The 57,671-nt window shown below is 67.5% G+C and carries 55 protein-coding genes (2 of these 55 only partly in view); 40 read left to right on the top strand and 15 right to left on the bottom strand.

Annotated elements, in window-relative coordinates; translation table 11 throughout:
* Both L1892_RS13620 and L1892_RS13615 read left to right on the top strand, forming a co-directional pair.
* Nucleotides 1-798 carry the 3' portion of a glycosyltransferase gene (locus L1892_RS13620; protein WP_235724139.1) on the top strand. The gene continues 714 nt to the left of window position 1, outside the view, so 798 of the gene's 1,512 nt are visible here — the last part of the coding sequence; its start codon lies off the left edge, out of view; its stop codon occupies nt 796-798.
* On the top strand, nt 795-2,477 hold the full coding sequence (locus L1892_RS13615; protein WP_235724138.1) for a glycosyltransferase family protein: 1,683 nt from the start codon (nt 795-797) through the stop codon (nt 2,475-2,477). The genes L1892_RS13620 and L1892_RS13615 overlap by 4 nt, the downstream gene beginning before the upstream one ends.
* On the opposite strand, the gene L1892_RS13610 is transcribed toward L1892_RS13615, so the two are convergent.
* A complete protein-coding gene (locus tag L1892_RS13610) occupies nt 2,470-3,591 on the bottom strand; it encodes a glycoside hydrolase 5 family protein (RefSeq protein ID WP_235724137.1) in 1,122 nt (373 codons plus the stop codon). The two genes, L1892_RS13615 and L1892_RS13610, sit on opposite strands and share 8 nt — an antisense overlap.
* Before the next feature lie 68 nt (nt 3,592-3,659).
* On the opposite strand from L1892_RS13610, the gene L1892_RS13605 reads away from it, so the two are divergent.
* A complete protein-coding gene (locus tag L1892_RS13605) occupies nt 3,660-4,145 on the top strand; it encodes a DUF2599 domain-containing protein (protein WP_235724136.1) in 486 nt (161 codons plus the stop codon).
* Nucleotides 4,146-4,300: 155 nt separating this feature from the next.
* Here L1892_RS13605 and L1892_RS13600 read toward each other — a convergent pair whose 3' ends face one another.
* The 5 genes from L1892_RS13600 to L1892_RS13580 all read right to left on the bottom strand — a co-directional run bounded on the left by L1892_RS13600 (nt 4,301) and on the right by L1892_RS13580 (nt 8,958).
* Entirely contained in the window at nt 4,301-5,176 is an 876-nt protein-coding gene (locus L1892_RS13600; RefSeq protein ID WP_235724135.1) for a metal ABC transporter permease, read from the bottom strand.
* Nucleotides 5,173-6,060: a metal ABC transporter ATP-binding protein gene (locus L1892_RS13595; RefSeq protein ID WP_235724134.1), complete on the bottom strand. Its 888-nt coding sequence runs from the start codon at nt 6,058-6,060 to the stop codon at nt 5,173-5,175. Before L1892_RS13595 ends, L1892_RS13600 begins: the two co-directional genes overlap by 4 nt.
* 4 nt (nt 6,061-6,064) lie before the next feature.
* On the bottom strand, nt 6,065-7,018 hold the full coding sequence (locus L1892_RS13590) for a metal ABC transporter solute-binding protein, Zn/Mn family (RefSeq protein WP_235724133.1): 954 nt from the start codon (nt 7,016-7,018) through the stop codon (nt 6,065-6,067).
* 96 nt (nt 7,019-7,114) lie between these two features.
* Nucleotides 7,115-7,705 carry a TetR/AcrR family transcriptional regulator gene (locus L1892_RS13585; protein ID WP_235724132.1) on the bottom strand — a complete coding sequence of 197 codons (591 nt, stop codon included), beginning with the start codon at nt 7,703-7,705 and terminating at the stop codon, nt 7,115-7,117.
* On the bottom strand, nt 7,702-8,958 hold the full coding sequence (locus L1892_RS13580; RefSeq protein ID WP_235724131.1) for a cytochrome P450: 1,257 nt from the start codon (nt 8,956-8,958) through the stop codon (nt 7,702-7,704). Before L1892_RS13580 ends, L1892_RS13585 begins: the two co-directional genes overlap by 4 nt.
* Before the next feature lie 194 nt (nt 8,959-9,152).
* Here L1892_RS13580 and L1892_RS13575 point away from each other — a divergent pair, with 194 nt between their 5' ends.
* Entirely contained in the window at nt 9,153-10,577 is a 1,425-nt protein-coding gene (locus L1892_RS13575) for a fatty acid desaturase (RefSeq protein ID WP_235724130.1), read from the top strand.
* On the opposite strand, the gene L1892_RS13570 is transcribed toward L1892_RS13575, so the two are convergent.
* Nucleotides 10,560-11,768 (bottom strand): PucR family transcriptional regulator, encoded by a 1,209-nt coding sequence (locus tag L1892_RS13570; RefSeq protein ID WP_235724129.1) that lies wholly within the window; start codon nt 11,766-11,768, stop codon nt 10,560-10,562. The two genes, L1892_RS13575 and L1892_RS13570, sit on opposite strands and share 18 nt — an antisense overlap.
* A gap of 166 nt (nt 11,769-11,934) precedes the next feature.
* Here L1892_RS13570 and L1892_RS13565 point away from each other — a divergent pair, with 166 nt between their 5' ends.
* The 5 genes from L1892_RS13565 (at nt 11,935) to L1892_RS13545 (ending at nt 17,206) form a co-directional block, all read left to right on the top strand.
* The gene (locus tag L1892_RS13565; protein WP_235724128.1) at nt 11,935-12,129 is read left to right on the top strand and encodes a ferredoxin; all 195 of its coding nucleotides are present in this window, start codon (nt 11,935-11,937) and stop codon (nt 12,127-12,129) included.
* 10 nt (nt 12,130-12,139) lie between these two features.
* A complete protein-coding gene (locus L1892_RS13560; RefSeq protein ID WP_235724127.1) occupies nt 12,140-13,327 on the top strand; it encodes an NAD(P)/FAD-dependent oxidoreductase in 1,188 nt (395 codons plus the stop codon).
* A 92-nt stretch (nt 13,328-13,419) separates the two neighbouring features.
* Nucleotides 13,420-14,766 (top strand): D-inositol-3-phosphate glycosyltransferase, encoded by a 1,347-nt coding sequence (mshA, locus tag L1892_RS13555; RefSeq protein ID WP_235724126.1) that lies wholly within the window; start codon nt 13,420-13,422, stop codon nt 14,764-14,766.
* A gap of 47 nt (nt 14,767-14,813) precedes the next feature.
* Nucleotides 14,814-15,431 (top strand): type III secretion system chaperone family protein, encoded by a 618-nt coding sequence (locus L1892_RS13550; protein WP_235724125.1) that lies wholly within the window; start codon nt 14,814-14,816, stop codon nt 15,429-15,431.
* Between the two features lie 170 nt (nt 15,432-15,601).
* A complete protein-coding gene (locus tag L1892_RS13545; RefSeq protein ID WP_235724124.1) occupies nt 15,602-17,206 on the top strand; it encodes a 4-coumarate--CoA ligase family protein in 1,605 nt (534 codons plus the stop codon).
* 169 nt (nt 17,207-17,375) lie between these two features.
* On the opposite strand, the gene L1892_RS13540 is transcribed toward L1892_RS13545, so the two are convergent.
* The gene (locus L1892_RS13540) at nt 17,376-18,809 is read right to left on the bottom strand and encodes an APC family permease (protein ID WP_235724123.1); all 1,434 of its coding nucleotides are present in this window, start codon (nt 18,807-18,809) and stop codon (nt 17,376-17,378) included.
* Nucleotides 18,810-18,903: 94 nt separating this feature from the next.
* Here L1892_RS13540 and L1892_RS13535 point away from each other — a divergent pair, with 94 nt between their 5' ends.
* The 5 genes from L1892_RS13535 (at nt 18,904) to L1892_RS13515 (ending at nt 23,053) form a co-directional block, all read left to right on the top strand.
* Nucleotides 18,904-19,560, top strand: a complete 657-nt coding sequence (locus L1892_RS13535; RefSeq protein WP_235724122.1) for a DUF1361 domain-containing protein — start codon at nt 18,904-18,906, stop codon at nt 19,558-19,560.
* A gap of 30 nt (nt 19,561-19,590) precedes the next feature.
* The gene (locus tag L1892_RS13530) at nt 19,591-20,337 is read left to right on the top strand and encodes a phosphoglyceromutase (protein ID WP_235724121.1); all 747 of its coding nucleotides are present in this window, start codon (nt 19,591-19,593) and stop codon (nt 20,335-20,337) included.
* A 157-nt stretch (nt 20,338-20,494) separates the two neighbouring features.
* Nucleotides 20,495-20,848: a GNAT family N-acetyltransferase gene (locus tag L1892_RS13525; RefSeq protein WP_235724120.1), complete on the top strand. Its 354-nt coding sequence runs from the start codon at nt 20,495-20,497 to the stop codon at nt 20,846-20,848.
* A gap of 130 nt (nt 20,849-20,978) precedes the next feature.
* Nucleotides 20,979-22,370 (top strand): sensor histidine kinase, encoded by a 1,392-nt coding sequence (locus L1892_RS13520; RefSeq protein WP_235724119.1) that lies wholly within the window; start codon nt 20,979-20,981, stop codon nt 22,368-22,370.
* Nucleotides 22,367-23,053 (top strand): winged helix-turn-helix domain-containing protein, encoded by a 687-nt coding sequence (locus tag L1892_RS13515; protein WP_235724118.1) that lies wholly within the window; start codon nt 22,367-22,369, stop codon nt 23,051-23,053. Before L1892_RS13520 ends, L1892_RS13515 begins: the two co-directional genes overlap by 4 nt.
* Before the next feature lie 89 nt (nt 23,054-23,142).
* Here L1892_RS13515 and L1892_RS13510 read toward each other — a convergent pair whose 3' ends face one another.
* Nucleotides 23,143-23,970, bottom strand: coding sequence for a DUF3109 family protein (locus tag L1892_RS13510; RefSeq protein WP_235724164.1), 828 nt, complete (start codon nt 23,968-23,970; stop codon nt 23,143-23,145).
* Nucleotides 23,971-24,118: 148 nt separating this feature from the next.
* Between L1892_RS13510 and L1892_RS13505 the strand changes: the two genes are divergently transcribed.
* The 10 genes from L1892_RS13505 (at nt 24,119) to L1892_RS13460 (ending at nt 34,092) form a co-directional block, all read left to right on the top strand.
* Nucleotides 24,119-25,111, top strand: a complete 993-nt coding sequence (locus L1892_RS13505) for a Ppx/GppA family phosphatase (protein ID WP_235724117.1) — start codon at nt 24,119-24,121, stop codon at nt 25,109-25,111.
* A 99-nt stretch (nt 25,112-25,210) separates the two neighbouring features.
* Entirely contained in the window at nt 25,211-26,848 is a 1,638-nt protein-coding gene (locus tag L1892_RS13500) for an Rv0497 family membrane protein (RefSeq protein WP_235724116.1), read from the top strand.
* A 4-nt stretch (nt 26,849-26,852) separates the two neighbouring features.
* Nucleotides 26,853-27,758 carry a sugar phosphate isomerase/epimerase family protein gene (locus L1892_RS13495; protein WP_235724115.1) on the top strand — a complete coding sequence of 302 codons (906 nt, stop codon included), beginning with the start codon at nt 26,853-26,855 and terminating at the stop codon, nt 27,756-27,758.
* 31 nt (nt 27,759-27,789) lie between these two features.
* Complete coding sequence (locus L1892_RS13490; protein ID WP_235724114.1) at nt 27,790-28,644, top strand: thioesterase family protein; 855 nt, start codon at nt 27,790-27,792, stop codon at nt 28,642-28,644.
* Nucleotides 28,645-28,704: 60 nt separating this feature from the next.
* Complete coding sequence (gene proC / locus L1892_RS13485) at nt 28,705-29,574, top strand: pyrroline-5-carboxylate reductase (RefSeq protein WP_235724113.1); 870 nt, start codon at nt 28,705-28,707, stop codon at nt 29,572-29,574.
* Nucleotides 29,575-29,763: 189 nt separating this feature from the next.
* Nucleotides 29,764-29,997 carry a helix-turn-helix domain-containing protein gene (locus tag L1892_RS13480; RefSeq protein WP_160900212.1) on the top strand — a complete coding sequence of 78 codons (234 nt, stop codon included), beginning with the start codon at nt 29,764-29,766 and terminating at the stop codon, nt 29,995-29,997.
* A 250-nt stretch (nt 29,998-30,247) separates the two neighbouring features.
* Nucleotides 30,248-30,349, top strand: a complete 102-nt coding sequence (locus L1892_RS13475; protein ID WP_003402602.1) for a 30S ribosomal protein bS22 — start codon at nt 30,248-30,250, stop codon at nt 30,347-30,349.
* 90 nt (nt 30,350-30,439) lie between these two features.
* Nucleotides 30,440-31,492, top strand: coding sequence for an NAD-dependent epimerase/dehydratase family protein (locus L1892_RS13470; RefSeq protein WP_235724112.1), 1,053 nt, complete (start codon nt 30,440-30,442; stop codon nt 31,490-31,492).
* A gap of 172 nt (nt 31,493-31,664) precedes the next feature.
* The gene (locus L1892_RS13465) at nt 31,665-32,864 is read left to right on the top strand and encodes a lysophospholipid acyltransferase family protein (RefSeq protein WP_235724111.1); all 1,200 of its coding nucleotides are present in this window, start codon (nt 31,665-31,667) and stop codon (nt 32,862-32,864) included.
* Between the two features lie 64 nt (nt 32,865-32,928).
* Nucleotides 32,929-34,092, top strand: a complete 1,164-nt coding sequence (locus L1892_RS13460; protein ID WP_235724110.1) for a zinc-binding dehydrogenase — start codon at nt 32,929-32,931, stop codon at nt 34,090-34,092.
* Nucleotide 34,093: 1 nt separating this feature from the next.
* On the opposite strand, the gene L1892_RS13455 is transcribed toward L1892_RS13460, so the two are convergent.
* Nucleotides 34,094-35,476, bottom strand: a complete 1,383-nt coding sequence (locus L1892_RS13455; protein WP_235724109.1) for a DUF2252 domain-containing protein — start codon at nt 35,474-35,476, stop codon at nt 34,094-34,096.
* 10 nt (nt 35,477-35,486) lie between these two features.
* A complete protein-coding gene (locus L1892_RS13450) occupies nt 35,487-36,689 on the bottom strand; it encodes an HAD family hydrolase (protein ID WP_372475056.1) in 1,203 nt (400 codons plus the stop codon).
* 152 nt (nt 36,690-36,841) lie between these two features.
* Here L1892_RS13450 and L1892_RS13445 point away from each other — a divergent pair, with 152 nt between their 5' ends.
* From L1892_RS13445 to L1892_RS13400, 10 genes are all read left to right on the top strand, one after another.
* Nucleotides 36,842-37,108, top strand: a complete 267-nt coding sequence (locus tag L1892_RS13445) for a glutaredoxin family protein (RefSeq protein WP_235724108.1) — start codon at nt 36,842-36,844, stop codon at nt 37,106-37,108.
* A gap of 108 nt (nt 37,109-37,216) precedes the next feature.
* Nucleotides 37,217-37,903: a redox-sensing transcriptional repressor Rex gene (locus L1892_RS13440; RefSeq protein ID WP_235724107.1), complete on the top strand. Its 687-nt coding sequence runs from the start codon at nt 37,217-37,219 to the stop codon at nt 37,901-37,903.
* Entirely contained in the window at nt 37,900-39,273 is a 1,374-nt protein-coding gene (locus tag L1892_RS13435; RefSeq protein WP_235724106.1) for a glutamyl-tRNA reductase, read from the top strand. Before L1892_RS13440 ends, L1892_RS13435 begins: the two co-directional genes overlap by 4 nt.
* Complete coding sequence (gene hemC, locus L1892_RS13430) at nt 39,270-40,220, top strand: hydroxymethylbilane synthase (RefSeq protein WP_235724105.1); 951 nt, start codon at nt 39,270-39,272, stop codon at nt 40,218-40,220. The genes L1892_RS13435 and hemC overlap by 4 nt, the downstream gene beginning before the upstream one ends.
* A gap of 46 nt (nt 40,221-40,266) precedes the next feature.
* A complete protein-coding gene (locus L1892_RS13425; protein ID WP_235724104.1) occupies nt 40,267-41,949 on the top strand; it encodes a bifunctional uroporphyrinogen-III C-methyltransferase/uroporphyrinogen-III synthase in 1,683 nt (560 codons plus the stop codon).
* 30 nt (nt 41,950-41,979) lie between these two features.
* On the top strand, nt 41,980-42,957 hold the full coding sequence (gene hemB, locus L1892_RS13420) for a porphobilinogen synthase (RefSeq protein ID WP_235724103.1): 978 nt from the start codon (nt 41,980-41,982) through the stop codon (nt 42,955-42,957).
* A gap of 60 nt (nt 42,958-43,017) precedes the next feature.
* On the top strand, nt 43,018-43,689 hold the full coding sequence (locus tag L1892_RS13415) for a DUF4231 domain-containing protein (RefSeq protein WP_235724102.1): 672 nt from the start codon (nt 43,018-43,020) through the stop codon (nt 43,687-43,689).
* Nucleotides 43,676-44,101: a hypothetical protein gene (locus tag L1892_RS13410; RefSeq protein ID WP_235724101.1), complete on the top strand. Its 426-nt coding sequence runs from the start codon at nt 43,676-43,678 to the stop codon at nt 44,099-44,101. Before L1892_RS13415 ends, L1892_RS13410 begins: the two co-directional genes overlap by 14 nt.
* Nucleotides 44,098-44,730, top strand: a complete 633-nt coding sequence (gene mce1N, locus L1892_RS13405) for a transport-regulating membrane protein Mce1N (protein WP_372475054.1) — start codon at nt 44,098-44,100, stop codon at nt 44,728-44,730. The genes L1892_RS13410 and mce1N overlap by 4 nt, the downstream gene beginning before the upstream one ends.
* Before the next feature lie 148 nt (nt 44,731-44,878).
* Nucleotides 44,879-45,805, top strand: a complete 927-nt coding sequence (locus tag L1892_RS13400) for a type IV toxin-antitoxin system AbiEi family antitoxin domain-containing protein (protein WP_235724100.1) — start codon at nt 44,879-44,881, stop codon at nt 45,803-45,805.
* A 113-nt stretch (nt 45,806-45,918) separates the two neighbouring features.
* Here L1892_RS13400 and L1892_RS13395 read toward each other — a convergent pair whose 3' ends face one another.
* A complete protein-coding gene (locus L1892_RS13395; RefSeq protein WP_235724099.1) occupies nt 45,919-47,949 on the bottom strand; it encodes an acyl-CoA dehydrogenase family protein in 2,031 nt (676 codons plus the stop codon).
* A 509-nt stretch (nt 47,950-48,458) separates the two neighbouring features.
* Here L1892_RS13395 and L1892_RS13390 point away from each other — a divergent pair.
* The 4 genes from L1892_RS13390 (at nt 48,459) to L1892_RS13375 (ending at nt 52,334) form a co-directional block, all read left to right on the top strand.
* Nucleotides 48,459-49,157 carry a GAF and ANTAR domain-containing protein gene (locus L1892_RS13390; RefSeq protein WP_235724098.1) on the top strand — a complete coding sequence of 233 codons (699 nt, stop codon included), beginning with the start codon at nt 48,459-48,461 and terminating at the stop codon, nt 49,155-49,157.
* Nucleotides 49,158-49,205: 48 nt separating this feature from the next.
* Nucleotides 49,206-49,910: a TetR family transcriptional regulator gene (locus tag L1892_RS13385; RefSeq protein WP_235724097.1), complete on the top strand. Its 705-nt coding sequence runs from the start codon at nt 49,206-49,208 to the stop codon at nt 49,908-49,910.
* A gap of 125 nt (nt 49,911-50,035) precedes the next feature.
* Nucleotides 50,036-51,199 (top strand): acyl-CoA dehydrogenase, encoded by a 1,164-nt coding sequence (locus L1892_RS13380; RefSeq protein ID WP_235724096.1) that lies wholly within the window; start codon nt 50,036-50,038, stop codon nt 51,197-51,199.
* A gap of 244 nt (nt 51,200-51,443) precedes the next feature.
* Nucleotides 51,444-52,334: a type IV toxin-antitoxin system AbiEi family antitoxin gene (locus L1892_RS13375; RefSeq protein WP_235724095.1), complete on the top strand. Its 891-nt coding sequence runs from the start codon at nt 51,444-51,446 to the stop codon at nt 52,332-52,334.
* Between the two features lie 123 nt (nt 52,335-52,457).
* Here L1892_RS13375 and L1892_RS13370 read toward each other — a convergent pair whose 3' ends face one another.
* The 3 genes from L1892_RS13370 to gabT are packed head-to-tail and all read right to left on the bottom strand — an operon-like array spanning nt 52,458 to nt 55,899.
* Complete coding sequence (locus L1892_RS13370) at nt 52,458-53,015, bottom strand: YdcF family protein (protein WP_235724094.1); 558 nt, start codon at nt 53,013-53,015, stop codon at nt 52,458-52,460.
* A 20-nt stretch (nt 53,016-53,035) separates the two neighbouring features.
* On the bottom strand, nt 53,036-54,505 hold the full coding sequence (locus L1892_RS13365; protein WP_235724093.1) for an NAD-dependent succinate-semialdehyde dehydrogenase: 1,470 nt from the start codon (nt 54,503-54,505) through the stop codon (nt 53,036-53,038).
* A gap of 41 nt (nt 54,506-54,546) precedes the next feature.
* Nucleotides 54,547-55,899: a 4-aminobutyrate--2-oxoglutarate transaminase gene (gene gabT, locus L1892_RS13360; RefSeq protein WP_235724092.1), complete on the bottom strand. Its 1,353-nt coding sequence runs from the start codon at nt 55,897-55,899 to the stop codon at nt 54,547-54,549.
* Nucleotides 55,900-56,035: 136 nt separating this feature from the next.
* Here gabT and L1892_RS13355 point away from each other — a divergent pair, with 136 nt between their 5' ends.
* Both L1892_RS13355 and L1892_RS13350 read left to right on the top strand, forming a co-directional pair.
* On the top strand, nt 56,036-57,535 hold the full coding sequence (locus L1892_RS13355; RefSeq protein ID WP_235724091.1) for a PucR family transcriptional regulator: 1,500 nt from the start codon (nt 56,036-56,038) through the stop codon (nt 57,533-57,535).
* Nucleotides 57,532-57,671 carry the 5' portion of an SGNH/GDSL hydrolase family protein gene (locus L1892_RS13350; protein WP_235724090.1) on the top strand. Its footprint extends 763 nt past the window's final position, so the window shows 140 of its 903 coding nt (coding positions 1-140); it begins with the start codon at nt 57,532-57,534; its stop codon lies off the right edge, out of view. Before L1892_RS13355 ends, L1892_RS13350 begins: the two co-directional genes overlap by 4 nt.

Below are 57,671 nucleotides of genomic sequence, written 5' to 3'. Positions count from 1 at the left end.
CTGAACTTCCACAATCCGCGCGACAATGTCCTCACCGAGTGGTTCACCGCCGACTACGGCATCTGGTTCGGCTACCTCCTGCCCGGCCTGATGGTCAGTCGCGCACCGATACCGTTGGGCGGCACGTCGAATCACTTCCGGCGTGACGTGCTCGACGACATCGGCGCCTGGGACCCGTTCAACGTGACCGAGGATGCCGACCTCGGCGTCCGGATCTCTGGAAACGGTTACCGCACCGCGGTTCTCGACTCGATCACGCTGGAAGAAGCCAACGTCGACGCGATCAACTGGGTGCGGCAACGGTCGCGTTGGTACAAGGGCTACATGCAGACGTGGCTGGTGCATATGCGCCGCCCGATCGCGTTGTGGCACATCCTGGGTCCGGTGGCGTGGTACCGATTCACACTGCTGATCGCCGGCACCCCGGTCATCGCGTGTATGAACATGATCTTCTGGCTGATCATGGTGGTGTGGATCGCGGGACAGCCGCCGGTGTTCGCCGACCTGTTCCCGGGGCCGATCTACTACCTGTCGCTCATCTCGTTGATCTTCGGTAACGGTGCGGCAATCTACATGAATCTCGTTGCGCTGCGGGAGGATGGGCGCAGCGCACTGGTGTGGTCGGGTCTGATGGTGCCCGCGTATTGGGTCCTGATGAGTATCGCGGCAATCAAGGGCATGTGGCAGATGTTGTTCAACCCGTCGTACTGGGAGAAGACCTTCCACGGATTGTCGACGGGTGCCGACGACAAGAAGGCCGACGAGCCCGCCGCCCCGAGCACCGAGCAGGCGACGTGACGGCCCGTCGGCAGGCCATCGGCCTGTTCCTGGTGATCTGGCTGCTCTACCTGGTGATCGGGGTGTGGTTGGCCGCCGATGTGCGGTGGTATTTCGGTGACTCGCTGTCGCGGGTGCAGTCGGCGCAGAGTGTGCTGTTCAGCCGCGACCCCCACCTGTCGGCGATCGGCTTCATCTTCACCCCGCTCACCGTGATCGTGCAGTTGCCGTTGACGGCGCTGACCCCGATCTTCCCGGCGATCACCACCTCGGCGCTGTCGGCGGCGGTGATGTCGTCGGTGTTCATGGCCGGCTCGGTGGTGCAGATCGCCGGTATCGCACGCGACCGCGGGGTGGCGCCGTGGATCACGATCGCGGTCACCGCGAGCTACGCACTCAATCCGATGATCGTGCTGTACGCCGCGAACGGGATGAGTGAGGCCCCGTATCTGTTCTTCCTGACGTGGTGCGGCCGACGTCTCATTCGCTGGATCGACACCGACGACGTGCACGATCTGGTCGCCGCGGGGATCGCCTTGGGATTCGCCTACCTCACCCGCTACGACGGCGCCGCCGCCGCGCTGGGCGCGGGCGCGGTGGTCGCGCTGGTGACCTTCCGTCGCAGCGACAAGACCGATCGGGTGATGCGGGTGATCCTCGATGTCGCGATCGTCGCGTTGCCGGCATTCGTCGCCTTCGTCGGCTGGGCGTTCACGAGTTGGTTGATCACTGGCGATCTGTTCGCGCAGTTGTCCTCGGCCTATGGCAACGCGGCCATCATCGAACAATCCGGGGGCAGCGGGTCGTCCACCCCGTGGCAGGCGCTGCGGTTCTCGACGACCGAACTGCTGATCCTGGCACCACTGTTCCCGTTGTTGTTGGCGGTGGTCGCGATCGTGCGATATCGGCGTCAGCGGTTCTACCCGTTGCTGGTGCCGTTGGTCATCATCGGACTGGTCCTGGGTTTCCAGGTGTACAGCTACTCGCAAGGCTCGACGTTTGCGTTCCTGCGTTTCTACCTGACGGTCGTCCCGTTGGCGGCGGTGGTGGCGCTGCTCTCAGTTCCCGCCCGCCGCGCGAACCCCACCCGGCGTCCGGGCGCCCATGCGAGCGCGCCGCGGATCGTGGTGCGGCGCGGCGCCGGCTACCTGGCGTTGGGGATGTGCGCGGTCATCACAATGGCGATCGCGGTACCGAGCACCGCGGTGGGTATGGGGTCGCCGACATATGCGCCGCAGGAGTTCGCGGTCTATTCGCTGGGCGCCCACGAGGATTCGGTGAACCAGGAAGTCCTTGACGGACAGCGGGTGATCCGGTCGTTTCAGACCGAACGGTCCATCGCGCAGTACCTCGATGACTTGGACCTGCCCGACGGCAGCGTGCTGTGTGACACCGTGTACGGCTTCGCGGTCGTCGCCCAGTCGCAGAAGCCGAAGCAGTTCGTCATCCCGTCGGATCAGGATTTCACCGAGATCGTCAACGATCCGGCCGCGCACGGGGTGCGATACATGCTGTCGGTACCGCGAAGTGGACGAGGGGAATCCGACGCCCTCAACGTCCGCTTCCCGACGCTCTACGAGAACGGTGCGCAGGTGGGGGTGCTGGTCCTGGAGGCCCGCAACGTCGGCGCGGATCTGCCCGACTGGCGGATCTATCGGGTGACCGGTTCCGGCACGTTGACTAGCAACGGAGTCAGCTGACGGTGTCGGCGATGACCTGCCACGCCGGGTCGCTCGGCCCGATGTCGTAGGTGCACTCGCGCGTTCGGGGATCCGGGACGAACGCCCACAGCAACGCGCCCGCAGTGCCGGCGTCGCGCTGTTGGCCGATCTTGGTGCGCAACCCGCGTGCACGTTCGGCAGGGTCGAGGCAGGACCCGGCGTTCACGCCGATCTCGTTGACCATGATCGGTTTACCGGCCTCGCTGGCCTGTCGGATGCGGGTGGGCAGGTCACTGCCGGACGGCCCGTAGTCGGTGAGATTGCCGCCGTAGTCGTGGAAGTCGAGCACATCGAGCCGCTCGGACCCAGCCACCTGCAGATAGTCCGAGCCCTCGAGCCCGCACTGATCGCCGCCGACGAACCCGGCGAAGATCGGCCGGTTCGGATCGAGTGAGCGCAGCAGTCCGCCCGCGTCGTCGAAGAACGAGCGCAAGATCTCATCGCCGCCGGGCGGACATTCGCGGACCTGCCAGTCGCAGCCCTGGGCGCCGCACACACTTGCTTCGGGTTCGCCCACGAGTTCCCAGCCGGCGATGGTGGGCCGATCCTTCCAGCGAGTCACGGCGGCGCGAACCCAATCGGCAAAGGTCATGCCGCCCAAAGATTTCTGGGTCCGCCAGCCGGCGTCGTACCACGATCGCTGCTTGAACTGGTCGTCCTCGCACTGGCCGGTGCCGCCGGCGAGGACGGGCAACACCATCTGCCGGTGGCGGGTGGCCGCATCGAAGACGGCGTCGAGCGGACCGAAGTCGATCAGCCCACTGTTCTTGTCGACGACGAACATCGAGAACAGATTGAACCGGGTGAGCGCATGTGCGGGCAGCTTCGCGAAATAGGCGTCGAGATCGACCTCGGCGCCACAACCCTCGTTGATAGACCAGTCGGTGCCGAGTTGGTAGGCGTTGAACCCGGTGGGCCACCAGGGCTGGTTGTCGAGCCGCAGTCCGGTGTCGGTGACGGTGACCCGGGTGCTGAAGTCCTCGGTGACGATCGGGCTCGTCAGCGGGCGACGATCACCGATGGAGCAGGCGGTGAGGCCGAGAGCCACCACAACGAGCAGGCACACCAGTGCGGCCGATCGTGGACGTCTCACCTTCGCAGGCTACCCGTCGCCGGGCGCGACAGGTGGCTGCCAGCACCGGCTCGACTAGCCTGCGGGGTATGCAGGCTGACAACATCGTCGGCGCGGGTGCCGCGCTCCTGGCGGCCGTACTACTCGGTGTCACGGTGAGTGGCTGCGCAGGAGCCGACAACGCCACCCCGGCGCCGGTGACCACCACGACCACATCGAGTGTGGCCGCAGCGAGTACACCGACGACCACCAGCACCCCGACCCTGCCGCCGCCTTACGTCGACCGCGTGACGTGGGTCGACACCGCGGTCGGCCCGAGCCTGCAGATCGTGCCGACCCCGGCCGGCCGCCGCACCGAGAACCCGACCGGTGACGACATCGCCTGGGCGGAGGTACTGCGAATGGCGCCCGACGCCGACACCCCGGGTATGCGGGCGCAGTTCGACTGCCACTGGGATTTCGCGCGTCTCGTCGAGCCGGACAAACCGAGTTGGAACATCGAACCGCAGCGACCGGTGGTCACCGACGACGTGATGATCCAGACGCGATGCAATCCGGGCTTCGCCGAGGAGTAGCCCTCGCGGTCGTGATGGTCCCATCCCCGTTGACTGGGTCCCGTCCCCGTTGACTGGGTCCCGTCCCCGTTGACTGGGCGCCGTTTCTCATCGACTGGGCGCCGTTTCCCGTTGACTGGGCGCCGTTTCCCGTTGACTGGGCAGGCGAGTGAGCTCTACCTCGTGACGAACTGCCGCCGGTGGCCGAGCCAGCGGCACACCACGTAGATGACGAACGAGATCGTCGTGACGAACACCGACACCGGTAGCCCGGGGGCCAGCGACAGGATGAGTCCGCCGACCGCGGCCAGTTCGGCGAAGATCACCGACACGATCAGTACGGTCGTCGGATTGGCGGTCAAGCGTGCGGCCGCGGCGGCCGGGGTGATCATCAGCGACATCACCAGCAACGCGCCGATGATCTGCACCCCCTGCGCACATGCCAGACCCATCAATACCGCGAACACCACCGACAACGTGCGGATCGGCACGCCGGAGGCGGCCGCCAGCCTCGGGTCGAGCGAAGCGAACAGCAACGGCCGGTAGATGATCGCCATCCCGACGAGCACCACGACGGTGGTGATGGCGATGGCGGTCAACCCGCCGGTGCCCACGCTGACCACCTGTCCGGTGAGCATGGCGAAACCGGTTCGCGCGCTGCCGTAGAGCGCCAGGAACAGCACGGCGAGCCCGAGACCGAACGCCATCACCACGCCGATCACCGAATCCCGTTCGCGCGCACGGTTGCCGAGGAACCCGAAGACACCGGCCGCGATGACCGCGCCGATCACTCCGCCGATGTTGACGCTGATACCCAACAACAACGCGGCCGCGGCGCCGGTCACCGACAGCTCGCTGACCCCGTGCACGGCAAACGACATCTGTCGGGCCACGATCAGTGGGCCGAGGATGCCGCCGAGCAGGCCCAACAGCGCGATGGCCAGCAGTGACTGTTGGACGAAGTCACGACTGAGTAGGTCGGCGGTGGCGCTGAAATCCCAGAACTTGCTGAAGTCGATCTCCGCGGCCGCCAACGGTTGTGCGACGGTCATGTGCGCGGGTCTCGCTCTCCGTCGACCAAGGCCGACGCGTCGGCGGCTGCGGCGAAGGTGGCCGGATCGGCGGTCTCCTCGCAGTGATGGCCGTCCTCACCACCGATCACCACCAACCGGCCGTTGACCCGCAACACCTCGACGTCGCTGCCGTACAGGTTCGACAGCGTCGCGGTGGTCATCACCTCGTCGGGGGTGCCGATGCGGAACCGGCCGCCCACCAGGTACAGGACCCGGTCGACATAAGGCAGAATCGGGTTGATCTCGTGCGTGACGAACACGATCGCGGTGTTCGCCGAGCGCCGCCGTTCGTCGATGAGCTCCACCACCCGCTGTTGATTGGTGGGGTCCAGGCTCGACAACGGCTCGTCGCACAGCAGCAGCGTCGGGTTCGACGTCAGGCTCTGGGCGACCCGCAGGCGTTGCTGCTCTCCGCCGGAGAGCAGGCCCATCGGGGCGTCGGCGTACGCGGTGGCGCCGACCTCGGCCAGTGCGGCGTCGACGAGTCGACGTCGCCGCGCCCGCCCACGCAGCCCGACACCCCAACGCGCGCCGTCGACCCCGAATCCCACCAGGTCGCGGCCGCGCATCGCCATCGGGTCCGAGTCGTCGGCGTGCTGCTGCGGGATGTAGCCGATCGCATCGGTCACCTCGAGTCGCCCGGCGTCGAGCTGGTACTGGCCCAGCAGACACCGCAGGAACGACGTCTTGCCCGATCCGTTCGGGCCCAGCACCGCGACGAACTCGCCGGGCGAGATCGTCAGGTCCAGGTCGTCCCATAGCACCCGGGAGCCGAACGCCAGCCGCGCCGCGTCGAAGGTGGCGACCGGCGCGTGCGGGTCCGATTCCGCGGTCTGCGCTTGCCGATGATGCGGTGGGGCCATGCGGTCAGTGTGCGTCATGCGATCCGAGCGCGTTGCTCAAGTCCTCGATCTGAGCGGACTGCCACGCGATGTAGTCGGTGGTGCCGTCGGGCAGCGTCTCGGTGAACTCCACGACCGGCACATCGGAACGCTGCGCCACCGCCAGCACGGCCTCGGTCACCGAATCCACCGCCTGTGTGTTGTAGATCAGCGCATGCGCGGAGCCCGAGGTCAGCAGATCTTCCATCGCGGCGCGGTCGGCGGCCGACGGTGACTGGCCCTCCTCGACGGCCTGGGTGAAACCTGCGGGCGCCGAGTCGGTGAGGCCGGCCTCGGCGAGGAGATAGCCGGCCAGCGGTTCGGTCTGGGCGACCTCGGTGCCGTCGTGATCTGCCTTGATGGTCGCGAGTTGATCACGCAAGCCGTCGATCTCGGTGGTGAACTGCTCGGCGTTCGAGCGGAACTCGTCGGCGTTGGCCGGGTCGAGCTCGGCGAGCTGATCGCCCACCTGGGTTGCCACCTCGCCGACGACGGCGAGATCGTAGAAGACGTGCTCGTTGAGCGACGACTCGTCGTGGGAATGGTCCTCGTGGGACTCACCGGATTCTTCGGCCGCGTGTTCCTCGCCGGTGAGCAGTTCGAAGGCGTTCACGGTGGGCACGTCGCCACCGGCGACGGCATCTTCCATGTACTGGTCGTAGTGTCCGCCGTTGAGCACCACGAGGTCGGCGTCGGCGACGGTGGCGGTGTCGGCGGCCGACGGTTCGAACTCGTGCGGGTCACCCTCGTTGTTGGTGTACAGGGTGGTCACCGTCGCCTTGTCGCCGGCGACCGCCGAGGCGACCGACCCCCAGACGTTCGTCGAGGTCACGACGATTGGCCTGCCGTCTGACGATGCGTCGTCGCCGCTCGAGCATCCGGCCAGCACCAGGGTGCCGGCGCCGAGCAATGCGGCCGCAGTGGCCAGGGTTCGCCTCATCGTTCTCCGCCTCACGCAAATGACAATCGTTACCGAAAGAAGTGTAGGCGACGATTCGGCACCGCTGAAATCGGGTGGCGTGCTCGGCGGGAGTGGTCACCCGGGCGTCAACACCACCGGCACCACGAACCTGTGTAGCAGCGCCGCTTCGGCCTCGGCCGATTCGGCGGGACTGGTCAGCAACGAGACGATCACCCGTACCAGCCAGCGGGCACGCTCGTGCAAGTCGGATTCGGCGGTGTGCGGCGCGATCTCGGCGAGGAATTCGGTGGTGATGTGTTCGATCGCGGGGGAGACCAGCGCCAGCGACGTCGACCGGCCTGCGCTGTCGGGGACGAACCACGCCGACAGCGCCGGGTTGTCCCGCACCCCGCGCACCGCCGTCAGCACGGCGTTCACCAGCCGCGTCGCCGGGTCCGGCGCATCGTGGACGGCCTCGGCGACGGCGGTGCCGAGGCCGGTGGCTGCGCGGTCGACATAGGCGGCGAGCACCTCGGATTTACCCGGGTAGTAGCGGTACAGGGTCGCCCGCGAGCAGCCGACCGCGGAAGCCAATCCGCGCATCGTCACCGCCGACACGCCCTGCTCGACGAACAACTGCTCGGCGACGTCGAGGATGCGACCCGCGGCCAGCTCGGCGCGTTCGGGCGCCAACCAGGCCGCCCGCGTAGCCGTGTTCTCGCTCATCGGTCGATCCCGCAGGTGAACGGCACGTAGGTGGGTCGGCGCACGTAGTTGCCCTCGGCCCAGTCGATACCGTCGAGGTCGACGGTGAAGTTCGGGAATCGGGCCAGCAGTTCGGTCAGCGCCACCCGGGCCTGCATGCGAGCGGCTGCGGCGCCGAGGCAGTGATGGTTGCCGTGGCTGAACGTCAGGATCCGCCGAGGTTGGCGCGTGACGTCCAATATGTCGGCGTCGCCGCCGAACGCCAGCCGATCGCGGTTGGCCGACCCGTAACAGAGCAGCACCTTGCGGCCCGCCGGGATGGTGATCGGGCCGTCCGGGGTGTCGGGGTAGGTGACCGCGCGGGTGGTGGTGCGGGCCAGCCCTTGAACCGGCGAGGTGAGGCGCAACAGTTCGTCGACGGCGCCGCCAATCAGGTCCGGGTCGTCGACGAGACGTCGGCGCTGGTCGCGATGGCGTTCGAGTAGGGCGACACTGCCGCCGAGCATGCCGGTCGTCGTGTCGTTGCCGCCGGCGACCATGGTGAAGGTGAACGCCAGGATCGACACCAGCCCGTGTGCGGGATCGTCGGCGAGACCGGCGCGCACCAACTGCGACACCGTGTCGTCGGCCGGGTGCTGCTTGCGGAACTCCACGAGCTCGGTGAAGTACGCCGCCATCTCCATCGTCGCCGCCCCGGCCGACTCCGCCGCCGCGGCCATCCCGCCGACCTCCGAGGTCGCGCCGACGATGGCCTGCGTCCAGCCGTCGAAGCGGTCCCGGTCCTGTTCGGGCACCCCGAGATAATGCGCGACGACCATGCTCGGCAGCGGTTTGAACAGCTCGCCGACGATGTCGGCGGGGCCGTCGTCGGTGCGCAGCGCCTCGAGTCGTTCGACGACGAACTCGCGCACCGCCGGTTCCACCTCGGTCACCTGCCGCGGGGTGAATCCGCGCGCCACCAGTTTGCGGAATGCGGTGTGCGCGGGCGGGTCCTGCATCACCATCGGCGGATGGTCGGCCATCCCGATGGCATCGAGTTCGCCGTAGGTGACGGTCAACCCCTGCGCCGACGAGAAGGTCGTGGTGTCGTCGGCGGCGGCGAGCACGTCGGCGTGGCGGGTCAGCACCCAATAGTCGGCGGCCGGGTCGTCGGGGTGTTCGACGCGATGGACGGGCGCATGCTCGCGCAGCGCGGCATACATCGGATACGGGTCGGCCCATGTCGGTCCAGAACGCAGCGAGAACACGATGCGATCCGACACTTCCTTCTTCATGCGTCGATGGTGAGACACTCCGTCTAAAGTGTCAACCGGCGTGAGCTGGCTCCTCGGGAGGTCGCTGATTCGCCGGTCATTGTCTGATCGCACAACGCGAGGTGGCCGATTCGGCAATTTGCACGGTGATTGTGACCGGCCGCCCAGCCATTCTGACAACTGAGACCACGTACTCAGTCGTAGGAGGTAACACCATGTCATTGGAGGCCGGCGGCACAGTCGCCGCGGGGACGACCGAACAGTGGCGCGACCGCAAGCGCTATCTCTGGCTCTTGGGGCTCGTCGTCCCGTCCTTCACGTTCGTCGCGGTCGGCGGTTACGAACTGACCGGGTGGAGCATCTTCCTGTGGACCGGCCCGATCGTGGTGCTCGGTCTGGTGCCGTTGATCGACCTGCTCGTCGGCTTCGACACCTCCAATCCGCCCGATGAGGTGATCGAGCAACTCGAGAGCGACAAGTATTACCGGTGGGTCACGTACGCCTATCTGCCCATCCAATACCTCGGCTTCATCGTCTCGATGTACCTGATCGCGACACAGGGCTGGTCGGTGATCGACAACATCGGACTCGCGATGACGGTGGGGTTCGTCGGTGGCGTGGGTATCAACACCGCACACGAACTCGGCCACAAGAAGGAGAGCCACGAGCGGTGGTTCTCCAAGATCGCCTTGGCGCAGAGCTGCTACGGGCACTTCTACATCGAGCACAACCGGGGTCATCACGTGAACGTGTCGACACCCGACGATCCGGCGTCGTCCCGGATGGGCGAGAGCTTCTACCGGTTCTGGTTCCGCACGGTCACCGGGTCGGTGCGCAGCGCATGGCGGATCGAGGCGAAGCGCTACCGCCGCAAGAACACCCACCCGTTCCATCTCGGCAACGACGTCCTCAACGCCTGGTTGATGACCGTGGCCCTGTGGGGGCCGCTGGTGATCTGGCTCGGGCCGGGATTGCTGCCCTATCTGATCCTGCAGGCGGTGATCGGCTTCTCGCTGCTCGAGGCGGTGAACTACCTGGAGCACTACGGGATGCTGCGTCGGCAGACCGACAGCGGCCGGTACGAACGCGTGCTGCCGATGCACTCATGGAATTCCAACAACATCGCCACCAATGTCCTGCTCTATCACCTGCAGCGACACAGCGACCACCACGCGCATCCGACCCGTCGCTATCAGGTACTGCGCGATTATCGGGAGTCGCCGGCGCTGCCCACCGGGTATGCCGGGATGATCGTGCTGGCGCTGGTGCCGCCGCTGTGGCGGTGGGTCATGGACCGTCGGGTCGTCGAACACTGCGACGGCGATCTCCGGCGCGCAAACGTCGCACCGGGCCGCTACACCGCACTCGCCGAGCGGTTCCTCCTGCCGCGCAACGAAGCCGATGGCATCGACGCTCTTGCCGACGTCACCCGGCAGTCCGTCGGCGACCGGGTGGCCGCGGCTCGGTGTCCGGGCTGCGGTTACACCTACGACGTCGCCCGAGGCGATGAGGCCGAGGGTTTCACCGCCGGGACACCGTGGTCGGAGGTACCCGATGACTGGTGCTGCCCGGATTGCGGTGTGCGCGAGAAGGTCGACTTCGTCCAGGTGTCGGCCACGGGTTCACCCCCCGTCGGCTGACCCGTCGTCGAGGAAGGCCTCGTAATAGTCCAGCGCGAGGAGCAGATCGCCTGCTCGGGTGGCCAGTGGCCGGCCGAGCAGGCGCTCGGCCTGCTGAATCCGGTAGCGGACGGTGTTCTTGTGGACGCTCAGATTCCTCGCCACCGCATCGGCGTTCGCCGACGAGGTCAGCACCGTGCGCACCGTGTGGCGCAGGTGCGAGTGCCCCGGCTCTCCCAGGCCGCCCAGCATGTCCCGGCAGAACCGTTCTGCGGCAGGGTGATCCAGTGCCAACAAGGTGAGTGCGGTGACGTCGCCGTACCAGGTCACGGCCACGGTACGAGCGGGCGAGAGGGCCACCCGCTGTGCGGTGCGGGCATCCCTATGTGCGGAGATGAACCCCTCGACGCCGGCCGCCGGTCCGCCCACCGTGATCCGAACGGCGGTCGCATCGAGCGGCCCGGCCGGGAGTGTCACCTGGCCGGTACGTGTCGATATCCACGCCCACAGCTCGCGACCGCCGGGGCGGACGAAGGCCAACCGCGCCCCCGGCACGCTGCTCGCCAGGTCGGTGATCGCCGGCTCCAGGGTGTCGAGCGAGTCGGCGTTCATGGCGTGGGCGATCAGCGCGAGGTGGGTGACCCCGGTGATCGGGTGACCGCCCATCTGCGCAGAGAGTTCGGACTGGCCGACGGTGTCGCCCGCCAGCAACGCGGCCACCACCTCGTATCGCTGCGTATCCCCGCGACGCCGGATCCGATCGGTCTCGGCGGTGAACACCGCCACCGAGCGCTCCACCGAGGTGCTGAACCACCGGTTGGCCTTGGTCCAGAACCACACCAGCAGGGCCGCGTGGTCCAGGTCCGCCGAGGCGTCGCCCACCACCCCGACCGCGTAGTCCCAGGAAGCCTCCTGGGCGGCTTGATAGATCTTCAGCAAGACGGGGAGACCGAGGTGATGGCGCGCGATGTCGACGGCCAGATCATGCGCCGCCGGGACCAGGGCGTCGTCGGCCTCCACGTCGCTGGTGACTCCGTCGAGAAATGCGAGCCAATGCTGTTCGACGGCGTCGCGAACGAGAGCGTGTAGGTCTGCCGGGAGGTCGACGGCCGTGTGAACCGCCTGGGCCGTCGACGCCACCCACTCGGCGATCTCCCCCGGACCGCGTTGGGTGGACGCGAATTCCTCAAGCCAGCCGGTCAGGTCTGTCATCAGCCGAGTCTGCACGATCCTTGTGCTATTTCACATCGAACCGGCGAAATATCGGCCAGTTTCCCAATGAATGATGCCGTCGTTCAGGTCAGGATGACAGCAACGGGTTGGTGTCCCGGCCGCGCATGAAACGTCAGACAACCCATGAGACATCAGGAGGTACACGATGAGCGTCATTCACGTAGATCGCCCGGCCTGCGAGGGGATCGGGATGTGCGAGGCACAGGCCGACGACTACTTCCGGGTCGGCGACGACGGGTTCGTCGAGGTCGTGCAGTCCGATGTCGCGCCCACCGATCACGCCCACGTCGCCGCGGCGGTGGACTCGTGTCCCATGTCCGCGCTGCGTCTGGCGAAGTGAATCGTCGCCGATGACCGAGATCGAGTCCCGCGCATCGCGCCGACAGCGGCTGCTCATCGTCGGTGCCTCACTGGCCGGTGTGCGTGCGGCAGAAGGTGCGCGCTCCCACGGCTGGTCGGGGGAGATCACGATGGTGGGTGACGAGCCACACCTGCCCTACGATCGTCCGCCGTTGTCCAAACAGTTCCTCCAGGCGTGCTCCGGCGACGAGCCGCACCGACTCCGCAGCGATGAGGTGTGGGACTCGCTGAACGTCGACCTGCACACGGGCACCACGGCCGTGGGACTCGACGCCGTCAACCAGCGGGTGCACACCAGTGATGGGAGCATCGATTTCGATGCCGTGGTGATCGCGACCGGGGCGACCGCGCGGACGCTCGACCTCTTCGGCGGTGTCGACGGAGTCCATCAGCTCCGCACCCACGACGACGCGCTGCGTATCCGCGCCGCCCTGGGCACCGCCCGCCACCTGGTCGTGGTCGGCGGTGGCTTCATCGGTAGCGAGGTCGCCGCTGCAGCGTCGACGCGCGGCATCGACGTCACGCTGGTCAGTGCGTCCGACCGCCTGCTGGGTCGATCGGTGGGCCCGATGGCGGCTCAGATGCTGCTCGCTCTGCATCACGACGCCGGGGTGCACACCGTGTTGGGAGCCCGGCCGGTCGACATCGACGTCCGGGACGGGCGCCTTCGCGGCGTCACGCTCGATTCGGGGCGGCACCTGGCCGCCGATGCCGTCGTCGTGGGCGTCGGTGCCCGCCCGTCCTCCGACTGGATGGTCGGCAGCGGGATCGACATCGATCCGCACTCGCGGGCCATCCGGTGCGACCGATCGCTGGCCACCAACGTTGCGCAGGTCTGGGCGGCCGGGGACGTCGCGTCGGTGCCCGGGCAACCCGGCGGACACTGGACGGCGGCCATGGAGTCGGGCTTCATCGCCGGTGCCAACGTCGCCGGAGCCGGCAAAGAGTTCACGTCGGTTCCGTTCGCCTGGTCGAACTGGTTCGGGCACCGCATCCAGATCGTCGGTGACACCCGGTCGGCTCAGGAGCGTCGCGACGACGACGGTCTGGTCGTCTACGGTCACCGAGATCGCATCGTGGGTGCGGTGGGCGTCGACAGCCCCGGGGCCGTCGCCCGTGTGCGCCGCGAGATGGGTCGACGAGCCGAGCACGCCGCCCTGGCCACGTTCGAGGGCTGATCCCGCAGCGCCCCGGTCGCCGATGTCGAGCGTCAACCCAGGTGGCTGCGGGTCACACGAAGCCGAAACGATCGCTTCTCTACGATGGGGGGATGAGTAGCCCCCCGATGCCGCGGCGCGTCGCACTCATCTCCGTGCACACCTCCCCGCTGGCGCAGCCGGGAACCGGTGACGCAGGCGGAATGAACGTCTACGTCTGGCAGACGGCGACGCGGATGGCCCAGCGCGGTATCGAGGTGGAGATCTTCACGCGTGCCACCTCTTCGTCTGATGCGCCGCTGGTGTCCGCCGCGCCGGGGATCACCGTGCGCAATGTGGTCGCCGGCCCGTTCGAGGGGCTGGACAAACGCGATCTACCGGCACAGTTGTGTGCGTTCACCGCCGGCGTGCTGCGAGCCGAGGCCATGCACAAACCCGGCTACTACGACCTCATCCACTCCCACTATTGGCTGTCCGGGCAGGTCGGCTGGCTGGCGCGCGACCGATGGGGCGTCCCGCTGGTCCACACCGCGCACACCCTCGCCGCGGTCAAGAACGCGTCATTGGCCAAGGGGGACACCGCCGAACCGATGTTGCGGGTGATCGGCGAGCAGCAGGTCGTCGACGAGGCCGACCGCATGGTGGTCAACACCGACACCGAGGCCGCCGAACTCGTCTCGATGTACAACGCCGACCGCGACCGCATCGACGTGGTCCATCCCGGCGCCGATCTCGGCGTCTACGCGCCGGGGTCACGCGAGCGGGCCCGCGCCGAACTGGGCCTGCGCGACGACGAGACGATTCTGACCTTCGTCGGACGGATTCAGCCGCTCAAGGCGCCGGACGTCCTGCTCGCTGCCGCCGCGCCGATCATCGAGCGCGCGCGTCGGTCGAGTCGTCGGGTGCGGGTCCTCATCGTCGGCGGGCCGTCGGGCAGTGGCCTCGATCGTCCGACGGCACTGATGGATCTCGCCGACGATCTCGGTATCGGCGCCGAGGTGAGCTTCCTTCCGCCGCAACCGTCCCCGCGGCTCGCCCAGATCTATCGCGCCTCGGATCTGGTCGCGGTCCCGAGCTACTCGGAGAGTTTCGGTCTGGTCGCCGTGGAGGCACAGGCCTGTGGGACGCCGGTGGTGGCCGCCGATGTCGGTGGCCTGAACGTGGCCGTGGCCGACGGGCATTCGGGTCTGCTCGTCGACGGCCACGACGTCGAGGAATGGACCGCGGCCATCGAGGGACTGCTGGCCACCCCCGATCGGCTCGCCGCGATGCGTCGCAACGCCCGACCACACGCGGAGCAGTTCTCCTGGGAGCACACCGCCGACGACCTGCTGGCGTCCTACTCGGCCGCGATGGCATCCTTCGCCGCGCGCAATCCGGGGTCCATCGGTGCGGCCTCCGCACGGCGCGCGGCGCGTAGGTGGCGCCGCGTTCGACCGAAAGTTGCCGTAGGGCAATGAGTCTGGCAGCCCAGCAAGTCGGTTGATGAGCATAGGGGAGTGATCGTGTGAACCAGGCCGAGATCGTCGACCTACTCGGATCGACGTTGACCGAGCGAGATATCGAGTTCAGTCGCCGGGATGCCGGCGGCGCGCAGGCCGAGCATTTTGTCATCGAACTGCCCGGCGAACGCAAGCTGACCACGACGGTGCTGCTCACCGCGGGGCCGCACGGGGTGCGCGTGGAGGCCTTCGTCTGCCGGCGGCCGGATGAGAATCATGAGCAGGTGTATCGCTATCTGCTGCGACGCAACCGCCGGCTCTACGGCGTCGCGTACACCATCGACAACACCGGCGACATCTATCTGGTCGGTCGGATCTCCGGCGATGCGTTGGGCGCCGACGAGATCGACCGCGTGCTGGGCCAGGTCCTCGAGGCCGCCGACGGTGACTTCAACACGTTGCTCGAGATCGGCTTCCTGACCTCCATTCAGCGGGAATGGGCGTGGCGGGTGTCGCGCGGGGAGTCGCTGCGCAACCTGCTCGCCTTCGAGCACCTCATCGACAAGGATGCGTTGCCCGAACCGGGAGAGCCGCTGGCCGGCCGCTATGTGCCCGGCGAGGCCACCGCGGCCGACGCGGCGATGCAACGCTCCGGTGACCAGTTCGCCGACGACGCGGACTGACCCCCCGGGCGTGATGGTGGTCCGCATCACACTCGCCGACTCGCTCGTCGTAGAGTTGTGCCGTGCCGATCGCCCGACTGTGCCATATCGGGCGAATCGGGCACGCATCTCACTGATGTGACAATGAATGTTGTTACGATTGCGGTCCGGTGTTCCCCAACGGAGGTGTCATGAGCTTCACGAGTCCTTTCCCCGATGTCGAGATCCCGAACCAGACGGTCTACGACTTCCTGTTCGGATCGATCAGCGACGACGACATGAATCGGGTTGCGCTGGTGGATCCGAAATCGGGGGACGAGACGACGTATGCCCGGCTGATCGGCCAGATCCATGCCGCAGCCGGTGCGTTGTGGGCGAAGGGCATCGGCGTCGGCGACGTGGTGGGCATCCTGTCGCCCAACATTCCGGCGTTCGCGACGGTCTTCCACGGCATCCTGCGTGCGGGCGGCACGGCGACGACGATCAACGCGTTGTTCACCGCGCCGGAGATCGCCAAGCAGCTCACCGATTCGAAGGCGAAGATGCTCGTCACCGTGTCGCCGCTGGCCGACCAGGCCAAGGCCGCGGCCAAGGAGGTGGGGATCTCCGACGAGAACCTGATCATCCTGGACGGTGCGGGGCTCAAGGAGACCGGGCACCCCAACGCCGTCGACCTGCTCGCGCCCAATCTTCCGGCCCCCGAGGTCGCCATCGACCCGGCCACCCACGTGGCGGCGCTGCCGTACAGCTCCGGCACCACCGGCAACCCCAAGGGGGTGGCGCTGACGCACCGCAACTTGGTCGCCAACGTCGCGCAGATCAAACCGCTGCAGGGGATGACCGCCGACGACGTGGTGATCGCGGTGCTGCCGTTCTTCCACATCTACGGCATGACAGTGCTGCTCAACGCCGCGCTCTACAACCGTGGTCGGCTGGTCATCATGCCGAGGTTCGACCTCGTGGAGTTCCTGGAGAACATCCAGAACTTCAAGGTCACCACCGCCTACATCGCGCCTCCGGTGGCCGTCGCGTTGGCCAAACACCCGATCGTCGACAGTTACGATCTGTCGTCGCTGACGGTGATGATGTCGGGGGCCGCGCCGCTCGACGACGAACTCGGCAAGGCCGTCGCCAAGCGGCTCGACCTGCACATGCTGCAGGGCTACGGCATGAGCGAGCTCTCCCCGGTGAGTCACCTGATCCCCATCGACACGAAGGCGGCACTCGGCTACGACGAGCCGCCGCTCTCGTCGACCGGATGGGCCATCCCCAACACCGAGAACAAGATCGTCGACCCGGCCACCGGTGACGAGATCGGCCTGCCGACCGAGGGACTCTCGGAGCCAGGCGAGCTGTGGGTCAAGGGGCCCAACGTGATGCTCGGCTACCTGGGCAACGAGCAGGCCACCGCCGACACCATCGACGCCGACGGGTACCTGCACACCGGCGACCTCGCGCAGGTAGACCCGACCGGTTGTGTCTACATCGTCGACCGGCTCAAGGAGCTCATCAAGTACAAGGGCTACCAGGTGCCGCCCGCCGAGCTCGAGGCGCTGCTGCTGACCCATCCCCAGATCGCCGATACCGCGGTCATCGGCGTGGTCGACGACGAGGGCGAGGAGATCCCGAAGGCCTTCGTGGTCGCCCAGGCCGGTGCGGAGCTGAGTGCCGACGACGTGATCGAGTTCGTCGCAGCAAAGGTGGCCCCGCACAAGAAGGTTCGCGCCGTCGAGTTCATCGAGGCGATCCCGAAGTCGGCCTCGGGCAAGATCCTGCGGAAGGACCTACGCAAGTAGGCTTGCGCACCCAGCGTGCCCAGCACGGAGGTTGAGTGGGCGCTGTTTTTCGTTGAGTGGGCGCGGCGATCTGCCTAACGCGCGGTTCGACCCCAACTTCCGCGCCCACTCAACGAAAAATGCGCCCACTCAACGCGAAAGGCCGTCAAACGCGACCCACTCGTAACTGTCAGCCCACATCCTCCAGGTGCGCCTCACCGACCGGGTGGCGGCGATGCCACCAGTAGGTCAGCGCCCACAGGATCACGCCGAGCAGCAGTAGCCAGCCGGCGATCACGTATTGCTCGTTGTCGGCGCGCGCGAACGGCAGGGTCAGTGCCCCCGACGTCACGGCGCCGAGGACGGCGAACACGACGTTGGTCTGGAAGTGTTTGTGTTCCACCTTGTCTCGCCGCAAGACCAGGACCGCGATGTTGACGACGGTGAACACGGCGAGCAGCAGCAGCGCGGTGGTGCCGCCGAGGAGGCCGACGACGTTGCTGTCGGGGTCGGCGCTGACGTAGACCAGCAGGCACAGCGCGATGACGGTGGTGAAGATGATGGCGGCGAACGGGGTGCGGCGGCCGGGGTGCACGTAGGACAGGAACCGGGGCAGCACGCCCTGTTTGGCCATGCCGTAGAGCAGCCGGCTGGCCATCATCATGTTGATCAGGGCCGTGTTGGCGACGGCGAACATCGAGATCCAGGGCAGCAGCTCGGTCATCGGGAAGTCGGGCGCCGCCGCCTCCACCACCTGAACGAGCGGGGTGTCGCTCTCGGCGAGGTCGCCGACCGGAACGATGGCGACCGCCGCGATCGCGATGAGCACGTAGACCACCGCGGTGATCCCCAACCCGGTCAGCATCACCTTGGGGAAGATGCGGGTCGGTTCCTTGCATTCCTCGGCCATGTTCACCGAGTCCTCGAAACCCACCAGGGCGAAGAACGCCAACGCGGTCGCCGCGGACACGGCGATGAAGGCATTCTTGTCGGCTGCGGTTTCGAACGCGATCACCGCATCCCAGTGTTCGGCATTGCCGCCGATGATGAACCAGTAGCCAATGAAGATCACCAACAGCAGGCCGGACAGTTCCACCAGGGTCAGGACGACATTGGTGCCGACGCCCTCCGCGACACCGCGGAAGTTGATGAACATCACCAGCAGTAGGAAGCCGATCGCGAAGAACAGCAGGGCGGGGTTCGTCGAGTCGGGTTCGTCACCTCCGCTGAATGCGGTCAACATGTTGGCGGCGAAGGCGCGCGAGGCCGTCGTCGCCGAGGTGATTCCTGAACACATCACCGTGAACAGCACGATGAAGGTCAGGAAGTGCACGCCGAAGGCCTTGTGCACATACAGTGCGGCACCGGCCGCCTGCGGATACTTGGTGACCAGCTCGAGATAGGAGAATGCGGTCAGCGTGGCCACGGCGAAGGCGATCAGGAACGGCAGCCACGCGGCGCCACCGACCTCGCCGGCCACCTGCCCGGTGAGGGCATACACACCGGTTCCGAGAATGTCGCCGATGATGAAGAGCAGCAGGAGCTTCCAGCCGAGGACGCGTTTGAGTTGGGGTTCTTGGGGTGTGGCGGCGCCGGTCGCGCCGGAATCCGCGCTGACGGTCATGAGTGTGAAGCTAGACCCGTTTGGTCGGGTTCGCGCGTTTTCGCCCTGTCGGTGACCGGATCGATGCCGGGGCGTGCTCGGGCACACTGGTCCGATGAGAGACGTGCGGACGATGATTCTGCTCGGTGCCCTGTTGGCCACCACCGGACTCACTGTGGTGCTCGGCGTCACCGATCCGGCGGAGCCGCAGTTTTATCCGACGCGATTCCTCGTCTGGAACCTCTTCTTGGCGTGGATTCCGATGGTTTTCGCCGTCGGGTTCGTCACGGTTCGTCGTCGCGGGTGGCTGATCCTCCTCGGTGTCGGCTGGCTGGCGTTCCTGCCGAACGCGCCCTACCTGGTCACCGACCTGGTTCACCTCGGTGATGGCGTCGACTTGTGGCGCCACGTGCTGCAATACGGGTTCGCCGCCTGGACCGGGATCATGCTCGGTGTGGTGTCGATGCTGCTTGTGCATCGGCGCGTGGAGCACGACCACGGCCGGCTCGCGGGTTGGGCGGTTGTCACGGTCTCGGTGGCGTTGTGCGCCGTGGGAATCGTCATCGGCCGCTTTCAGCGATGGAACTCGTGGGATTTGGTGACCAGGCCTGATGCGGTGGTCGCGTCGACCCTGGAGTGGGTGCGGTCGCCCTTCGCGGAGGTGGCGTCTACTGGTGTGGCGGCGGCCGTGGCGGCCTTCTTCGGGCTCGCGTACGCGACCGTCTGGTCGCTGGGCTCGGCCGAGGATTTCGCGCGCCGGCCGAGCAGGTGACCAACGGGCGATTGTGCGAAACTCTTTCCCATGACCAACGGCACCTTGATCCTGATGCGGCACGGCGAGAGCGAATGGAACGCCTCCAACCAGTTCACCGGGTGGGTCGATGTGGCGCTCACCGAGAAGGGTGAGGCCGAAGCCGTTCGTGCCGGGGAGCTCCTCGTCGAGCACGACGTGCTGCCCGACATCCTCTACACCTCGCTGCTGCGTCGCGCGATCCAGACCGCGCAGATCGCTCTCGACAAGGCCGACCGGCACTGGATTCCGGTCACCCGCGACTGGCGGCTCAACGAGCGCCACTACGGCAAGCTACAGGGGCTCAACAAGGCCGAGATCAAGGAAGAGTTCGGCGACGAGCAGTTCATGCTGTGGCGCCGCAGCTACGACACCCCGCCGCCGCCGATCGACCCGGCCGCCGAATACAGCCAGACCGGCGATGCCCGCTACGCCGACCTTGCCGAAGTTCCGCTCACCGAATGCCTCAAGGACGTCGTGGAGCGAATGGTCCCGTACTTCACCGAGACCATCGCCGCCGACATCAAGGCCGGCAAGACGGTGCTGATCGCCGCCCACGGCAACTCGCTGCGCGCTCTGGTCAAATACCTCGACGACATCTCCGACGCCGATATCGCCGGGCTCAACATCCCCACCGGCAACCCGCTGCGCTACGACCTCGACGAGAATCTGAAGCCGCTGAACCCGGGTGGCACCTACCTCGACCCGGAGGCCGCGGCCGCCGGTGCCGCGGCGGTCGCCGCGCAAGGCCAGAAGTAGCGACGTCCGCGCTCGGCACCGCGGCCGCGGGCGGCCGCCCACCTGGTTCACCGGCGATGTGATCGTCCGCGCGGTCCGGACCGTCCTGGCGGCCAAATCGTCGCTGTAGTCAAATCGTCATGGTGGGAATCGTGTGACTCGCGCTACATTGGATGCCATGGCGAATGTCGGGAGTCTGACGATCAATCATTCCCCTGCTCAGGAGCGTTACGAGGCTGTCTTGAGTGCGGATACCAACGCAGCTGCGGCGGAATCCGGGGATTACGCCTCCGATGTGGACCAGGTGGTCGGCTATCTCGACTACGTCTCAGAGCCCTATCAGGTCGTGTTGACCCACACCGTGATCCACGAGCAGTACAGCGGACACGGCTACGCGGGCGAACTGGTCCGGGTGGTGCTCGACGACATCCGGGACGCGGGTAAGCAGGTGGTCCCCGTCTGTTCCTACGTCCAGCGATTCATCAGTCAACACCCGGAGTACGCCGATATGGCGGTGCCGGTACCGCAGTGACCTGCGGCCCGACGCGAGGTTAGCCATGTCACCGCGACGGCGGGGTAGATAGTTCGAACGCCATATGAACAGCGTCGGAACAATCGCGATGGATGTGCAGTGTGCGTTCGCTGCGCCGTAAGCTGCCATTGTGACCGTTGCATTGCTCGTCGCGGCGATCGCCATCGCGCTTGTCTGTTTTGCCGGCGGAGCTCTTGTCGGACTCCGCACGCCTCGTCATGGTCGGGGGACCGGACCGCTTGCCAGGTGGAGGAAGTCCTCGACCGACGGTGAGCCGTCCGAAGAAACCGCGTCCACGACGACCGGACTCGTGTCGCGTCGGGTGATCACCGCAAACGCCCCACGCGAGGTTTCCGAAACCGCGGAACTGCGCGACTCCGATGTCAGCCTGACCACCGACGACGGGCGGATGACCAAAGCCGGTCTGCTCAGTCTGATCGTGCGGAACAGCGAACACGCGGTCGCCGTGGTGGACCGCTTCCGCGATGTCGTCCTGTTCAACCAGCAGGCCGTCGAACTCGGCGTCGTCCACGACCGTCTGCTCGCCGACGCGGTCTGGGATGCGGCCAAGGAGGTCCTGGACACCGCCGTCGAGGCCCGCTTCGAATTCGCGCCCGTGCAGTCCTCGTACGGATTCGTCTCCACCGGCCGCGCGACGGCCCGCCAGGTCGAATCGGTTCGCTGCCTGGTTCGACTGGTCGCCCACGACGACGAGAAGTACGCCGTGGTCTACGGCACCGACGACACCGAGCATCGTCGGGTGGAGGCGACGCGGCGCGACTTCGTCGCCAACGTGTCGCATGAGCTCAAGACTCCCGTCGGCGCCGTCGGCCTGCTCGCCGAGGCGTTGCTGGAATCCGCCGACGACCCGGAGTCGGTGCAACATTTCGGTCGTCGTGTGCTTACCGAGTCCGACCGGCTCGGCAACATGGTCAGCGAACTGATTGCGCTGTCCCGACTGCAGGGTGGCGAGACCCCGGAATTCACCACCGTCGACGTGGACGAGCTGGTGCGCGAGGCGGTGGACACTGCTGCCACCACCGCGGAGGCGGCCGGTATCACGCTGCGCGCCGACGACGAGACCGGCCTGTGCGTGCGCGGCGATCGAGTGCTGCTGCTGACCGCGATCAGCAATCTGGTGGTCAACGCGATCGCCTACTCACCGGCGAACACCACGGTGTCCATCAGTCGGCGACTCACCCCCATCGACGGCCGCCCGATGGTCGCGATCGCGGTCACCGACCGCGGCATCGGTATCGCCCCCGACGATCAGGAACGGGTCTTCGAACGGTTCTTCCGAGTGGACAAGGCCCGGTCACGACGGACCGGTGGCACCGGACTCGGGTTGGCCATCGTGAAGCATGTCGCCGCCAATCACGACGGTTCCATCGGGCTGTGGAGCAAGCCGGGTACCGGCTCCACGTTCACCTTGTGTATCCCGGAGGACCTGACCGCCAGCATCATCGACGCAGACCAACCGGATATTCAGAGCAACCAACGACAAGAGGACTTACATCGGTGACGCACGTAATGATCGTCGAGGACGAGGAATCGCTGGCTGATCCACTGGCCTTCCTCCTTCGTAAAGAGGGTTTCGAGGCGAGTGTCATCAACGATGGGGCACAAGCGCTCTCGGCGTTTGACCGGGTGAGCCCCGACATCGTCCTGCTGGACCTGATGCTGCCGGGGATGAGTGGCACCGAGATCTGCAAGACGTTGCGGGCGCGGTCGAGCGTCCCGGTGATCATGGTGACCGCCCGCGACAGTGAGATCGACAAGGTCGTCGGACTCGAACTCGGCGCCGACGACTACGTGACCAAGCCGTATTCGGCGCGCGAACTCATCGCCCGTATCCGCGCGGTGTTGCGCCGTGGCGGCGATGCCGGTGAAGAGGAACTCACCATCGGCGTCATCGAAGAGGGGCCGGTACGGATGGATGTGGAACGGCACACCGTCGCGGTCAACGGTGAGGCCGTGACGCTGCCGCTCAAGGAGTTCGATCTGCTCGAGTACCTGCTGCGCAACGCCGGTCGCGTGCTGACCCGCGGGCAGCTGATCGATCGCGTCTGGGGTGCCGACTACGTGGGCGACACCAAGACCCTCGACGTGCACGTCAAACGCCTACGATCCAAGATCGAACCAGACCCCAGCAACCCCAAACACCTCGTCACCGTGCGCGGTCTGGGGTACAAGTACGAGCCGTAAAAGCAGCTGGACCTCGCGCTGGCAACGCCACCAGCACGGAGGGCGCCCACTCGACGCGAAAGGCGCGAAACGCAACCGCGTCCGCACCCTCACTCCTCGATGAGGTTGTACTTCTGATCGCTGTCGCGCCGGCTGGTCGCGGCGGCGGTCGCCGGGTGGACGGCGATGAGGCCCAGACCGTTTCGGCGGCGGCAGGCGGCGGCGAGAGCCTCGTACGCGGGCTCTCCGATGAGTTCGGTCAACTCCGGGGCGTAGGACTGCCACACCTGGGTGGCGCCGACATGGGCGTCGGGGGAGCCCGAGCAGTACCACTTGAGATCGTGGCCACCCTCACCCCAGCCGCGGCGGTCGTATTCGGTGATGGTGGTGCGCAGCACCTCGGTGCCGTCGGGACGTTCCACCCAGTCTTGCTCGCGGCGGATCGGCAGCTGCCAGCAGACGTCGGGTTTCACCGTCAACGGCTCCAGGCCCCGCTTCAGTGCCATCGAGTGCAGTGCGCATCCCTCGCCGCCGGCAAACCCGGGTCGGTTGAGAAAGATGCAGGCGCCCTTGTGCTTTCGGGTCTTGAGGGCCGGTTCGTCGTCGAGGTCGCTTTCCTCGAGGTAGCCGCGCGGACCGAGCGGATCCTTGCCGCTGCCCTTCTTGTAGAACTGCCAGTCGTCCTCGGTCAGCATCGCCATCGCCTTGGCCAGCTTCTTGCGGTCGTCCTTGTCGGAGAGATACGCGCCGTGACTGCAGCACCCGTCGGTCTCGCGGCCCTCGATGATCCCCTGGCAGGCCGGTGTGCCGAACACGCATGTCCAGTACGACAACAGCCACGTCAGGTCGGCCTTGATGACGTGTTCGGGATTGTCGGGGTCGGCGAATTCGTACCATTCGCGGGGGAAGTCGAGATCGACCTCGGGCGCGGGGGTGATGCGTGCGGGGGCCGCGGGACGCGAGGCTTCGGTGCGTGTCACAACTCAACGGTAACCGTCCCCGGCCGTCGCGGCCGGAATGGACGCAGCACGCGATTTCGACCCGCGGGTCCCGCGCGCAACCGTCGAGGCAGTAGTCTTGAGGGCCGTGCGTCTAGGAGTGCTCGACGTGGGCAGCAACACCGTTCATCTGCTGGTGGTGGATGCCCATCGCGGTGGCCATCCCACCCCCATGAGTTCGACGAAGTCAGTCCTTCGGCTCGCCGAGCAGATCGACGACCGCGGGCGTCTCACCGACCGTGCGGCCACCAAACTCATCGAGTCGGTCGACGAGTTCACCCACATCGCATCGACGTCGGGCTGCGAGCAGATCATGGCGTTTGCGACGTCGGCGGTGCGCGACGCGAGCAACAGCGACGAGGTGCTGGCGGCGGTCGCCGACAAGACCGGCGTCGAGGTGACTGTGCTGTCGGGCCGCGACGAGGCGCGTCTGACCTCGTTGGCGGTGCGCCGCTGGTACGGCTGGAGCGCCGGCCGCATCCTGGCCCTCGATATCGGCGGCGGGTCGCTGGAGATGTCCAACGGGGTAGACGAGGAGCCCGAATCGGCGTTGTCGCTGCCACTCGGTGCCGGCCGCCTGACCCGGGAATGGCTGCCCGGTGATCCACCCGACCGACGCCGCGTTTCGGTGCTGCGCGACTGGCTCGACGCCGAGCTGCGTCCGGTGGCCAAGGAGCTGACCGGACCCGGTCGCCCCGACTTGGCCGTTGGTACGTCGAAGACTTTCCGCAGCCTGGCCCGGCTGACCGGCGCGGCGCCGTCGAGTGCGGGTCCGCGGGTCCAGCGCCAGCTCACCGCGAACGGGCTGCGCCAGCTGATCTCCTTCATCTCGCGGATGACCCGCGACGACCGCGCCGAACTCGAAGGTGTCAGCGCCGACCGGGCCGGACAGTTGGTGGCCGGAGCGCTCGTCGCGGAGGCGGCCATGCGGGCGATGTCAGTCGATACACTTGAGATCTGTCCGTGGGCTCTGCGTGAGGGGGTCATCCTGCGTCGGCTCGACTCCGAGCCGACTCAGGCGGCGGAGACCGTCGGCGCCGAGGTCGTGGGCGCCGCGAATGGCGGTCGCGGCCTCGGTTGATCGGCGTGCCGAACCACTGCCGGGACGAGCCGACCACATACTCACATGACGTCCCGCGGGCGCGGGCGAGGAACATCTCGAGGACGGAGAGCGCACTGTATGGCTAGCGAATCGGGTTCCGGGGGCAGCACGAGCGGGCCCGATGACACCGACTCCCGGCCGATCTCGGTCTCGGAGTTGTTGGCCCGCAGCCGCGCGGAGGGCGCGCCGTCCGCCGCCCCGAACCGCGAGACCCGCAATCGACGTCGGGTCGGTCGCGAAGGTGCGGTCTCGGTGTCGGAGCTGACCGGCGAGATCCCGCGGGTGGCCTCCGCCGGCGGCGAGACGCCCGCCCAGCCCGACCGCCCGGCGAGCCGTGCGGGCGCGTCCACCTCCAACCCGGGAGCCGCTCAGGCGCCTCGGGATCGCACCACACCGGTGGAGCAACCCTCCGAGCCGCCACCCGCCCGACCGGCCGCGCCGTTCCCGCGGTCCACCACACCGGTCGCTCGACGTCACGCCGACGATCGTGCATTCCCCGAACGCTCGCAGGCCCCGCAGACGCGCGCTCGCCCCCCGATCGCGGGCCCCCCGGCCGGCCGGTCGCCCGGACTGTCCTCGAGCGGGATGCCCGACTACGCCCAGCCGTCCACCCGCGACTTCAGCGCCGCCGATGTCGCCGACCGCAGCGCGCGGCCCAAGGCTCCGACCGGGTCCGAGTCGCCGGACAAGGCGACCCGAGACAGCGAGAACGCGAACGCCGTCACCGGCATCATTCCGGTGGTCGACGACACCCCGGACGGGCTGGTGGTGATCGACTCCGACGACGTCGACGTGGTCGATCTCGCCGCACCCGGGGACACCGAGAACGCCACCGCCGGCCCGAACACCGCGAACAGCGCCGCCCCCGTCGACACACCGCCTGCCGACGACTTCGAGGCGTACCGCGCGTTCGCCGACATCGAGGAGGACGAGCCGGCGCCGCGTAAGGGGCTGTTCGGGCTGTCGAAGGGTCTGCGGAAGAAAAAGGACCGGTCGGCTCGCCCGGCTGCCGCCCGGGAACGGGAACGCCGCGCAGCCGAGGTCGTCGACGCAACCGGCGTCGACCACGCACCGACCGTCGACGAACAGTCGGGCCCGGCACAGGCCACCGCGCAGGTCGCTTCCGCTGACCACGTGGCCGCCGACGATGCGCCTACCGACGCCGGTTCCGACGACACCCAGAGCACGTCGGTGCTCGGCATGATGGCAGCCCCGGTGGTGGCGGACAGCGTTCGCGACGTCGCCGGCCCCACCGCAGTGTCGGACGCCGCAGAGTCCGAGACCGCAGAGTCGGACACCCCAGCGTCGGACACGTCTACCCCCGACGACGATGGACCCGCCACTGAGCCGACCGCCGCCGCGTTGTCGGCGCCGACCGGGCCGCTGGTCGATCAGCCGGCCGCCGAGCAGTCCGCGGACGCCGCGGCCACCACGGCCGACGACGATGCCGGCGAGCAATCACCGGTGCTCGCCTGGCTGTCGATCATCGGCCAGTCGCTGGCCGGCTTGGCCATCGGTGTGGGTCTCTTCTGGGGATTCACCGAGCTGTGGAAGTGGAATGTGTACTTCGCGCTGGTCCTGGCGGTGCTGGTGATCTTCGGCATCGTCACCTTCGCTCACCTGGTTCGCCGAACCAAGGACCTGACCACCACATTGCTCGCGTTGGGGGTGGCGCTGATCGTGACGATCGGTCCACTCGTGCTGCTGGCCACCTGACCGAATGACCCCACCACTCGTTCGCGACGAGATCCCCGTCGGTCTGTCCACGGCCTCGGTGTACCCGCAGAACACCGAGGCGGCATTCGTCTACGCTGCCGAACTCGGCTTCGACGGCGTCGAACTGATGGTGTGGGGTGAACCGGTCAGCCAGGACATCAAGCACGTCGAGTACTTGTCCGAGCGCTATCAGGTTCCGGTTCTGTCGGTGCATGCGCCGTGCCTGTTGATCTCGCAGCGGGTGTGGGGCCGCGATCCGTTGGTGAAGCTCGGGCGGTCGGTACAGGCGGCCGAGGATCTCGGGGCGCAGACTGTCGTGGTGCATCCGCCGTTTCGGTGGCAACGGGCCTACGTCGACGGTTTTGACGACCTGGTCGCCGAACTCGAGGACGACAGCGGGATCGCCATCGCGGTGGAGAACATGTTTCCGATGCGCGCCGATCGGCTGTTCGGTGCCGGGGAACGCTCGGCACGTCGACTCCGGCAACGCGGCGGCGGGCCGGGACCATCGGCATCGGCATTCGGCAAGTCCATCGACCCGACCGACGACGGCTACGCGCACTACACCCTCGACCTGTCCCACACGGCGACGGCGGGTGTGGATGCGCTCGCGATGTTCGATCGAATGGGCACGGGCCTGAACCATCTGCATCTCGCCGACGGGGACGGCGCGGCCACCGACGAACATCTGCTGCCCGGCGACGGTGATCAGCCCTGCGCGCAGGTGTGCCGCCGACTGGCCGACAGCGACTTCAGCGGAGCCGTTGTGCTCGAGGTCACAACGAGTTCGGCCCGCACCAAACCCGAACGCAGTGCGCTACTGGCACGTTCGCTAGATTTTGCGCGGCGGCACCTCGCACGGGGGCTGCCGTCCGACGATGCCGGGCGGGTGCGTTCCGAACGCAACTGAATCCCCGGCACTGCCGAGGAGGCGACGAGCCATGAGTCAGAAGCTTGCCGACGTACTGGACCTCACCGAGGTGTCCCGGACGGGTGCCGATGCCATCACGTATCGCACGACCATCGATCCGGTGTTCACGATCGGACCGAAGGTCCACGGTGGGAGTTTGCAGATGGTGGTGGCGCACGCCGCGGCCCGGGCACTCGGCGAACTCGCCGCCGACGAGGCGGCCGGTGCGGGCGCGGACGCCAAGATGCCGGTCGCCATCACCAGCGACTACCTCACCGCGCCGGACGCCGCGGACGTCGACCTCGAGATCGTGGTCCGCAAGCGCGGTCGCACGGTGACGGTGATGACGGTCGACGCGGTGCAAAACGGCCGCACCATGGTGTCGTCGTCGGTGACCTGCGCGCGCCCCGATACCGGGGCGCCGCATCATTCGGCACCGACCGTCCTCGACGGCACCCCGGCCGAACCTCCCGTCGACGGCATCGGGTTGGACAAGTCACCGATCGCGGAGGTCAACCATCTGGGCCCGGCCCTGGACCTGGTGCTCGACCCGGCGACCTTCCCGGTGGTGCGGGGAGAGACCGGCGAACCCGTGGTGCGTGGCTGGGTCCGCCCCAAGGGCAGTGAGCCCGACACCGATTTCGCCGTGCTGGTGTGTGACATCTCGCCGCCGGTGGTGATGAACCTCGCCCTGTTCGGGTGGGCGCCGACCGTGCAGTTGACCACTTACGTGCGACGTCACCCGGCGCCGGGGTGGCTGCGATTCGCCGCGACGAGCACCGAGGTGGGACCCGGAATGTTCGAGGAAGACCACCTCGTGGTGGACTCGACCGGAACGGTCGTCGCGCAGTCGCGGCAGCTGGCCCTCATCCCGCAGCGGTCGTGACCGCGACATCCGCGAGACCCGGAATCGAAAGACCAGACGTGAATTCAGAAAGGTCCACCTGTGAGTGAACGCATCGCCATCGTCGGCGGCGGCAAGATCGGCGAAGCGCTGCTGGCCGGACTGATCCAGTCCGGCAAGCAGACCAAGGACCTTGTCGTGGCCGAGAAGATGGACAAACGGGCCAAGGAGATCGCCGACGAGTACGGCGTGCTGGTCACCGACGTCACGTCGGCGGCCGAGGGCGCGCAGTACGTGTTCCTGGCCATCAAACCCGACGACGTCGATTCGGTCCTGCGCGAACTGTCCAGCGCCGACGACGACGCCGAGTCCGAGCGGGTGACCGTAACGCTGGTCGCCGGCCTGCCGTTGTCGCGCTACGAGAACGGTCTGCAGGCGGGTTCGCCGGTGGTGCGGGTGATGCCCAATACGCCGATGCTGGTCAACGAGGCCATGTCCGCGGTGTCGGTGGGCCGCTACGTCGGCGACGACCAACTCGCCGCGGTGGTGCGCCTGCTCGAGACGGTCGGCAAGGTGGCGGTGGTGCCCGAAAAGCAGATGGACGCGGTGACCGCGGTGTCCGGGTCGGGGCCGGCATATGTGTTCCTGATGGCCGAAGCGATGATCGACGCCGGTGTCGCTCTCGGGCTGAGCCGGCCGCAGGCCGCCGAACTGACCGTGCAGACGGTCCGCGGCGCCGGGCTGCTGCTCAGCGAGTCCGGGTTGTCGCCGGTGGACCTGCGGGCCGCGGTGACCTCACCCGGTGGAACCACCGCCGCGGCGATCCGACAGTTCGAGGCCAACGGCTTCCGTCACGGTGTCTACGAGGCCACCCGGGCGTGCGCGGCGGTCTCCAAGAAGGCCGGACATCGACCCGACGTTGAGGGTTTGGGAGGCGCCAACTCGGGCCGGAGCGACGTCGACGCCCCATGATTTTGGGGTAGATTCGCGGGAAACCCCAGGATGTGGGGGTGGGTGCCGGTTTCGGGCACATTTTTCACACAACTCACGTCGCTTTTTTCACATCAGCCACGCTAAGCTTCTTTAAGCACGTGCGTGTCTGGTGTCCGCCGGAGGGGAAGCCGGCGGCCGCGACGCGTGCTTCGGAGGTATGAGTAATTCATGGCACCTGCAGACAAGCCTGGTGACAGGACCGGCGCAGTGAGCAACGCGGCCTCGGGTTCGCAGTTCCTCACGGTCGCCGAGGTCGCATCCCTGATGCGCGTATCGAAGATGACGGTCTACCGGCTCGTGCACAGTGGCGAGCTCCCGGCCGTGCGCGTGGGCCGCTCGTTCCGAGTTCACGCCAAGGCCGTGCACGATTACCTGGAGACCTCGTACTTCGACGTCGGTTAGGCCGGCCCCGAATCGACCCGACTCCCTCGGCAGGTCGCACCGACGATGCGACCTGCCGAGGGAGTCGTGGCATATGCGACCCGATTTCTTCTGATCCACCCGATTTCTTCTGATCCACCCGATTTCTTCTGATCCACACCGACCGGTAATGTGGGAGGTCGCGTGCTGATGCCCCCGCGTCGCGTCATGCACCGGCTGGGCACACCAGAGAAATCAGTAGTAACCGCGTCAACTGTGAGGAAGCACCCAAATGGGTTCAGTGATCAAGAAGCGCCGCAAGCGCATGTCGAAGAAGAAGCACCGCAAGCTGCTGCGACGTACCCGGGTGCAGCGTCGTAAACTCGGCAAATAGTCGTCGAAGAAGGGGCCCGACCGATGACGGTCGGGCCCCTTCGTGTGTGGTGGCCGGGCGCGTCGCGGCCGTCGCAGCTAACCTGTGACCATGTCCGACGAGCAGTCCGCACCGCCCCGGACCGTCCTGGTCACGGGCGCGTCCACGTTCCTCGGCGGCTACCTGGTCGCGCGGCTGGCGGCCAACCCCGCCATCGAGCGGGTGCTCGCCGTCGACTCCCGGGTGCCGCGTAAGGACCTGCTGCGCCGGATGGGGCGCGCGGAGTTCCTGCGCCTGGACATCCGACGGCCGGCCATCGCGAAGGCCATCGCCGGCTACGAGGTCGACACGGTGGTGCATGCGGCGACCTCGATCATGGAGACCGCACCGCATTCGGCCGCGATCAAGGAGTTCAACGTCGTCGGCGCGATGCAGGTGTGCGCGGCCGCCCAGCGCAGTCCGTCGGTCAAGCGGCTCATCCTGCGCTCCACCGCGATGGTCTACGGCGCGAGCGGGCGCGACCCGTCGCACTTCTCCGAGGAGACCCCCGCGCGCCGTGAACCCAAACGCGGATATGGGCGCGACCTGCTCGACATCGAGGGCTACGTGCGTGGTCTCGGCCGGCGCCGACAGGACATCGAGGTCACCATCGTGCGCCCGCAGGCGATCCTCGGCCCACGGATCAACACCCGGATGGGGTCGTATCTGTCCCTGCCCGTCGTGCCGACGGTGATCGGCTACCAGCCGCGGCTGCAGTTCCTGCACGAGGAGGATGCGCTCGCGGCGATGGAACACGTGACGCTGACCGGCAAGCCGGGGACGTTCAACGTCTCCGGTGAGGGCGTGGTGACTCTGACACAGGCGATCCGTCGGATCGGGCACGTCGAACTGCCGGTGCCCAGCAGTCTGCTCGCGCCGATCACCGGCGTCTTCCAGGACCTGCGTTCGGCGAAGTTGCGCTCGAGTCAGACCGAGTACCTCACACACGGGCGCGTTCTCGATACGACGCGGATGCGGGTGGAGCTCGGCTTCGTGCCCAAGTTCACCACTCTCGAGACGGTCGACGACTTCATTGCGCGCGGTGGCTCGCAACCGGTCGTCGGTCCGGATACGTGGCGTGCGTTCGAGCGGAAAGTCGTTGGCGCGGCGCATCAGCTGCAATGACGACAGTGATGTGAATGGCGACTAGTCCGATTTGTCTGCGACTTGCCACACAATCAAGCACAACGGTGACGCAGCCTCTACACTTGGACGCCAGACCCACTCAGGGCGCGCGTACCATAGAGGCTGATCGCCGAAGTGGACGTCGGGGCTGATCAGATCAATGGACGCAGAGGTGAGGATCTTGGCAGGTGGCGGCGCGACGGACGCACGTACCGCGAAAGTGATCCAGCTGTATGCGACCCCTGGGGGCGCGGTGGAATCACGAGGCAGTCGCAACTCGGTCCGCGAGCAGGGGCGCCGGCGACATCCCAGTCAGCAAACCGGCGGAAACGTCACGAAATCGACGCCCGCGCAAGGAAAGTCTTCCCAACCGTCACAACTCGGACATCCCAACACCGATGGCTTCGGCAGGCCCGCGGCGCAGGTGACGCCGATCAGTGACGAGGTCCGACTGCCCGCCGAGTCGCTTGGTGTGGAACACCTCGGGCCCACCCGTTCGAGTCCGTTGTTCTCGCTGTCCGGATTGCGCGGTGCGGTGGCCGACTCGCTGACCGCCACCGCGGGCTTCATCCGGGAGCGGATGACCGGTGACTATGAGGTCGACGAGTTCGGCTTCGACCCGCATTTCACCGAGTCGGTGTGGTTCCCCGCGGTGCGACAAGTGTATGACAACTGGTTTCGGGTCGAGGTGTCCGGCGTCGAGAACCTCCCGGTGGAGGGCGGTGCGCTGCTGGTGGCCAACCATGCCGGCACCTTGCCGATCGATGCCGTGATGACCTCGCTGGCCGTCCGTGACAATCACCCCACCGGTCGGCACCTCCGACTTCTGGCCGCCGACATGGCTTTTGAGACTCCGGCGGTCGGTGAGGTGGCTCGCCGCATAGGAGCCACGGTAGCGTGCACCTCGGATGCCGACCGGCTGCTGCGGGCCGGCGAGCTGACCGCGGTGTGGCCCGAGGGATACAAAGGGATCGGCAAGCTCTACAAGGACCGCTACAAGCTGCAACGGTTCGGGCGCGGCGGGTTCGTCACCACGGCCCTGCGCAACGCGTCGCCGATCATCCCGGTCTCCATCGTCGGGTCCGAAGAGATCTACCCGATGCTCGCCGACCTCAAGCCACTCGCCAAAGTTCTTGGGCTGCCGTACTTTCCGATCACACCGACCTTCCCGTGGCTGGGACCGCTGGGTGTGGTGCCGCTACCGTCCAAGTGGCACATACACTTCGGCCGTCCCATCGAGACCGGCTCTTATGACGAGTCGTCGGCCGACGACCCGATGGTGGTCTTCGACCTCACCGACCACGTCCGCGAGGAAATCCAGCAGACCTTGTTCCGGATGCTCAGTCGCCGCGGTAGCGTCTACTTCGGCTGAGGTGCGGGCCCGATCCCTGAGAAGCGAGGCGCGCCGGCCTAGTGTCGCGAAGGGGACGGGGTAGATGAAGGCGGTTGCGTGTCAGCACGGTGAGCTCTCCGTGGTCGAACTCCCCACCCCGACACCCGGACCTGGCCAGGTGCTGATTCGGGTCATCCGCGCCGGCATCTGCGGGTCCGATCTGCACGCGCGCACCCATGGCGATGCGAGTGCCGACGTCGCCGCCGAGGTCGGCTATCCCGACTTCATGCGCTCGACCGAGTCGGTGGTGATGGGTCACGAGTTCACCGGCGACGTCGTCTCCTACGGCCCGAAGTGCCGCCGACGCTGGGCGCCGGGAACGCCGGTGGTGTCGGTACCGATGATCAAACACGGCGACGACGCCCATCTGACCGGGTTGTCGGCGCAGGCGGCGGGTGCTTACGCCGACCTGATGCTGGTCTCCGAGGATCTCACCATGCCGGTGCCCGACGGGGTGCCCGCGGAGTTGGCCGCCCTCACCGAGCCGCTGGCCGTCGCCCATCACGCCGTGCGTCGCGGAGATGTCGGCAAACGTGATGTGGCGGTGGTGATCGGCTGCGGACCCATCGGCCTGGCCGTGATCCTGATGCTCAAGGCGGCCGGGGTGCGGACCGTGGTGGCCTCCGACCTTTCGGCCGGCCGGCGGGATCTGGCGTGGCGCTGCGGCGCCGACGTCGTGGTGGACCCACGGTCGGAATCACCGTGGCAGGCCGCCGCCCAGAAGCGCCGCTACCTCACCAGTGCGTCCGACCTGTTCGACACCGCATTCTCCGCCATGCACGATCTGCAGCGCATCCCCGGGCTACCGTGGGCGAAGGTGATGCGGGCCGCCGAACGGGTCGGCGCCACCCCGCAGGGGCCGGTGGTGTTCGAATGCGTCGGAGTGCCCGGCATCATCGAGGACATCTGCTCGCACGCACCGTTCCGTTCGCGGGTGGTGGTGGTCGGGGTGTGTATGCAGCCGGACACCTTCCGGCCGGCCATGCCGATCAACAAGGAGATCGAGCTGCGCTTTGTATTCGCTTACGATCCAGGAGAATTCCACGACACGCTGCAGATGATCGCCGATCAGAAGGTGGACCCGCGTCCGCTGATCACCGCGACCGTCGGTCTCGGCGGTGTCGCGGCCGCCTTCGAGGCGCTCCGATCGGCTGAACACCACGCGAAGGTGCTCATCGATCCGACCTCCGACGAGACCGGTTTGTGAATCAGCCCTCGTCAGCGGGCACCCGCCCGGCCCGGACCGCCTCGACCAGCGTCTCATGGTCCGCCTCGGTGCGGTCGGCGTAGCGCACCGCGTACCGGCCGATCACCTCGTCGAGATCGGAGTCGTCCTCGAAGTAGCCGGCGAGCAGTCGCGGGTCCAGCGACCGCGCGTGCGCGCGGGCCAGCAGGGCTCCGGCCAGGCGGCCGTAATCGTCGAGGTGGTCGCGTTCCAACCCAGTGGGGTCGATGTCGCCCTTGAGATTTCGGAACTGTCGCACGATGTAGGGCCGGTCGTCGATGGTGGTCCAGCCCAGCAGGATATCGGTTTCGGATTGGACCAGGCGGGCGCCGCGGACGATCCGCTTGCCTTCGTGCCGGGGCGTCGCCGCCGGTAGAAACGGGGCCAACGCCGAGGGCTGGGCCTGCTTGAGTTGCAGCACCAGGACCTCGTCGTGGTTGCCCAGCAGCAGCGCCACATAGTTGCGCAGACCCACGCTTCCGGTGCCGACGATACGGAACGCGACGTCGGCGACGGAATACCGCGCCATGAGCGTGCGACGCGACTCGCGCAGCGTGTCGGCGTACCGTTCGAGGCCGTCGACGACGGCGTCGGACACGGCTGGGTCGACTGCGGTCAGGATCGGTGGGTCGGAGACGAAACGTCTGCTGCGAATGCCGGTTTCGTGGTCGTCGAGATGCTCGGTCCACTTCGCGGCGACCTTCGCGCTGGTGTTGCGTCGCGCTTTCTTCGCCGCCTTCGCGAAGTCGTCGAGCAACTCGTCGGCCTTCACCCGCTCCAGTGCCGATTCGTCGGGCAGCGCGTTCCAGGACCGCAGGAATCCCACCTCCGCCAGCCCGCGCATGGTGCGGCGGTACGACTTCACCGAGTCCTCGGCGGCGTCGACACAGCCGGACTCGGCAACGCCGCCCTCGCGTCCGGCGAGCACCAGGCTGGTCGCCACACGTTTCAGATCCCATTCCCACGGACCCTCGATGGTCTCGTCGAAATCGTTGATGTCCATCACGATCTGGCCGTCGGGGGTGCCGTAGAGACCGAAGTTCGCGGCATGTGCGTCCCCGCACAGCTGCGCGGTCAGACCGGTGGCCGGTGAACCCGCGAGGTCGGCGGCCATCAAGCCGGCCGAGCCGCGGAAGAAGGTGAACGGCGAGGCGATCATCCGCCCGACGCGCAATCCGATCAAATGCTCGAGACGGTTCGCGTTGGAGTGCGCGATGAAGTCGAGGACGGTAGGTCGGGTGGCCGACACCGCGGCGTGATCGTGGGCGTCGATGGGGACGTCGGCCCGCAGCGCGCGGCCCTCGGCGCGGCGCTCGTCGTGGTCCACCCGGGTACGTAGGTCGATGCGGCTTCGCTTGTCGGTCATGGCGCTCGGCTCAACCGCGATGCTGCCGGATCATCCTGGTCGCCGTCGCCGCGCCGGCGCCGGCGGCACCGAGCACCAACGCCGTGGTGGCGCCGTACTTGGCCGCCTTGCGCGCGGTACGGAAGTCGTAGATCTCCCAGCCGCGAACCTTGGCCACATCGCGCAGGTCGGCGTCGGGGTTTATCGCGACCGCCGTGCCGACCAGCGACAGCATCGGCACATCGTTGTGCGAATCCGAATACGCGGTGCAGCGCTTGAGATTCAGGCCCTCCCGGATGGCCAGGGCCCGCACCGCATGCGCCTTGCCGGGGCCGTGCAGGATGTCGCCGACCAACCGGCCGGTGAACACTCCGTCGACACTCTCGGCCACTGTGCCCAACGCTCCGGTCAGACCGAGTCGTTCGGCGATGGTCTGCGCGAGTTCCACGGGGGTGGCGGTCACCAACCACACCTGCTGACCCGCGTCGAGGTGGCGCTGCGCGAGGGCGCGGGTGCCGGGCCAGATCTTCTCGGCGATGTAATCGTCGTAGATGTCCTCGCCGAGTTCGACGAGCTCTGAGGTTCGCCGCCCGGCGATGAACGACAGAGCCTTCTCCCGGCCCTGCGCCACGTCGTCGGCGTTCTCCTTGCCGGTGATCTGGAACTTCGCCTGCGTCCAGGCGAAGTCGAAGATGTCGCCGTAGGTGAAGTACTTGTGGGCGGCCAGACCGCGCGCGAAGTGGATGATCGACGCGCCCTGCACCAGCGTGTTGTCCACGTCGAAGAACGCCGCGGCGGTCAGATCACGCGGGGTGTCGGTCGGCTCGATGTCGTCGGACGGACGTGCGCGCAGCGAGTCGACCGCCGCCTTCGCACTTGCCTCACCGGCCAGCGACTGACGCAGCTCGTGCGCGGTCTGACGGAAGCGGCCGCTGGTGGCGCGGGCACGTTCGGCGATCCAGGTGGCGACCCGCGACTGCTCTTCCTCGTCGGGATCGTCGTCGCCGTCGTCGCCGGAATCGTCGCGGTGCGCCCCATGGGGATCCATCGCGTCGGCGTGGGCTTCCCAGTCCTCCCCGTCGATCACGTCGTCTGGGTCGATCACGTCGTCTGCGTCGACCACGTCCGCACCGTCGATGACGACGTCGTCGGGGGAGTGGTCGGTCGACTCCTCGGCCTCGTCGTGGGCCGGCTCGGTCGGATCATCCGCACCGGAGCCCGGGACCTCGGCCACGGCTCACCTCCACTCCGCTCATGTCGATCGGACAACCCACAGTAGCCACGCACAAGCGTAGTCGGGACCGATTGCGAGGGGTGACACACTGGTGTGCGAGACCGGCCGCCTGCGGAGCGCGGCGATGGTGCAGACGACCCGAGGAGGATGTCGTGGCGTTGACCCTGCTGACCCGGGACGGGTGCTCGTTGTGCCGCACGGCTCACACCGAATTGACGCGTATCTGTGCAGATCTCGGACTCGAATTCGACGAGCTGGACGTCGACCGATTGGCCGCCGACGGCGATGCGGCCTTGCGTGCCGAGTTCGGTGACCGGCTGCCGGTGGTGCTGCTCGACGGCGAGGAGCACAGCTACTGGGAGGTGGACGAACCCCGGTTGCGGGCCGACCTCGCGACCCGCCGCGCGGCCGGCAGGTGAACGGCAGGGGTGGGGCCGGGTAAGAACACGTTATCGCGCGGTATACCCTGACCTCAGGTATAGGGGTTCACAGCCAGGCAGGGCGGGCCGGAAGAGGGTGACCACAGCGTGAGCGGCAGTGCGACCGAGATCCCCGAACCGACGGTGACCCGGCTCGCAACCTATCTGCACGTGCTGCACTCGTTCGGTCAACGCGGCGTCCTGGTGGCCTCCAGCGGGCAACTGGCCACCGCCGCCGGCGTGAACCCCGCCATTCTGCGCAAAGACCTGTCCCATGTGGGCGCCAACGGGGTGCGCGGCGTCGGCTACGACGTCGGACGCCTCACCGCGCGGATCTCGATGGTCCTGCACACCGACAGCACCCACACCGTCGCGCTCGCCGGTGCCGGATGGTTGGGCCGCGCCCTGTTGGCCCACGCCGGGTTCGGACGAGGGTTTCGCGTCGCGGCGATGTTCGACGCCGACCCCGACGTGGTGGGCACCGTGGTGACACCGGACGGCCCGCAGGTGGCCGCACTGTCCACGATCGCCGAGGTCTGTGCAGGTCACGGCGGGGAGCCGATCGAGATCGGGGTCATCGCGACCGCCGACGCCGACGCGCAGACGGCCTGCGACGCGTTCGTCGGAGCGGGTGTGCGTCAGCTGTTGAACGTTACGCCGACGACACTGAACACGGACTCCGATGTCGTCGTCAGACAGGTTGATCTAGCCTTGGAGCTACAGGTGTTGGCTTTCAACGCGACGCGTTCGCGTGTCCGCCGACCAGTCATGGGTGAGGAAACGGTGACGGCGTGAGTGTTTTGTTGTTCGGGGTCTCGCACCGCAGCGCACCGGTCGAGGTGCTCGAGCGGCTGACGGTCTCCGACCATGATCGGCCCAAACTCGTCGACGAATTGTTGTCGTCACGGGCCATATCGGAAGCGATGCTGGTCTCCACCTGCAACCGGGTGGAGATCTACGCGGTCGTCGACGCCTTCCACCCGGCGCTCGAATCGGTGGGCGCGGTCCTCGGTGACCACTCGGGGATGACCGTCAACGAGATGACCCGCCACGCCTACGTGCGGTACTCCGAGGCCGCCGTCGAGCATCTGTTCACCGTCGCCGCGGGCCTCGACTCGCTGGTCGTCGGCGAACAACAGATCCTCGGCCAGATCCGCAACGCCTACCTCGACGCCGACTCGAACAAGTCCGCCGGCCGGGTGCTGCACGAGCTCGCCCAGCAGGCGCTGCGAGTCGGCAAACGTGTGCACACCGAGACCGGCATCGACCGCGCCGGTGCATCGGTGGTGTCGGTTGCCCTGCACCGGGCCCAGTCGCTGCTGACCCGCGAAGGCGCTCACATGCGCTCGGCGGTCGTCGTCGGCGCCGGTGCGATGGGTGGCCTGGCCACCGCGCAACTCGCCCGCGAAGGCGTGAACGACCTGGTCGTGGTCAACCGCACCGTGGCCAACGCCGAACATCTCGCCGGCAACGTCGCCGCCAACCACGGCATCTCGGTGCGCGGTGTCGGCCTCGACGATCTACCCGCCGCGATGGCCACCGCCGACGTCGTGGTGACCTGTACCGGCTCGGTCGGCTCGGTCGTGGGGGTCGGTGAGGTGCATTCGGCGCTGGCCGCCCGCAGCGACCACCGGCCGCTGGTCATCTGCGACCTCGGTCTGCCCCGCAACGTCGACCCGGCCGCCGGCCGACTGCCGCGCGTGCACGTGGTGGACATCGAGGGCCTGCGTGGTGACTCCGAGACCCAGGCCGCGGAGAACGACACGTCCGCGGCGCGCTCGATCGTCGCCGCCGAACTCGCCGACTACCTCACCCATCAGCGTCAGGCCGAGGTCACGCCCACCGTGGCCGCGCTGCGGCAGCGTGCCGCCGAGGTCGTGGAAGCCGAGATCCTGCGCCTCGATGCGCGGCTGCCCGAGCTCGACGATCCGCAACGCGACGAGGTCGCCAAGACGGTGCGCCGCGTCGTCGACAAGCTGCTGCACGCGCCGACCGTGCGGGTCAAACAACTCGCCTCCACCCCCAACGGCGACCACTACGCCGAGGCGCTGCGGGAACTGTTCGAACTCGCGCCGGGCGCCACCGAGTCGGTGTCGGCCCCCGAGGTCGGTGGGCTGGTCACACCCGACACCGGACTCGTCGACCGCGACCGCGGAGACAAGTGAGCGCGCCGACCGGCCAGAACGTGATCCGCATCGGCACGCGGGGTTCACTGCTGGCCCGAACTCAGGCTCAGACCGTCGCCGACGCCCTGATCGCGGCCGGCCACCCGGCCGAACTGGTCATCATCAAGACCGCCGGTGACGCATCGCAGGCCCCGGTCGCCGAGATCGGGGTGGGGGTGTTCACCACCGCCATCCGCGTTGCGCTGCAAAACCGCGAGGTCGACGTCGCGATCCACTCCTACAAGGATCTGCCGACCGCCCCCGAACCTGGGCTCGTCATCCCGGCGATCCCGCCCCGCGAAGATCCCCGAGATGCCCTGGTCAGCCGGGGTGGGATGGTGCTCGGCGAGCTGCCGCCGGGGTCCACGGTGGGCACCTCGGCGCCGCGCCGGGCGGCACAGCTTAGAGCATTGGGTCTCGGTTTGGAAATCCGCCCCCTACGAGGCAACCTTGATTCTCGGTTGGGCAAAGTCGCCAGCGGTGAACTCGACGCAGTCGTGGTCGCCCGGGCCGGTCTGGTAAGGATCGGCAGAGCCGACGAGGTCACCGAGTCGCTGGACCCGGTGGTCCTGCTACCGGCACCGGCACAGGGTGCCTTGGCGGTGGAGTGCCGCTCCGACGATGCCGAACTGGTGAGAATACTCGCCGAGTTGGACGACGCGTCCACACGTGCGGCGATCGATGCCGAGCGGGCAGTGCTCGCGGCCCTGGAGGCCGGGTGCACCGCACCGATCGGGGCGATCGCCGAGGTGGTCGAGTCGATCGACGACGACGGGCGGATCTTCGCCGAACTGTCACTGCGTGCCGCAGTGGCGGCGGAGGACGGATCAGATGTGATCCGGGCTTCGGTGGTGGGACCGGTCGGACGCGCGGAACAACTCGGCAAGGATCTCGCCGCCGAACTGCTGGAGTTGGGAGCGGGCGAGCTCGTATCGCATCTCCGGTAGCAGAAGGAACTGCAGCTCCGAACCAGGGGCAGGAGAGTGCGAACTCATGAGCCGTACGAAAAAGGTCAATCCGGGACGGATCCTGTTCGTCGGATCGGGTCCGGGAGATCCCGATCTGCTGACCGTGCGTGCCCGCAACGCCATCGAGAAGGCGACCACCGCTTACATCGACCCTGACGTGCCTTCCGGTGTGGTCGAGATGCTCGGCGCGGCCCATCGTGACGAGGCAGCAGAACAACCGCGGTCGGGTCGGGGCGCCAAGAAGACCGCGCCGACCAAAAACGGGTCGGCCGCCGACGAGAACGCGAAAGCCGACGACACCACGCCTGCCGGTGACGACGCCGAGGCGGCCGAGGATTCGGTGGTGCACCCCGCGCTCGGCGATCCCGCCGAGGTCGCCAAGACGCTCGTCGCCGCCGCCAAGGCCGGCGAGGACGTCGTCCGCGTCGTCTCTGGTGACCCGCTGACCACCGATTCGGTGCTCGCCGAGGTCAACGCCGTCGCACGCACCTCGGTGCAGTTCGAGGTGCTGCCCGGCCTGCCGGCCGCTGCGGTGGTGCCCAGTTACGCAGGCATGCCGCTGGGTTCCACCCACAGCGAGGCCGACGTGCGCGCCGAGGGCGTCGACTGGGCAGCGCTGGCCGCCGCGCCGGGCCCGCTGGTGCTGCACGCCACCGCCGGTCACCTCGCGGAGACCGCCAGCGCGCTCACCGAGCACGGCATGGCCCCGCAGACGCCGGTCGCGATCACCGTCAACGGCACCACCTGCGCGCAGCGCACCATCGAGGCAACGCTGGCCACCCTCAACGAGCAGGGCAATGCGCTGGTGGGTCCGCTGATCCTGACCGTCGGCAAGGTCGTCGGTCAGCGCGGCAAGCTCTCCTGGTGGGAGTCGCGGGCGCTGTACGGCTGGACCGTGCTGGTGCCGCGGACCAAGGACCAGGCCGGCGACATGAGCGAGCGGCTGCGCAGCCACGGCGCCATCCCCAAGGAGGTGCCGACCATCGCCGTCGAACCGCCGCGGAGTCCGGCCCAGATGGAAAGGGCCGTCAAGGGTTTGGTCGACGGACGCTACCAGTGGGTGGTGTTCACCTCCACCAACGCCGTGCGCGCCGTGTGGGAGAAGTTCGCCGAGTTCGGTCTGGACGCCCGCGCGTTCTCCGGTGTGAAGATCGCCTGCGTCGGTGAGGCCACCGCAGAGAAGGTGCGCACCTTCGGTATTCAGCCGGAGCTGGTGCCGTCCGGTGAGCAGAGCTCGCTGGGGCTGCTCGACGACTTCCCGCCGTACGACGACGTGTTCGACCCGGTCAACCGAATCCTGTTGCCGCGCGCCGACATCGCCACCGAAACGCTGTCCGAGGGGCTGCGGGAACGCGGTTGGGAGATCGACGACGTGACCGCGTATCGCACGGTGCGCGCCGCTCCGCCGCCCGCCGAAACCCGCGAGATGATCAAGACCGGTGGTTTCGACGCCGTGTGCTTCACCTCGAGTTCCACGGTTCGCAACCTGGTCGGCATCGCCGGAAAGCCGCACGCACGCACCATCGTTGCGTGCATCGGTCCCAAGACGGCCGAGACGGCGACCGAATTCGGTCTGCGGGTCGACGTGCAGCCGGAGAACGCGTCGGTGCACGAACTGGTCGACACGCTTGCCGAGCACGCCGCCCGGTTGCGCGCCGAGGGTGCCCTGCCGCCGCCGCGCAAGAAGTCGCGCCGGTCGCGGTCCTGAGGTCAGGCCCGGCACGCGAAGGAGTACCACATGGCACCGGTGATCCGTCCCCGTCGGCTGCGATCCACGCCCGCGCTGCGCCGGCTCGTCGCCGAGACCACCCTCGGGCCGCAGGACTTGGTCCTGCCGATGTTCGTCGCCGACGGCATTGAGGCGCCGCGGGAGATCTCGTCGATGCCCGGCGTCGTCCAGCACACGTCCGATTCGCTGCGCAAGGCCGCCGAGGAGGCCGTCCGCGCCGGCGTCGGCGGACTGATGCTGTTCGGCGTGCCCGCACCCGACGACAAGGACGCGGTGGGCACCTGTGCCGACGATGACGAGGGCGTGCTCAACCGGGCGCTGCGCACGCTGTCCGACGACCTCGGCGATGCGACGGTGCTCATGGCCGACACCTGCCTCGACGAGTTCACCGACCACGGGCACTGCGGCGTCGTCGACGCCCGTGGCCGCGTCGACAACGACGCCACCCTCGACCGCTATGTGTCGATGTCGCTGGCCCAGGCCCGCGCCGGTGCGCACCTGCTGGGGCCGAGCGGGATGATGGACGGCCAGGTCGCCGCCATCCGCGCCGGCCTCGACGCCGCGGGCTTCACCGACACCGGCATCCTCGCCTACGCAGCGAAATACGCGTCGGCGTTCTACGGGCCGTTCCGCGAGGCGGTCGGCTCGTCGCTGCAGGGAGACCGGCGCACCTATCAGCAGGATGCCGCCAACCGGATCGAATCCGTGCGCGAGATCCGCCTCGACATCGACGAGGGCGCCGACCTCGTGATGGTGAAGCCCGCCATGAGTTACCTCGACATCGTCCGCGACGCCGCCGAAATCGCCGACGTCCCGGTGGCGGCCTACCAGATCAGCGGCGAGTACTCGATGATCACCGCCGCCGCCGAACGCGGCTGGATCGACCGCGACGCCGCCGCGATGGAGTCCCTCGTGTCGATCAAGCGGGCCGGGGCGTCGATCATCCTCAGCTACTTCGCCACCGAGGTCGCCGCCCGCCTGCGCTGAGGGCCTGTCGCGCATCAGCGGGTGGATGGCCGATGCGTCCGATTCACTACCCTGGGAACCATGACCGCTCCACATCAACCGGCGCCGACGGACTCGGGAGCCCGACCCGCACGGCCCGATTCCGTCGCCATCGCCGCCGAACTCTGGGTGGTGGTGATCCTCGGTCAGATCATCGCCTTCATCGGCCAGTACCCGACGCTGCGGGATGCCTGGGACCGGCAGGTCAATACTCTTCCGGCCGACACCCCGCGCGAAGAACTCGACGTGCTCAACTCGTCGGCGACCCTCATCGTCGTGCTGGCGTTGTTCGGACTGGCGCTGACGGTGGTGTCGGCGGGGCTGGTGTGGCTGACGCGCAACGGCTACAACTGGGCCCGCATCATCATCGCCGCGGCGGGGGTGTTCCTCGCGGTCAATCTGGTGTTCATGATCTTCGGGGACATCGACCCGGTGTGGGTGATGGTCCCGATGGTGCTCAGCGGTGTCGCAGCGATCGGTGCGTCGGTGTTGCTGCTGCGTCGCGAGAGTGAGCAGTACTGCCGTGACATGTCCGAGCACCGTCGCCGGCCCACACCGCCGCCGATGCCGCCGGGCCCGCCATCCAACGGTGGTCAGAGATATCGGCCGGGACCGTCGTCGTGGACGTATGGTGGCGGACAGCACAACGTCGGCGACTCCCATCCGGACCGCCCACATCCGAACGAAGGAAACAGATCCCGTGGCGAGTCCTGACCCCGCACTGCGACCCAAGCAGGTCTCCTGGGCCTACCGGTGTTGGACCATCAGTGGTGGTCTATTGGTGGCCCTCGGCGTGCTCTACGTGGTCATCGGGGTCGTGATGTCGGGCCCCACGTTGCTGCCCGTCGGAATCGGGGTCATCGTCGCTGCCGTCGGGGTGGCCTTCATCATGCTGGGCAGCAAGGCATTTCTCGGTGACGCGCGGTGGCGGTCGTCGCTGGCCGCACTCACCCTCGTCGTCGTCGTGATGCTGCTCTTCCTGAGCTTCGGCATCCCGATACTCGCGTTCTCCCTGCTGGCCGCGGTCGTCGGCCTGTTCGGATCGCTGTTGGCGTTCCGCCCGGAGTCGGAGACCTGGTACGCGACCGACGACCCGGATACTCCGTCGAACCCGACCCGCTCGTGACCGACGCCGACGACTCGCGCGAGACCCCCGAGCCCGAGACGTCCGAGCCCGAGATCCCCGAGGCCGAGACGTCTTACCGGGACGACGTGGACGCCCCCGACGACACGAGCCCCAGTTCGGGTTCATCCGACGATCCATCCGCCGACGAGCCGGTCGACGAGGGCGAGGTGCTCTTCTACGAACCGGGCGGCAGCTGGTGGGTGACGGCGATCGGCCCGGTGCTGATCGGCGCGGTCCTCGCGATGGAGATCTCCGGTCCCGGGCAGGTGCACTGGTTGGTGTTGGGGATTTTCGCGGTGATCCTGATCGGCTTCTCGGTGGTGCAGGTGCACGCCGCGCGCACGCACGTCAGCGTCCGCCTGACTGAGGCGACGTTGCGGCAGGGCACGCAGGTGGTGCCGCTCACCGACATCGCCACCGTCTTCCCGGCCAACAACGGTCCCGAGCACCAGGACTGGGAGAGCGCCCGCGCGCTCGGCGAACTCCCCGCCGTGCCGCGGCGCCGCAAAGGTGTCGGCGTGCGTCTCGCCGACGGCACCGTCCGGCAAGCCTGGGCCCGTGACGTCGACCGATTCCGCACCGAACTCACCGAAGCCCACCTCGCCGCGCACCTCCGCCGCGACACCTGATCCCTGGGCCCTGGTCTGGCCCGCGCACCCGTATCGCAACCACATGGGGAACTGACATCCACACAGGTTGTAACCCCCGTGAATGACAGTTCTCCATGTGGTTGGGAAGTCGATGGAGCCGATCCGGGCCTTCGCGCGTCCAATGGACATGACACAACCAACTCCCGACCACCACGGCATCGTCTACCGTCGAGCCGCCCTCGACGAGGGATACACCGACAAGCAACTGAATCGTCGTGTCGACGACGCGACGATGACCCGCATCTGGTCCGGTGCATATGTGCTCAACACGGGCGAAACCCGCACACCGGAGGAACTGCACCGCCTCACGGCGATCGCCGCGGTCACCTCGAGTCCGGACAGCGGCTTCGCGCTGAGCCATCAGTCCGCCGGTGTGCTACACGGACTGTCCCTGCTCACCCCGCAACTCGACCGCGTGCATCTCAGTACCGGGTATGCCACCGGCGCACGGCTGGAAAAGCGTCGCCACCTGCACTCGGGCGCCCTCGACGATGCCGACACCGTCGTCGTCGACGGGATTCGTGTGACATCGCTGGAGCGCACCGTGGTCGACATAGCCTGCAGTGTTGGCTTCGCCCAGGCACTGGCCGCATTCGACTCTGCGCTACGCAACGGCGCAGACGCGGCCGTCATCGCCGAATATCTCGAGGGACACAAACGTGGTGTCGGACAGGCGCGGCGAGCGCTCGCCCACGCCGATCCGGGTGCGGAGAACGCGGGCGAATCGTGGGGGAGAGCGCAGCTGATCTGCGGCGGGTTGCCGACCCCGCGGCTGCAGCACGAGTTCTACGACGACAAGGGTGTCTTCGTCGCCCGCACCGACTACGACTGGTTGGGCAAGCTGGCGGCCGAGTTCGACGGCATGGCCAAATACCAGCGGTACCTCGCCGACGGCGAGACGGCTTTCGACGCCATGCGCCGGGAGAAGGAACGCGAGGACGCGTTGCGCCGCCTCGGCGTCATGGTCATCCGGTGGGTCTGGGAGGATCTGCGCCGCAACCGCGTCGTCCCGATGGTGCGCGAGTGGCTCGACCGCCTCGGCATCGCCGCGTGACGTCGGGGCCCCCGATCGCAACCACATGGGGAACTGGCATCCACACAGGTTGTAACCACCGTGGATGTCAGTTCTCCGTGTGGTTGGGCCCGATCGCGAGCCGGCCCCGGGCGTCAGCCGTTGCGCAGCATGGGCGCGGCCAGCAACTCTTCGGGGATGCCGAAGGCGTCGACGAGGGTGCGCGCATGCGGGCGAAGCTCCATGCACAGCTCGTTGACGCCACGTCGGATGGCCTTGGCCCGCTCCACTGACACGTGACGGTGCATCAGGAACCACGAGATGTCGTCCTCGAGAGCGGAGTAGACGAACAGATCGCACACCTTGCCGAGGAGTTCGGCCGCCGACCGCGAATCACAGTCCTCGATGCCCTGCACGAACGCTTCGAGCACCAGCCGTTCGGTGCGCGCCCGTCCCACCTTCAACAGATGATCCTGAGCGTTGTTGAACACCTCGAACGGGTCGTTGTCCTCGTCGGTGGCGCGCCGCAGCCGCTGCGCGCAGGTCCGCACCAGATGGTCCTCGCGGTTGCGGAACAACCGGAGCTGGGTACCGCGGTTGGTGAGGTTCGACTTCTCGGTGTCCTCGTCGGAACTCTCCAGCAGTGTCTGCACCACCTGCCGCACCGCCGTCTTCTCCACCACCACATCGCGGGCCATGCTGGCGATGAACTTCACCCAGCCGCCGGCCGACAATCCCTGCACATCGTCGGCGTAGGCCGACAGCAGTTCCTTGGCGACGAGTTGGGTGAGCACCGTGTTGTCGCCCTCGAAGGTGGTGAACACGTCGATGTCGCCGCGCATGATCGAGAGCTGGTTCTCGTCCAGATAGCCTGCGCCGCCACATGCCTCACGACTCACGTTGATAGCGTTCGACGCGTGCCAGGTGGCGTAGGCCTTCAATCCTGCTGCGGCGCTCTCCAGTTCACGCTGTCGACCGGCGTCAGAGTCGTCGGGAGCCGACTGCACCTCATGCAACTCCTCGGTGAGCTCGTTCTGCGCAAAGGCCACCGCGTACGACTTCGCGATGAGCGGCAACAACTTCCGCTGATGACCCAGGTAATCCATGACGATGATCTCGTTCTCGGCGTCGGGGGCCTCGAACTGCTTGCGGATCAACCCATATCGAGTGGCCAGCGCAAGCGCCTTGCGGCCCGCGGCACCGGCGGTCGCCGCGACGCTCACCCGACCGCGGATGAGGGTGCCGAGCATCGTGAAGAAGCGTCGGTTCGGGTTGTCGATCGGCGAGGTGTAGGTGCCGTCGGCCTCCACGTCGGCGTACTTGTTGAGCAGGTTGTCGGCGGGCACCCGTACCTGGTCGAACATGATGCGGCCGTTGTCGACGCCGGCGAGCCCGCCCTTGTAGCCGCAGTCGCTGGTGGTGACGCCGGGCAGGTCGTTGCCGTCGGCATCGCGGATCGGCACCACGAAGCAGTGCACGCCGCGGCTCGACGGCTCCTCGCCCGGGCCGGCGGTGATCAGCTGGGCGAAGACCGCCGCGACCGTCGCATGTTGCGCCGCGCCGCCGATGTAATCCTTGCGCGCCGACGGCGTGGGGGAGTCGATGATGAACTCGCGGGTCTCGGGGTCGTAGGTGGCGGTGGTCTCCAGCGCCTGCACGTTGGACCCGTGCCCGGTCTCGGTCATCGCGAAACAGCCGAGCAGATCGAGGCTGATGATGTCGGCGACGTAGCGGTCGTGGTGGCGCGCGGTGCCCAGGTTCTCCACCGCCCCTCCGAACAGTCCCCACTGCACGCCGGCTTTCACCATCAGCGAGAGGTCGGCGTAACCGAGCATCTCGATCGCGGTGATCGATGCGCCGACGTCGCCGGTCCCGCCGTGGTCCTTGGCGAACCCGGCGGCCGAGAAGCCGCTGCTGCCCAGCTCGCGCATCTCCTCGAGCATGCGGGCGCGGGCCTCGTCGAGCGTGCGGGACGGGTCGGGTAGCAGGTCGGCGCGATCGGAGTTGCTGCGGACCATGTCGCGGGTGGATCGCCACGGGCCGTCGAGGACGAAGCGAAGGTTGTCGACCAGCAGGGCGCGCTCGTCGGCGGAGAGGTCGTCGGTCGGCGGGGCGACGGATTCCGGGTCGTCGCGGACGGTGTCGTCGGCGGATGGGGTGGCTGGGCTCTCGGTGGATGTCGCCATGTCTCCACGTTACGGACTCTTCGACGGGCCGTTGACATGTTTGTGACGCTCACCGCTGCGGCCGGCCCTCGCAACAACCGATTGTCGGCAACTCGTGGGTGACGATGCTATTTTCGACCACGTGCACAGCGTGTGCTGCTCGTCGGCGGGTGGTGGGCAGCCTCGGCGTTCAGGAGGTGGAAGCTGTGTTCGGATCGGATCACTGCAGTGTAGGGGTGCCGCGCGACCACGCCCGGTACCACGCGGGCGTACCTGCCCGCGGCCCGCGCGATGCGGTCACTCGACGATTGACAGCCGGCTCCCGTTGGCATCAGGTCACCCTCCTCGCCACACCTCCTCCCGCCACGCCCGGTAACTGAGACGTCCCGCGTACCCGATCGACGGGAAGCGGCGCCCAGTCGACCATCCGATGATGGTTCGGCATCGAAGTCAGCTGTGGGTAGCAGGTTGCCTCCTGTCCCAAGCCGCCGGCGAGGCGGACGACGGGGGTGCTCAGAAGAGGAACGACGATGAACAACCAAGTTCACCACTCGATCGCAGACCTCGCGCGACGACTGCACGACATGCCCGAGGCATCAGGCCACGACGACGGGCCGCTGCGGTCGGTGACCGCTGCCGCGATCGCGAATGTGCCCGGCGCACGGCACGCGGGCGTGCTGCTGGTCGACAAGAAGCGCAACTTCGAGACCATCGCCCCGACCGGTCCGGTGATGACCGAGGTGGACCGCATCCAACTCGAGACCGGCGAGGGTCCGTGCCTGCAGGCGGCGTGGAGCCACCAGATGGTGCTGATCAACGACATCGCGGGTGACCCGCGCTGGCCTGCGTTCTCCTCTCGGGTCGTCGATCAGACCCCGGTCCGCGCCGGATTGTCGTTCCACTTGTTCACCCACAAGGGGACGATCGGCGCGCTGAACGTGTTCGCCGACGAGGTGGATGCGTTCACCGCAGAGTCCGAGGAGGTGGGGTTGATCTTCGCCACGCATGCCGCCCTCGCGCTCGGGGCCGTGCGCGAGCAGCACGATTTCCGCAGTGCCCTGGCCAGCCGTGACACCATCGGGCAGGCCAAAGGCATGCTGATGGAACGGTTCTCGATCGACGCGGTGGCCGCGTTCGAGTTGTTGCGCAGGCTCTCGCAGGACACCAACACCCCGCTGGTGGAAGTCGCCCGCCAGGTCATCGATGCGGAGAAGCCCGTCCGGTCGTAGGTGAGCGATCGCGACGGCCATCCCCGCGAGTCGCGCATAATCACTCCCATGCCGAGCGCACCACCCGACACCGACGACCCGATCGACTTCCGGGTGCACGTGGTCGCCGAATCGATCCGCCTGTTCGCCGAGCAGGGCTACGAATCGACGACCGTCGAGCAGATCGCCGCTGCCGCAGGCATCTCCCGACGCACCTTTTTCCGCCAGTTCGGCGCCAAGGAAGACGTCATCTTCGCCGACCACGAGTCCCTGCTCGAACTCGTGGCAGCGCACCTGTCCGACGGGCCCGAGGCCGACCCGTACGAGTCGGTATGCACCGCAGCCGAACTGGTGTTCCTACACTTCCGTGACAGCAGGATGATGGCGGTCCGGCGCCTGCGCATCGTCCAAGGGGTTCCGGCGCTGCGCGACCGCGAACTGGTCACCACCTACCGCTATCAGCGACTGTTCGAGGACCACTTGCGTGCCCGGTTGCCCGAGGAGTCGCCGGCACAGCTCATCGGCTACGCCGCCGCCATCACCAGTGCACACAACTACTTGCTGCGAGCGATGATCCGCGGCGACGAGAACGCGACACTCGAGCATCTGCGCGATGAGCTGCGGCAGCTGCGTCGCACGTTCACCCGTCGGGAGGTCGACGCCGGGGCCGACGCGGTGTCGGTGATCACGCATCCTGCCGGGATGTCGCCGGAGGAGATCGGCCACCGGGTCGTCGAACAACTGCGTGCGCAGCGGCGAGATCGCGGACAATGAGGGAGTCCAGGCCGACATCGACCCACGTTCGTTCGACAATCTTTGGCACTTAGTGCCGCGGATAGCTACACTAAACTAAATCCTTGGCACGCGGTGCCACGTCAACGAGCTACAAAGGAGTGATCATGGCGTTCGGTAACCCCGACTTCAACGTCTTCGAACTGCCCGAAGAGCACGTCGCACTGCGTGAGGCGATCCGGGCTCTGTCCGAGAAAGAGATCGAGCCGCATGCGGCCGATGTCGACGAGAACTCGCGGTTCCCGCAGGAGGCACTCGATGCCCTCGTCGCGTCCGGCTTCAACGCCATCCACGTGCCCGAGGCCTACGACGGTCAGGGCGCCGACTCCGTCGCCGCGTGCATCGTCATCGAAGAGGTCGCCCGCGTGTGCGCGTCGTCGTCGCTGATCCCGGCCGTCAACAAGCTCGGCACCATGGGTCTGATCCTCAACGGCTCCGACGAGCTCAAGAAGCAGGTGCTGCCGTCGATCGCTTCGGGTGAGGCGATGGCGTCCTACGCGCTGTCCGAGCGTGAGGCCGGCTCCGACGCCGGGTCGATGAAGACCCGCGCCCGCAAAGACGGCAACAACTGGGTGATCAACGGCTCGAAGTGCTGGATCACCAACGGCGGCAAGTCATCGTGGTACACCGTCATGGCGGTCACCGATCCGGAGAAGGGGGCCAACGGCATCTCGTCGTTCATGGTCCACAAGGACGATCCCGGCTTCACCGTCGGTCCGCTGGAGAAGAAGCTCGGCATCAAGGGCTCGCCCACCGCCGAGCTGTACTTCGAGGACTGCACCATCCCCTCCGACCGCATCGTCGGCGATGAGGGCACCGGCTTCAAGACCGCGCTGCAGACTCTCGACCACACCCGGCCCACCATCGGTGCGCAGGCCGTCGGCATCGCGCAGGGCGCGCTCGACAAGGCCATCGAATACGTCAAGGACCGCAAGCAGTTCGGGCAGTCGATCAGCAAGTTCCAGGGCGTCGAGTTCATGATCGCCGACATGGCGATGAAGGTGGAGGCCGCCCGTCTGATGGTCTACACCTCGGCTGCGCGCGCCGAGCGCGGCGAGGGCAACCTCGGGTTCATCTCCGCCGCGTCGAAGTGCTTCGCCTCCGACGTCGCGATGGAGGTCACCACCGACGCCGTGCAGCTCTTCGGCGGCGCGGGTTACACCCGTGACTTCCCCGTCGAGCGGATGATGCGCGACGCCAAGATCACCCAGATCTACGAGGGCACCAACCAGATCCAGCGTGTCGTGATGAGCCGCGCCCTGCTGCGCTGACCCGCGCCGTCCTCCTTGCGAGGGCGCCCCGTCGACCCCGTCGACAGGGCGCCCTTTCTCGTTGAGCGGGCGCCGAAGCCTTGAACCCACCCGTTGACTGGGCGCCGTTTTCCGTCGAGTGGGGGCCGTTTCTCGTTGAGTGGGCGCTGGTCCGGGTCGAGTGAGCGTTGGTCCGACATCGGCCACACCTCAAGATTCGGCGATATCGATGGAACCCCCGTGCCGGCTGGTGCGTCGAAGATGCATGACATTTGAGCACCAGGCGACACCCCGCACCATCTCGCGCAAGGATGCGCTCACCGATCTCGGGTTGACCCCCGAGCAGTTCGCGGCGGAGTTCACCGTGCTGCGCGGCAACAACCACCTGCATCGCGGTCAGCTCATGACGGCGCAGCAGCGGATCATCACCGTCGTAGACCAGGCTCATGGCGATCCCGTGATCGCCGGCGAGTCCGCGCTGATCATGTATGGCAGCCGCTGGCACGACGACGATTTCACAATTGAGCTCATCCGCGGGACATCCGCATCGGGTCGCCCCGCGCGGGGGACGGTCACGCGCCGACTCGACCTTCCGCCATCCGAGATCGTCGAGATCCAGGGAAGGAAGGTCACCTCACCGCTTCGTACGGCATTGGACCTCGGACGTCAGCGATCGCGCATGCAGGCGATCGGTGACCTCGACGCGCTGGCCGCGGTCGTTCCCCTTGACCTGGACGAACTGATGGCCTTCGCCGTGAAACACAAGAGATCCCGATACGTCAGGGTGCTGCGGGAGCTGATTCCGCTGATCGATGGGCGTGCGGAGTCGCCTCGGGAAAGTGCGTTGCGACTCTTCATGCATGACGTCGGACTACCCAAACCCGATCTGCAGGTGGAGGTGCGCGACGAATCCGGAAAGGTGATCGCCAGATGTGACCTCGCGTACGGGGCCGCGAAGATCGCCATCGAGTATGACGGCGAGGCCTATCACTCGACGCCGGAGCAGCTCGCGCACGATGGTGTGCGGACCGTGGCACTGGATCGGTTGGAATGGAAGGTCATCCGGGTCACCGCGAAACGACTTCGTTCCGAGCCCTTTGCGGTGGTGGAAGAAGTCTGGGATGCACTCCGTGCGCGGGGCTTCTACTTCTGCTGATACGTCCGGCGAACGTATGGCGGTGCACATTCGATCGAAAACAGCGCCCACTCAACGGGAAACAGCGCCCACTCAACGGGGAACAGCGCCCAGTCAACGGAGAACGGGGGAAGGGGGCGGGGATCAGGCGTAGGCTGGTCGGAACTCCAGGCGTGCATGCTGTTTGCGCGCCGCGGTGCGGAAGTCGTTGAGGGCGCGTCCCATGTGGAAGCCGTTGGTCACGATCAGCGCACCGGTGGCGCCCATGTGTTTGAGCATCGCCACTGTGTTCGTCGCGTTGGCGACGGTGCTGGTGGAGGCCGCCTCGTTGATCATCTGCCATACCGGCACCCCGCGCCGCAGCAGACCGACATTCATGAACTGGGCCTCCGACACCGGCAGCCACCAGGTGTTGCCGCCGGACACGATCATCCGGTTGAACGGATGCGACAACGCCAGGTTCGCTGCCACGTTCATCCGCTGCTCCAGGATGGCCGGCGTCTGGCCGAATGTGCCCATCTTGGCGCCGAGCACCACGATGTAGCGCGTCGGCGGACTCTGCCACAGGAAGATGCTGCTCGGCGAGAACAGGTCGGCACTCCCGGCGCCCAGACTTCCGGTGTCTGCGCGCGCGGGAGCCGCGACGGCCACGCTCAGCGTGGTGAGAATTGCGATGATTAGTGCGGCCACCCGAACACGCATGGCACGAGTGTACCCATTTGTCAGGTCAATGCGATGTACTTCACCGACAGGTACTCCTCGATACCCTCGCTGCCGCCCTCACGGCCGATACCCGATTGCTTGACCCCGCCGAACGGTGCCGACGGATCGGAGATGACGCCGCGGTTCACGCCGACCATCCCCGATTCGAGCCCTTCGGCCACCCGCATGCAGCGTTCCAGGTCGCGGCTGTAGAAGTACGACGCCAGTCCGTACTCGGTCGAGTTGGCGGCCTTGATGGCGTCGGCCTCGGACTCGAAGGTGCTGATCACCGCTACCGGACCGAAGATCTCGTCGCGCGTGACCGGTGCGTACGCATCGACCCGGTCGAGCACCGTCGCCGGGTAGAAGTAGCCCTTGCCCTCGGGGACTTTGCCGCCCAACCGGACCCGCGCACCATCGGCGATCGCGCCGTCCACCATCTCGGCGACCTTGTCGCGCTGCTTGGCGCTCACCAACGGTCCCAGGGTGACACCCTCGTCGTATCCGGCGCCGAGCCGTACGGCCGCCATCTTCTCGGTGAGCTTCGCCGTGAACTCCTCCGCGACACCGGATTGCACCAGGAACCGATTGGCCGCGGTGCACGCCTCCCCGCCGTTGCGCATCTTCGCCAGATATGCGCCCTCGACCGCGGCGTCGATGTCGGCGTCGTCGAACACCAGGAACGGCGCGTTGCCACCGAGTTCCATCGACGTGCGCTGTACCCGTTCGGCGGCCTGTGCCATCAGGTTGCGGCCGACCGGCGTCGAGCCGGTGAAGCTGATCTTGCGGATGCGGTCATCGGTGATGATCGCCGACGACACGTCGCCGGCATTGCTGGTCGGCAACACCGACAGCACCCCGGCGGGCAGGCCGGCCTCGGCGAACACCGCGGCCAGGGCCAGCATGGTCAGCGGGGTTTCGTGCGCGGGCTTGACCAGCATGACGTTTCCGGCGGCCAACGCCGGACCGATCTTGCGGGTGCCCATCGCGAGGGGGAAGTTCCACGGCGTGATCGCCAACGACGGCCCGACCGGCGCACGCGACACCAGGATTCGGCCGTTGCCCGCGGGCGCGGTGGCGAACCGGCCGCCGATGCGGACGGCCTCCTCGGCGAACCAGCGCAGGAACTCGGTACCGTACTTGGTCTCGGCCTGACTGTCGGGTAGTGCGCGCCCGAGTTCCAGCGTCATCAGCATGGCGATGTCGTCGGCCCGGTCGGTGAGCAGTTCGAATGCGCGGCGCAGGATCTCGCCGCGCTCGCGGGCCGGGGTGGCGGCCCAGTCGTCGGCGACTGCCGCAGCCTTGTCGAGGGCGCGGCGCGCATCGTCCACGCCGGCGTCGGCCACTGAGGTCAGCGGTTCTTCGGTGGCCGGGTCGTACACGGTGAATGTCTCGCCCGACGACGCCGGCACCGATTCGCCATCGATCCACAGCCCGGTCGGTACGTTGTCCAGCACGGTGCGCGGGTTGTCAACGATGGTGTCAGTCATCAGATCTCACTTCCTTCGATATGTTCTGTGCAGAATGTGACTCACGCGGGGGTGAGGGCCTCGTCGAGGATCTGCAGGCCCTCGCACAGCAGATCGTCGTCGATGACCATCGGAGGCAGCAGCCTTAGCACGTTGCCATAGGTGCCGCAGGTGAGGACCACCACTCCGCGGGAGAGTGCGTGCGCCGCAGCCGCCTTGGCCAGTTCCGGATTGGGCTCGGTGGTACCGGGTTTCACCAATTCGACGGCGATCATCGCTCCGCGACCGCGGATCTCGCCGATGACATCCTGGCCGGTGGCGGCGAGACGTTCTGTGGTTGCCGACAACGACGCGAATGCGATCTCCCCGATGTGGCGCGCACGTGCGTTCAGATCGAGGGTCGACATCTGTTCGATCGTGGCCAACGCGGCGGCGCACGCGACCGGATTGCCGCTGTAGGTGCCGCCGAGCCCACCGGGGTGCACCGCATCCATCAGGTCGGCGCGGCCGGTGACCGCCGACAACGGCATCCCGCCGGCGATCCCCTTGGCGGTGGTGATCAGATCCGGGACCACGCCTTCGTCTTCGCTGGCGAACCACGCACCGGTGCGGCAGAACCCGCTCTGGACCTCGTCGGCGATGAACACCACGCCGTGCATTCGGCACCAGGCGGCCAGCGTCGGCAGGAAACCCGGTGCGGGCACGATGAAACCGCCCTCACCCTGGATGGGTTCGACGATGACCGCGGCCACACTGTCGGCGGTGAGCTGGGTGTCGATCATGCTGATGGCGCGGTTGGCGGCGGCAACTCCGTCGGTCCCCGCCGGGTCCCGCAGTGGGTAGCTCATCGGCATCCGGTACACCTCAGGCGCGAACGGGCCGAAATCATGCTTATAAGGAATGGATTTCGCGGTGAGCGCCATGGTCAGGTTGGTGCGGCCGTGATAGGCGTGGTCGAAGGCGACCACCGCGTTGCGCCCGGTCGCCAAGCGCGCGACCTTGACTGCATTCTCCACCGCCTCGGCGCCGGAGTTGAACAGCACCGTTCGCTTCTCGTGATCGCCGGGGGTCAGTTCGTTGAGCTTTTCGGCGACGGCCACATATCCCTCGTAGGGGGTGACCATGAAGCAGGTGTGGGTGAGCCGGTGCGCCTGTGCGGCGACGGCGTCGGCAACCGCCGGGTTGCTGGCTCCGACTCCGGTGACAGCGATTCCTGATCCCAGGTCGATCAGTGAGTTGCCGTCGGCGTCGACGATGATGCCGCCATCGGCGTCGACCGCGAACACCGGCGTGGCCGACCCGAGTCCGGCCGCGACCGCGCGGCGCCGACGCTCCGTCAGCGCGACCGACCGCGGGCCGGGGAGCTCGGTGACAAGATGCCGCTTCTGCGGTAACCGGTAGGGGATGGCGGTCATCACGTCCTCATTCCGTCGATGGTGTCAGGCGCTGCTTACGACCCCAGTCTTCGCCGACAACCCGATCGGGGTGACCTGCCAATGTGTACAAGTCGGTGAACATTGCACTCCATGGTGTCCAGGTAGGGTGGTGGGCATGACGACGGTGCGCTGGCTGCTGGCCCAGCGACGTCTCCGTCTCACGCTGCGCGGCGGGGTGGCCGGCCTCGATCGGCACGTCGACTGCGTGATGACCAGCGAACTGACCCAGCCCGGCGAATGGTTGTCCGGCGACGAGGTGCTGTTGACCACGGGGCTGCGGCTCGGTGACCCGACGATCTGGCGCGACTACCTCGAGCGTCTCGATGCCGTCGGCGTGGCGGCGGTCGGAATGGGTGTCGGTTTCGAGTTCGACGCGGTGCCCGCCGGCATGGCGTCGGTCGCCGACGAGCTGGGGCTACCGCTGTTCGAGGTTCCGCTGCCGGTGCCGTTCTCCGCGATCACCCGCGCCGTGCTGGATCAGATCGCCGCCCAGCGATCGTCGCGGCTGTTGGCGGCCACCAAGGCGCAACCGAAGATGACCCGCGCGGCCGCCTCGGGTGGGTCGACGGCGGTGATCCGGGAACTCGCCGACGCGGTGGGGCAGAAGGTGGTGCTGCTCGACACCGGCCTGGCCGTGGTCGCCAACGCACCCGGCTCCGTGTCGTCGGCAGACCTGAACCGGTTGCGTGATTTGGTGATTCGTGACCCGGCGTCGGCGGCGGCGGTCACGGTGACCGATGATGCCACGATCACGGTGTCCCGGGTCGGCTCCGGCGGACGAACCTTTGGACACCTCGGCACGGTGGGACGCACCGCCCTCGACGACGTCGCGCGGATGCTTGTCGGTCACGCGATCTCGCTGCTGGCCATCGAGCACGCGAAACCACGCCAGCTACGCCGCGACCTTGTCGAGTTGCACACCGACACACTGGCATCGGCGCTCGACGATCCCACCGAGCGAGTTGGCGTACAACGTATTCTGGCGCGGGCCGCCGACCCGTCGGGACGGGTGCGGGCGCTGGCGTTGCGATTCGGAGACGACGACGCGGCCGCCCGCGGGCAGCGCCTGCTGATCGACGAGCTCGACGACCGGTGGCATGCGGTCTTCGTGCATCGCGACGGACCGGAACTGATGGTGCTGCTTCGCGGCGACGATTCCACCGAGCTCGCGACCACCCTGTTCGCCGTCGTCAACTCCGCCGGTCCGGTCGGCGGCGGGGTGGGCACAGTGACCGATGTGCGCGACGTCGCCGACGCCGTCCGGCAGGCGAGGCTGGCCTGCCGATCCGCGGCCGTCGGTCAGCTCGCCGATCTGCACGGCACCCGGTCGCTGCTGACCGTCGACCCCGTGCGTCGAGCGCTCGCTGACGCACACGCCCAGCGGCTGGCCCCCGTGCTGAACCACGACGCCGAACACGGGACCGAGCTACGAGCAGCCCTGTTGGCCTACCTGGAAGCCAACGGCAACTGGGGTGTCGCCGCCGCGACGCAAGGCGTGCACCGGCACACGTTGCGCCACCGGGTCGAACGAGTCGAGGATCTGTTGGATGTGGACCTGGCCGACGCGCGTGTCCGTGCCGAACTGTTGTTGATGTTGTTGGGAGCGCACGAATGAGAAAGGCTGTGGCCGCAGGGATCGCGGCGGTGGCGGTGGCCGTCGCCGGCTGCGCCGACGACATCGACGACTCCGCGGCACCGAGTGCAACCCAGACGTCCCCGTCGGTGAACGCCTCCACCGCAACGGGCACCGA

The sequence above is a fragment of the Gordonia tangerina genome (assembly GCF_021556435.1).
GTDB classification, from domain to species: Bacteria; Actinomycetota; Actinomycetes; order Mycobacteriales; family Mycobacteriaceae; genus Gordonia; species Gordonia tangerina.
The sequence above is the reverse complement of the archived record's forward strand: the minus strand, read 5'-3'. Positions and strand labels throughout refer to the sequence as shown.

Coding starts and splice junctions, on each gene's coding strand:
- L1892_RS13575 (WP_235724130.1), top strand. CDS start 9,153: ATGTCATTGGAGGCCGGCGGCACAGTCGCCGCGGGGACGACCGAACAG.
- L1892_RS13375 (WP_235724095.1), top strand. CDS start 51,444: ATGACATTTGAGCACCAGGCGACACCCCGCACCATCTCGCGCAAGGAT.
- L1892_RS13460 (WP_235724110.1), top strand. CDS start 32,929: ATGAAGGCGGTTGCGTGTCAGCACGGTGAGCTCTCCGTGGTCGAACTC.
- L1892_RS13385 (WP_235724097.1), top strand. CDS start 49,206: ATGCCGAGCGCACCACCCGACACCGACGACCCGATCGACTTCCGGGTG.
- L1892_RS13545 (WP_235724124.1), top strand. CDS start 15,602: ATGAGCTTCACGAGTCCTTTCCCCGATGTCGAGATCCCGAACCAGACG.
- mshA (WP_235724126.1), top strand. CDS start 13,420: ATGAGTAGCCCCCCGATGCCGCGGCGCGTCGCACTCATCTCCGTGCAC.
- L1892_RS13455 (WP_235724109.1), bottom strand. CDS start 35,476: ATGACCGACAAGCGAAGCCGCATCGACCTACGTACCCGGGTGGACCAC.
- L1892_RS13425 (WP_235724104.1), top strand. CDS start 40,267: ATGAGCCGTACGAAAAAGGTCAATCCGGGACGGATCCTGTTCGTCGGA.
- L1892_RS13380 (WP_235724096.1), top strand. CDS start 50,036: ATGGCGTTCGGTAACCCCGACTTCAACGTCTTCGAACTGCCCGAAGAG.
- L1892_RS13500 (WP_235724116.1), top strand. CDS start 25,211: ATGGCTAGCGAATCGGGTTCCGGGGGCAGCACGAGCGGGCCCGATGAC.
- L1892_RS13580 (WP_235724131.1), bottom strand. CDS start 8,958: ATGAAGAAGGAAGTGTCGGATCGCATCGTGTTCTCGCTGCGTTCTGGA.
- L1892_RS13475 (WP_003402602.1), top strand. CDS start 30,248: ATGGGTTCAGTGATCAAGAAGCGCCGCAAGCGCATGTCGAAGAAGAAG.
- L1892_RS13480 (WP_160900212.1), top strand. CDS start 29,764: ATGGCACCTGCAGACAAGCCTGGTGACAGGACCGGCGCAGTGAGCAAC.
- L1892_RS13560 (WP_235724127.1), top strand. CDS start 12,140: ATGACCGAGATCGAGTCCCGCGCATCGCGCCGACAGCGGCTGCTCATC.
- L1892_RS13565 (WP_235724128.1), top strand. CDS start 11,935: ATGAGCGTCATTCACGTAGATCGCCCGGCCTGCGAGGGGATCGGGATG.
- L1892_RS13605 (WP_235724136.1), top strand. CDS start 3,660: ATGCAGGCTGACAACATCGTCGGCGCGGGTGCCGCGCTCCTGGCGGCC.
- L1892_RS13365 (WP_235724093.1), bottom strand. CDS start 54,505: ATGACTGACACCATCGTTGACAACCCGCGCACCGTGCTGGACAACGTA.
- L1892_RS13395 (WP_235724099.1), bottom strand. CDS start 47,949: ATGGCGACATCCACCGAGAGCCCAGCCACCCCATCCGCCGACGACACC.
- L1892_RS13490 (WP_235724114.1), top strand. CDS start 27,790: ATGAGTCAGAAGCTTGCCGACGTACTGGACCTCACCGAGGTGTCCCGG.
- L1892_RS13570 (WP_235724129.1), bottom strand. CDS start 11,768: ATGACAGACCTGACCGGCTGGCTTGAGGAATTCGCGTCCACCCAACGC.
- L1892_RS13525 (WP_235724120.1), top strand. CDS start 20,495: ATGGCGAATGTCGGGAGTCTGACGATCAATCATTCCCCTGCTCAGGAG.
- L1892_RS13470 (WP_235724112.1), top strand. CDS start 30,440: ATGTCCGACGAGCAGTCCGCACCGCCCCGGACCGTCCTGGTCACGGGC.
- L1892_RS13585 (WP_235724132.1), bottom strand. CDS start 7,705: ATGAGCGAGAACACGGCTACGCGGGCGGCCTGGTTGGCGCCCGAACGC.
- L1892_RS13400 (WP_235724100.1), top strand. CDS start 44,879: ATGACACAACCAACTCCCGACCACCACGGCATCGTCTACCGTCGAGCC.
- L1892_RS13530 (WP_235724121.1), top strand. CDS start 19,591: ATGACCAACGGCACCTTGATCCTGATGCGGCACGGCGAGAGCGAATGG.
- L1892_RS13535 (WP_235724122.1), top strand. CDS start 18,904: ATGAGAGACGTGCGGACGATGATTCTGCTCGGTGCCCTGTTGGCCACC.
- L1892_RS13495 (WP_235724115.1), top strand. CDS start 26,853: ATGACCCCACCACTCGTTCGCGACGAGATCCCCGTCGGTCTGTCCACG.
- L1892_RS13370 (WP_235724094.1), bottom strand. CDS start 53,015: ATGCGTGTTCGGGTGGCCGCACTAATCATCGCAATTCTCACCACGCTG.
- L1892_RS13415 (WP_235724102.1), top strand. CDS start 43,018: ATGACCGCTCCACATCAACCGGCGCCGACGGACTCGGGAGCCCGACCC.
- L1892_RS13600 (WP_235724135.1), bottom strand. CDS start 5,176: ATGACCGTCGCACAACCGTTGGCGGCCGCGGAGATCGACTTCAGCAAG.
- L1892_RS13590 (WP_235724133.1), bottom strand. CDS start 7,018: ATGAGGCGAACCCTGGCCACTGCGGCCGCATTGCTCGGCGCCGGCACC.
- L1892_RS13355 (WP_235724091.1), top strand. CDS start 56,036: ATGACGACGGTGCGCTGGCTGCTGGCCCAGCGACGTCTCCGTCTCACG.
- L1892_RS13595 (WP_235724134.1), bottom strand. CDS start 6,060: ATGGCCCCACCGCATCATCGGCAAGCGCAGACCGCGGAATCGGACCCG.
- L1892_RS13540 (WP_235724123.1), bottom strand. CDS start 18,809: ATGACCGTCAGCGCGGATTCCGGCGCGACCGGCGCCGCCACACCCCAA.
- L1892_RS13390 (WP_235724098.1), top strand. CDS start 48,459: ATGAACAACCAAGTTCACCACTCGATCGCAGACCTCGCGCGACGACTG.
- hemB (WP_235724103.1), top strand. CDS start 41,980: ATGGCACCGGTGATCCGTCCCCGTCGGCTGCGATCCACGCCCGCGCTG.
- gabT (WP_235724092.1), bottom strand. CDS start 55,899: ATGACCGCCATCCCCTACCGGTTACCGCAGAAGCGGCATCTTGTCACC.